Source organism: Shewanella sp. 10N.286.48.B5, from assembly GCF_002874355.2.
Classification (GTDB): Bacteria; Pseudomonadota; Gammaproteobacteria; order Enterobacterales; family Shewanellaceae; genus Shewanella.
The window spans coordinates 3,344,943-3,402,613 of sequence record NZ_MCVG02000001.1; the positions used below are offsets into that span (position 1 = coordinate 3,344,943).

Here is a 57,671-nt window from a genome sequence, read left to right on the forward strand (position 1 = left end):
AAAACCCTTCAGTTATAACTTCTGTAAGCACCAAGCTTAAGTGGTGTTTTAGCTTTATTTAACCGATATTGTGACAAACCTTTACGCTCCAGCCCTTTATGCAAAAGCGAGAGCTAGCGCTTATTTTCATTGCTAAAAATCCGCTATCTTGGCTATAAGACGTTTTTTTGAGCATTAACCTATGTTTCAAATTTTCACTGATTTTGCATCATGGCTAATTTACGATTTATTGGGCTTGTCAGCGCAGACAAAGCTTGGGGATGCACTGCATTTTTTTGTTGAAGACGTAACTAAGATTTTTGCCCTACTGCTGGTGATGATCTACCTCATCGCCTTGATGCGAGCCTCATTAAATGTTGAACGAGTCAGAGACTATTTAACAGGTAAACCCAAGGGCTTAGGTTACTTGATGGGCTCTGGATTTGGGGTGGTAACGCCATTTTGTTCTTGCTCCAGTATTCCGGTATTTCTCGGCTTTACCTCAGCCGGGATCCCCCTTGGGATCACCATGAGCTTTTTGATCACCTCACCGCTCATCAACGAAGTAGCCATCTTGCTACTCATGAGCCTGCTGGGGATAAAATTCACCATTTTATATGTCGTGGTTGGCATGAGTGTCGGCATGTTAGGCGGCTTTTTTCTCGATGCAATCAAAGCTGAGCGCTGGCTACAATCTTTTGCCGCTGAAGCCCTCAAACGCGGTCAACAACATAGCACTGCTAATAACCCTGACGATATTCAAACCCAAGCGCTATCAATGTCACAGCGGCATCAATTTGCCAAAACTGAGATGTTCGATATTTTTGGCCGAGTATGGAAATGGGTCATTATTGGTGTCGGCCTTGGGGCAGCGCTGCACGGCTTTGTACCCGATGGTTGGATTGAGGCCCATTTAGGCGATGGCCAATGGTGGTCAGTACCTGCTGCAGTACTACTGGGGATCCCGCTGTATTCAAACGCCACCGGGGTAATTCCTGTGATGGAAAGCTTAATTGTTAATGGCCTACCCATAGGCACCACACTGGCATTTTGCATGAGCACCGTTGCTGCCAGCTTCCCAGAATTTATCTTACTAAAACAGGTTATGCAGTGGCGCTTACTGGCAATATTATTCTGCCTGCTATTGGTGGCGTTTACCCTAGTCGGTTGGCTGTTTAATGCCTTTACGCCATTTTTATGATTTTACTGATGTAAAAAACATCGGTGATTTAACAGCTCAATAAATAAGGATTTATCATGAGAACCATTAAAATATTAGGCTCCGGCTGTAAAAAGTGTCTTGAAACAGCAGAACTTGCCCAAGCAGTTGCCGATGAAAAAGCCGTTACTGTCACAATAGAAAAAGTCACCGACATGGCGCAAATTATGGCTTATGGTGTAATGAGCACACCCGCTGTGGTGGTGGATGAAAAAGTGGTGCATAAAGGCAGTAAACCCACTAAAGAGCAACTGACGAGCTGGATATAGCGCAGAATGATACATCTGCTTATTGGGATAATGATAACTTACATCGCTTGGTATTGATGAAAAAACCTAAGGGAATGGGTCTATCTCCCTTAGGTCTCCACCACAGTGCTTTTAGCACAATGCTATAACACAGCATTAGCCTCTAAATAGCGGATATTTTAGTGGCAAGACTGTCACATTGACTCTAGCTTGTTTAAAAATAATTCACTAACTTGTCTTGAATTGACCAATTTGTTCTCTTAATTGCTGTGACAAATGATTAACCTGCACACTGGCACTATGTGATTGGTCGGCATTGCTGGCCGTTAATCTGGCTTCATCACTAATATTGACAATATTACGATTAATTTCATCACTGACCGCGGTTTGCTCTTCTGCTGCTGTGGCGATTTGGGTGGCCATATTAGAAATCATCGCCACCGATTCGGTAATTTTAGCTAAGGCCTCACCCGCTTGTGCTGCCTGAACGGTGCTTTTATCGGCTTGCTCACGGCTTGAGTCCATTACCGATACCGCATCTTTAACACCGGTTTGTAACTGTCCAATCATTTGCTGAATTTGATTAGTTGAATCTTGAGTTCGTTTAGACAAGGTTCTGACCTCGTCTGCCACTACCGCAAAGCCACGGCCGTGCTCGCCCGCGCGGGCAGCTTCGATGGCGGCATTGAGTGCCAGTAAGTTAGTTTGCTCTGAAATACTGCGGATCACATCTAAAATGCTACCTATATTATCGGCATCGTTTTGTAATTTTTGTAACGCATTGGCAGCTTGTTCAACCCCGCCAGAGAGGTTATCGATCGAAGCGATCGTTTGCTGAACTATCATGTCACCATGGACCGCTTGGGTATCAGAATCTTTAGCTGCTTGCGCGGCTAGTTCGGCATTATTAGCCACTTCCACCACGGTTGCTTGCATTTGGTTCATCGCTGTAGCAACTTGTTCGGTTTCACCTTGTAAGCGCTGCATGCCCGCTAAGGTTTCGTTACTGGCCGATTTAAGCTGCACACTTGCCGTACCTAACTGCTGAGTATTACCATTGAAATCAATAATTAACTCACGAATATTACCTACAAATACATTAAAGTTGCCAGCGACCTGATTAATTTCGCTATTACCACTGTCATCTAGCGACACGGTAAGATCTTTAGAGCCTGAAGCCACATTACTCATGGAATTATCTAAAGCGTTAAGCGGAGTGAAAATATTGCGGTAAAGGGCTGACAAAATAATGATAATAAACACACCAATGCCAATACTGCCCCACAATTGCACACTGGCAGCTTGCATGGTGGAATTTAGGGTTTCTTGTACCGCAACAGTAAATTTACCATCTAACTCTTGGGCTAATTCATCTAAATTATCAGCTAACTCTGACGATGCTTGGTCAAAGCCACCAGCACCTTTCATCAGTAAATTACCAGCATCGGTCCCCTGAGTTAGGTAAGCATCTGCCATATTCACACCAGATTCATGCAATTGATTAATTTGACGTTTAATCGATTGAGCTCTTGCAGTATATTCCGGTGCCGAACTGATAAGTTTATCCATATTTGCTTGAGCGGCATGCAAACTTGCTAACGCTTCGGCTTTGGCTTCATCACTTTTTGTTGCGCCAACATCGGTTAAAAACTGCTGAATTTGTACAACATCATAGCGAGTATCTTTTAAAGCAAAAATAGTATTAACCTGTTTTTCTTCATTTAACACACTTTCATAAATAGAAGATTGCTGGGCATTGCTCACCCAAACTAAAACGATTAAAGCCAATAATGATAACGAAATTGTAATTTGAAGCATTCTCTTAATTGAGACATCAATACTCATATAACTACCTTTAAAGATTAAGCCCTACTTTAAAATATAAATCGGAGGAATTAGCTTAAATTCACCGTGATTAATGACCTGAATATCAAGTTATTTCAGTTGTCAGCATGGGGTTTGGCGAGTGGTTATTACTCTTAAACAGCCTTTATTGAACATTAAAGTGCTTAATAACATGACTCAATAACATTGGCCTCTAATATTCGTGTAGTACACGATTAGACCTGTATATAGACATCGACTTATTGAGGGAAAACTTTAATGGAGATTTTGCAAGATAATGACCTTTGCCTTAACAAGTTTCACTTGTTAAAGTCAAAGGCCACTATTTTATGAAAGGCATAACTGACAGGGTATTATGGTTTTATCAACAGCAATCAACCGACGTCAAAGCGGGCAAAGGGATTATAACAAGGCCGATTAGCGCCGTAGTATTGCAGCGCCTCTGTGGCAGGGTTACTGACTTGGAAATAATTGGTCGACATCATAAAATCAGTGACTAATTTTCGCTCATACTTATCAATCCAAATAGCACGCTTTTTAACAACCAAATCAAACATTGAAGATTGATCTAATATAATAATGGCACGCAGCTTCATCTCACCATATTCAGCGGTAAAATGATCACAAAACAATTGCAGGTCTTCATCGCTAATATTTAGCTTACCCAGTAAACGATCAAGGCTAGAAACGATAAAATTTTGGGTATTTAATGTATGCACTCCATAAAATACCGCCCCACCCAGCCCTGCGCCAACCGCTGCAACTTTAAGAAACGAGCGCCGAGAAAGACTAGTACCACTCATATTAACCCCCCATTCTCGCTGCGCGCACTGCTAATGCTGCAGCCGTTAAGCTAGGGTTAGCACAAGAACAGCTTGGAAATACTGATGTGCCCACCACAAATAAGTTTCGGTATTGATGATGAATAAGGTTTGCATCTACCACTGAGCCATCATCAATGTTGCCCATTCTCAAGGTGCCCTGTAAATGTGATTCAGTCGGCCGCCAGCCACGAAAATGAATCGCTTCCACAGGTAATGCATCAAGTACCTTAGGTAATTGCGCTAAAGCCTGCTCAATACCTTTTTTGGCGTACTCAGATTCTCCGGTATAGCTCACTACCGCCTGCCCTGTAGTAGCATCAATAGTGACATTATTGGATTTTTGGGGGAGATCTTCAGCGACAATGACTAATGGCAGGGTTTCTCGCCAGCGACCCACTTCTTTTCTAAAGCCATAAGGCCAACGATTTTCAAAGTAAATCAAACAAGAAGCGTGATCTTTTCTAAACTCGCCATCATACAAGGCATAATTGAGCCCTGTGGTAATAGTGCTGCCATCAAAGTTCTCTAAACCGTCTAAATACACCTCTACTTTTATCCCAATTTGCTCGTGTAGCCCTAGGCCCGTGTCACCAAAATCCATTTTCGATCGTAGCAATATCGCAGGGCTTTGTATGGCGTTGGCGCCTAAAACAAACTTGTCGGCGGTGACGGTATATTCTTGATTGTTGTTGATAAAAACCACGCTAGAAACCGCGCTATCACTGTGCTGCATATGCCTTACTTCAGAGTTTAAACAGGTATGCACTCTTGGGTCCGAATACACCTGCTGAAAACCATTATGCACAGTAAATTTGGCCTGAATGGGACATAAATTACATTTGGCATTAGAGCAGCAGGCCGCCCGTGTATCAGTTGACACCCTTGCTCTGGCCGTTGGCATGATAAAGTGGCTGTCCATATTGGCATTTTTCATAATGCGATCAATGGCAGTGGGTCTATGGGGCGGCTGGGGATAAGGTTTTGAGCGAGGAAACATGCTTTGCATATCAGGGTCGCCTGACACCGACATAATGCTTTCGACATCACAATAATAAGGCTCAAGATCGTCATAGGAAATCGGCCAGTCATTGCCGACCCCATATAAAGAGGCGGTCTTGAAATCTGCAGGATGAAATCGAGGGGTTTGGGCAAACCAGCAATTCATTCCACCACCAAAACCAATGGTGCAATTCCATTCTTTTTCAGACGCAGTTTTAAAGGTATCAGTAGTGTTTATTGGCGAGTTACGATTTTGTTTCAATTGCCAATTCCACGATTTATAATCGCCCCATTCCAGCACCAGAATATTACCATTAATTTTTTTTAGCGCCTCAAATAAAAAGAATGAAGAGCCAAAACCAGAACCAATAATTATTAGTTCATACTTTTGCAGTGAAGCCTGTTCGGCACTGACAATATTTAAATTCATCGTTATGAAATTCCTTTTCACAGGTCACTGACATTAGACCGTTAAATAAGACTTTTGAATTTAACCCTTCAACATGAAGTATCCCCAATATCTTCATATTCAGCCACTGGGTAACAATTAAATCATTCAAACCATCTTGATATAATTCATTGTATATAAAAACAATACAAGCGTTCTCCCCACCAAAATACCAATTTCAGTAGTAAGTTCTAGTTAATGGCCGCAGTCCTTTATCTACCATCACACCTATTAGAGTAACTAAAACGACATTCTATAGAGTAAAATCCCAACAAGTTTATAAAGCGCATTGGGCCACATCATATTTTAGTTATAGCATAAAAAACGGCCAATCAATGATTGGCCGTTAGGGTTTACTGCGATTATGTTTAAAACCTTAGCAAACAAGCATGAGGGCTATTAACGCCACACGCCCCACTCACCTGTAGTACCAGGCTCTTCACCTTGAGTCCACCACTGAGCAGTCCACTCTTGGTTATTATGCATCACCTTTTCACCGCCATTATAAACAGCAGATGCACTCCATTGCTCTCCAGGCAATGGCTCAGGGCTTGGTCCTGGTTCTACGTCAGTTGGGGTAATAGTAAAACTATAAACCGTTTTATCTTCTTCGCCTTGACCTGAAACAGTAAGCTCAAAACTGACTTCTTGGGCGACATTCTCAAGCAAAACAGTGTTGATAATTAGCTCATCATTTTGACCAATAGCGGTTTCAATCGGCAAACCTGCCACTTGCACCCAAGAGATTTGTTCAATATCGCCTTTGCTGCTTGCTGGCGTTAATACCACGTACTCACCATGGGTAACGCTAGCGTTAGTAATTTCTTTTAACACTGTTGGCGTAATCACAGCTTCAACAAACTCATTGTTTGCTGTGATACTGAACTCTCCATAAGCCTGTCCATTACTGGCATTAAAGAAGTTATTATGTAGCTCATTTCTGAAATACATATAGTGATTCATTTCTGCATGCCAGCGGCCAATAAACACGTTACCGCTATATTGAGTCTCGTAATAACCGTTGACTTGTGAGGCTAATAAGCGATCCCAATCGAGTTGATTGTCTGCGGTAATTTCTAACGAAAAGCTAGAGTGAATATCACCATTGTCACTAAAGACTTTATAATTAACCGACTCACCAAGCTGAGGGGTATTAAGGCTGATATCAGCAGGAATAAAGGCATCGCCTTGCTCTAAGTATGGCTCGCTTGGTTCTGGATCAACCGGTGAATCACCTGAAATGGTAATGTCACTACAGTTATAGAATCCTTCACCAACGGTGTCATCTCGCTGCCAGCGAGTAAACAAAATCGCATCACCTGAGCGATCGGCTGGGATCGCAATGTCCATGCGGTATTTTTTGTCAGCGTCCACAGCAACATTGCCGTACTCTTGGATTAACTCTAAGTCATCCCATTTAAGTGGCTTAGACACATCAACACCAGGCTTGGTTAAATAAAACTGCCAGAATGAAGGGTTGTGAGGCGCGGTTGCATTAAACACGTACTCAAAAGTACCAGTTGGCAATTCAGTGCGGGTCCACTGTGAATGCTCAGCACCCATACCGCTTTTTTGCGCATCATTGGCATAACATAAGCTGCCATCAGGGATAGCCGCTTTTACCACTTCCATATCATTGTATGTCGGTGCAGGAATATTAATGGCAAATTCATTACGCTGAATAAATGGATAAGTACCAGAAATCGCTTTGGCTTGTGCACAAGCCGCATTAGGTGGTGTGCCACTCCACAAGCCACCTTGCTCGTAACAAATTGATTGTCTTGCTTCAGGAAATTCAGCCCAACCATGGGCATGAGCACTTTGATTAGGTATTAAGATGTACATTGCTGACACAGCAGCGACGGCACCGAAAAACTTATTGGTTTTCATGTAAATATCTCTAGTTATGACGTAAAAGAAGACTGCAGACTCAAGGGCGATAATGGATGAATATAAATAACCAACAGTGGTCTGTTCGCGCTACATAATAATTAAAAAAAACCATAAGACAACAGAGCCAATAAAACGACAGAACGTCAAAAAAACTATTATTTACAGCGATATAGGCGCAAAATTAAAACGAGTTAACAAATTTAATAAATATTTGACTTGTCATATAATTGACGATAGGGAGCGTAGAAATAATCAACAGCTGCCGCCAATCACCCACAAACACTTATATGGCTTAGTTAAGCCAGCGTTTTACAATATCGTCTTAGCATCAATTTATAATGTATTAGGTTCGCGCCTTTAGTCACAGACAACTAGCGTCAAATAATTGATCTTTGAATGTTAAGATTATTGGTGGCCAATTAGGTACTCATCCGACCACTTCTATTTGCATCCAAATGCATATTTATTCAGCATTAGAATTTGTTTAGACAGCCTAAGTTCACAGCGCTACAGCAAATAAATACTAAAACCACTACGCTATTGTGAGTTAATGACGGCCTAATTTCAGCTGCTGGCAAATATCACTGGCCAGTACCACTCGCTGAGTTTGGCCAAGTTGATGGCCTAGTGTGGCATGCCAGTTCACCCCTGTAATAGCCGCATCAACCGCCGATAGCCCTTGGGCGATAAGTGCAGCAATAATACCTGCTAAGCAATCGCCCATGCCCGGTGTGGCCATAGCTGCTGAGCCAGAATGGCAAAAATTGACTCCACCTTGATGGACGACTAGTGTGCCAGCCCCTTTTAATACCACGACTGCTTGATATTTTTTATGTAGTGCCAGCGCAGCGGCAACGCGATCGTTTGTAACTTCAGTGGCAGATATGCCCAACAAGCCAGCGGCCTCTGCCTCATGGGGAGTTAGCACCCAAGGCGTTACCGTTTGCTGATGCTTTGCCAAATAACGCAGCGCATCCGCATCTAACACCCCGAGGCTGCGTTTATTATCAACGCCAGAGTTGGGTTGAAGGGTTAATAGCGTTTGCATGATTTGCTGCGCTTGTTGGCCGCGGCCAAGACCTGGGCCCACCACCAGCACGGCGTGTTGCTTTAAGGTGTTTTCGGTACTATCAGAAAACATAATCTCAGGAGATTGGCTTAAGCAGGCGACAAAATGGCTTGGCTCACACTGTAAAAATACCCGCCCAGCGCCAGCATTTAAGGCTGCGCGGCTAGCAATAATGCCAGCGCCAGCCATATTGCCAAGACCTGCAATAACGCTGACATTACCATGATAACTTTTATGGGTATTACCCCTGCGTGATGGCAGCATATTTACCCTTGGATCGTAGCGCCAATTCTCTTTTGTTGTACCAGCAATAGGCTCAAGCCCTAAAGAGTCTAACGACAGTGCCCCACAAGATGCTGGCCCATATGCAGTGAGTTGCCCCGGCTTATAAGCAATAAAGCTATGGGTGGCAGTGGCATTAACGCAAATCGGCTCAGGCTGGCCGCTATCGGCATTTAAACCGCTGGGCACATCAACCGCGTAAACCTGCTCAGCACTCTGATTAATGTCATCAATAACCTTTATCGCCGCAGCAGATAGTGTTCGGGTTAAACCACTGCCAAATAGCGCATCAATAATGATCGGATAAGATGCGCTAGGTTTAGTGGTATGAACACTACCACCAGCCGCTAAAAATTCATTCATGGCTTGCTGCGCATCGATGCCCGCTTTGGGCGCGCCAAAAGGCGCATAAACCACGACCTTTTTACCCTGTTGCAGTAATAATTTGGCAATGTAATAACCGTCACCACCATTGTTGCCCTGACCCACAACCACCAATATTGCTTGCGATGTATTAAAAGCGCTGCCAAAGCGCTGCACAAAACTGCTAGCAGCCTTAACCATCAAGGGCCAAGTACTATTGTTATGGCTTGATGCCCAATACTGCTCGGCGTCTCTTACTGCCTGCGCTGATAACACCACTGCGCTTTTTTCAAAGTGATCCGCTAAATGATCCTCTAAGTGATCGTATAAATGATCTTTTAGCTGAGCCATTAAGTCATTGTCAGAAAGAGTGGCCATATAAACCTTACCTTGAATGCGAAAGCTAGTATTAACTATACAAGAAGTATGGCAGCACAAAACTACTGCACACGGGATTAGGCAGATATTTTCCATCAATATAAAGCGGGGGGTGGCAATAACTATCAACAATAGATGTGGCAATAATTTTCTACATTAGTCATTACAATTCAATCGCCTTAAGCATTAACACTAGCTTAACAATTGTCGTATGATGGTTTTCTCGCTTACTTATACCTACAATAAACAGGAAAACCACGCAGATGGTAAAGCCAAATAAACAATTAAAGGGTCTAACAAAATTCAGCTTAGCAGCGGCAATCTCGATGGCGCTAAGCGTGCCAGCACTGGCACAACAAACCTTATTGATCGCTGATGCATACGTCGATGTAGTAAAAGGCAAAACCATTAATGACGTGGCCATTGTCATTAATGGCAATCAAATAACCCAAGTCACCCAACAAGCCAAAATCACTACAGATAATGATTACAAGCTTATCGATTTAAGCGGTAAAACCTTACTTCCTGGGATGATGGATATGCATGTTCACCTTAGCGGTGATGCCGAGGATAATTTTTTAGCCTCGCAAAATTATTCTATTCCACGCCAAACCGTTAAAGCGGTTAAAAATGCCGAAAAAACCTTAATGGCAGGCTTTACCACGGTGCGGGACTTAGGCGCTGCAGGTTACGCCGTTATTGCCACCCGCGACGGCATTAATGCCGGTGAAATTGCAGGGCCAAGAATTTGGGCTGTTGGCCATCCGATTAGTATTACAGGCGGGCATTGCGACGATAACTTTTCATCCCCAGAAAAAAAATCAAAATCGCAAGGGGTCGCTGATGGACCTTGGGCTGTGCGCGCTAAAGTACGTGAAAATATCAAGTATGGCGCTAATGCGATTAAAGTGTGTGCCACTGGCGGGGTATTTTCTAAGGGCACTAAAGTCGGCGTGCAACAGCTAACTTATGAAGAAATAAAATCAGCCGTTGATGAAGCCCACATGCGTGGCTTAGTGGTTGCCTCCCATGCCCATGGCACTAGCGGTATTAAAGCATCGATCAGAGCGGGCGTCGATAGTATCGAACATTGTAGTTTCATGGATAAAGAAGCAATAAAAATGGCTGTAAAGGCTGGTACTTACCTTTCTTGTGATATCTACAACACTGAATACACCCTCGCCTATGGCGCAGCTAATGGTGTACCTGAAGCAAACATCAATAAAGAAAAGTTAGTATCGCAAGCCCAGCGAGATAGCTTTAGAGCAGCGGTAAAAGCTGGTGCTAACATGGTATTTGGCTCAGATGCGGCTATTTACCCCCACGGTGATAACGGCAAGCAATTTTCACGTATGGTGACATTTGGTATGACCCCAGTTCAAGCTTTACAGGCCGCGACCATCAATAGCGCCGCCTTACTCAAGCAAGACAACCTCGGGCAGATTAAAGCAGGATTTTTAGCTGACATTATCGCCGTTAATGGCGATCCGCTCAGCAATATCAGCTTAATGGAAAACGTGACCTTTGTGATGAAAGACGGTCAAGTCTATAAGCAGTAAACCAGTAAGATGACCACTTAAGGCAATGACTTGCCTATGAGCTAGAAACAACAAAGCCTTGATAGTGTTTGCTATCAAGGCTTTTTAATATGTAAAAATAAGGCTGATTTAAGCCTTACTTTAGCTTACTAGTTGATTTAGTTAACCCACTGCATTAACTCTGCAGCCGTTCTCAATGCATACTGTCGTTTAACCAAGTTACCAGCGGGATCAAACAATAGCACTTCAGCAGGGCTAGCACGGTATTTGGCAATCAATTGATCACCCTCTGGGGTGCCTATTCTGGCGATCAAAAAAAACGCTTGCTCACTAATCTGATCGCGAGTCTCATTCATTTGTTCAGTTTGGCTATTGCTCACCGCAAGGTTGGGATCATAAACAAATACAAATGCAGGCTTACCTGTGCCAATTTGTTCATGGGTGGTTTTAAACCCTTTGGGCATGACATTAAACACCACCGCAAACAATATCACTATGGATACAATAACGCCGAGAGTCACCCAAGGCTTACGGCTAGACGAGTTTGAACTGTGATTATCTTTGATAATAAAACCCTCTTTAAGTGTTCAATTCATGACAATAATTTTATCGTCTCACATTGTAATCAACTTAACTGAGTTTTATCTTAAAACGAAATTACGCTTTTAAAGCGCGGTCACAAGGTTAACTAAAACGCTGATATAAAGCCGCAAGATCCCAGCTGCACGTTTTAACAAAATTTAAATCCACCTAAGTATCAGCATCGACGCAGGCTAAATGCTAAAAAAGGGGATACTCTCAACAAGTATCCCCTTTCTTAACACAGTGACTAAGTTACTGGCGCTATCGGCTTAGTGATAGCTAACCAATTACTATTATTTTTAATTAGCACGTATCCAATCATCGACAGTTTGATTCACTAAGTCAGCAGAAGACTCCATAAACCAGTGACCGCCCGGTACCACTTCAACCTGACCCTTATTCAAATCGACAACCTGTTGCAACCACTCTTTACCATGGAACCACACATTCTTATCTTTGCCATAGATGAAAAGAAAAGGCGTGCCAAAATCTTCCACCGCAACACGTTGGGGTAAATCTTTTGATAAAATAGCGTTCCATAAATGCCAGTATGGGTAAGTCATACGCGCATCAGAACGTAAATTAGCCACTTTTTTATTCGCGTCTACATTCTGTTCAAGTTTTAATATGTTTTCCGCAGTAAAAAGCGTTAATTTTTCACCGAGAAATTCAGGTAAAACCCAAGCAAGCGCAAGGGCAAAGGTGTATTTAACATTAATGCTTGGTGATTTTTCGTTACCATAGCTGCCAATGTCTAAAAGAATAAGTCTGTCGACCAAGTCATTTTGCGCAAGATAATGTGAAGCATAAGACGCGCCCCAGTCATGAGCGAGTACAGTCACTTTATCTCTATCTAAACTTTCGATAAAGGCATCCATAATCATGCGAATTTGCTGAATATTGTAATCGGGTCTTTGGCCATTATCTTCTAGCTCGAACCCCGGCAAAGTAAATCGAGCAATCCGATAGTCTTGCTTTAAATATTCAACTTGCTTGTCCCACAGCTCTAAACTATCAGGATAACCGTGGATCATGACTATGGTCTCTTCACCCTCACCATCCATTTTTACTTCAAGGTTTTTTACTATCGTAGGTAGTTGTTGCTGAAATTCATCATCTGGCATCGGGCCTGTAAAAACAAATGTGCCTGCGAGATACAGAATGGGAGAAAGTACAACCAGTACGATCACTAAGATCCTAATTATTATTTTTTTCATACATATCCATTTTTATGTTGAAGTACATCTACAAACACCCTGCTGGCGTTTGCGCTTTTATCAATTAATACCGTTAAAAATTTTTATACCGAGTTAAATGCATCAGCAATTGCAGACAGATACCGCAGCGCTAACTAAACATAGCTATTCGCAGCCAAGATCTAGTGTATTTTTAAGCTGATTAATCAGTAACGCGGTTACATCCCATACAAATTAGAATAATAACTCTAATTTTATGAAGATGAAAAGAACTATCGACAATTATGTAAATACTGTAAGAAAACTAAATGCACAAGGCGTTCGCCTATCAGGCTTTTTACTGTTATTTCATGCGTTTGATCGTTTTTAGGGCGATTTATAAGAAGAAGTTATTACACAGTTTGCCGATGCCCAACATATTGGGTGGCATAAGCGCATAAGTGCAGACTCAGCAATCTCGATTTAGTCAGCTAAAAAACCTATTTTGATAGGCTATGCTAAATGCTAAATGCTAAATGCTAAATGCTAAATGCTAAATGCTAAATGCTAAAGAGAAGAGCTTTAAACAAATGACGCGAGATAGGTCATAAAGAACAGAGAGATTAACTAAGATGTTGAGCCTAGTTAAACAGAGTCAAATAGTGGCTCGCGATGGCAAGATTAATGTTTGTATCTAAAGGTATTACTGTCGTCTAGAATGTCAATTTTGATCGCTACAATCCCTTGATCGCTACTGGCTATTTGTTGAAACGCTTTTTGAGAAAGATCGATCACTCGGCCTTTAACAAATGGGCCGCGATCGTTAATTTTTACATCGATGCTTTTATTATTGCCGGTATTGGTCACCCTCACTATAGTGCCAAATGGCAAGGTTTTATGGGCTGCAGTATAGGCTCTCATATTGTATTTTTCACCACTTGCCGTCAGTCTGCCGTGAAATTTACTGCCATACCAAGAAGCTTGCCCTGCTAGCACATGAGATGTTGAATATTGTGTTGTTTTAGAAGCATCGATGGGCACTCGTGATGAACAACCTGTTGCCATAGCAAGGAGTAACACACTAAACATAAGCTTAAATTTAATCATTGTGTTTACTACTCGCTCTTTAAAATAATGCTTCATTTTATTCGCTGTCTTGTAAGCACAAAATGCTCTCAGACAACTCGCTAACCTTAGCCTGCAGTGTAGATGAGAACATTTAAGCTGTCACTCAAGATGACTTATAACACCACCATAGCAAGCGCAGCATCACATAAACCCTGCTCATGTTCACTCCCTTGTTCATGTAGTAGCTGCTGGAGCCTATATGTTATGGCTCGCTAGCAACCGTGGATTCTGCCCCCCCGTTATTACACTGACTTGCACTTATGACACTTTTTAAAAGCAAAACCTTATGCCAACGCTTGTATCTCAGAGAGTGCTTTATCAATCTCGGCTTCGTTATTAATTAAGCTCGGCGCAAAACGCGCGTATGAGTCACGATAAGGCGTCGAGCTCATAATGATGCCCTTAGTGTGCATATGCTCTACCACCTGTTGCGGTGACAAACCATCGACATCAAAACACACCAGCCCCGATGATAGTTCAGTGGCCATTGGCGTATACAAGGTGACATGTGACATTTTTGCCAAGCCTTGCTTGGTTTGGGTATTGAGCTGATGAATACGCTGTTGCACATTGGCTTTACCCAAACGCATATGTAGCTCAAACGCTGCAGGCAATGCCCAGCGATGTTCAAAGGAGTGAAAGCCTCCTGGTGACATATGTTCACCCATTGGTACTTGCGCTTGGGTGCTATTACCTAGCCACACATCGTAGGATAGGCTGAAACTTGGGATCACTGCGCTGCAGTTATTCCAGCCGCGCTTTGAGCCCCATATAATGCCAGTGCCACGTGGGCCAAAGATCCACTTATGAGTGCCAGCAATAAAAAAATCACAGCCTAATGTACTCACATCAACATCCTCGATGCCAAAGCCATGTACGCCATCGACACAAAATAGGATTTTATCAGCTTCAGAACGTGAGCTGTTGGCTTTGGCAATCACATCTGCCATAGCGCGGATAGGTAATTTAACCCCAGTGGAAGAGTGAACCCAAGTCACAGCCACCACCTTAGTCTTTTGATTAATGGCCTTTGCCAAGTTATCGATAACTTGCAAGCTTGTCACTGTGGCAGGGGTGTCATATAACGTAATACGGCGCACGTTAGCCCCTGTTCTTTCTGCACGCAGTTTTAAAGACAGATCGGTAGAGTAATGATCGTGTACGGTTTGCACTACTTCATCATTAGGGCGTAATTTAAGCCCGCTGTATACCAAAGATAACCCCATCGTTGTACTGTCAGTGAGGGCAATTTGTTCGGCTTCACCACCCATATAGCTTGCTGCCGCAGCGGATATTTTTCCATCAATGGTTTCAAAGTGTTTATGCCAATAATCTGAAGGATTGGCATCTAAGCCTTTGCGGTGTCGCTCAATTTCATCTGCCACAGGTTTAGGGTGAGAAGCCAACAAAAAGGTAGAAAGGTGAATGTAATCGTCAGTTAAGGGGAAAAGCTGTCGCAGCGCAGTCCAATCTCCAGCATTGATATTATCAGGCATTAACGCTGCTTTATTGCCCTCAGCAGCGGCATCAGCTGCATTGCCTATGCTTGTCCCAATGACACTTCCAGCTAAGGCTAAACCCATTCGACTTAAAAAATTACGACGTAACATAGACAACTCTTTATTAATCGCTGTGTACCGTTAATAAAAAGTAGCAACCGAATGCAGGAGTGTCTATTAATTGACCGCAAGTGTCACTGCGGCGCCGAAAAGTCAGTCTTAAACATGATTAAGCCTGTTTGATAATGTACAAGTTGGGTAAGTGGGGAGATGATCTCGCTTGCTAGTGTAGGTAAGCACAGTTAAAGTGCACTCTGTTTTGATTTAACAATCATCAACTTGATTGATTGCAGCGTTTTTTATCTGAAAGGTTAACTATATATGGAAAAAGTGTTTGAAAAATTAATGTATGCATCACGCTGGATCATGGCACCGATTTATTTAGGTTTAAGCCTTGTCCTATTTGCGTTAGGTATCAAGTTCTTTCAAGAGATTTTTCACATCCTACCGATGATTTTTGAGATGAAAGAAGTTGACCTGATCCTGATTACACTATCGCTAATCGATATCACTTTAGTGGGCGGCCTTCTGGTGATGGTGATGTTTTCAGGCTATGAAAACTTCGTTTCACAGCTAGATGTGGGCGAAAACAGTGACAAACTAAGCTGGCTTGGAAAAATGGATTCAGGCTCACTTAAAAACAAGGTAGCCGCATCAATTGTGGCCATATCGTCAATTCATTTACTTAAAGTTTTTATGAATGCCGAAAATATCGATAACGACAAAATCATGTGGTACTTACTGATCCACATTACCTTTGTATTATCGGCCTTTGCCATGGGCTACTTGGATAAAATTAGTCGCACAAAGTAGCTGCTGACCTTAAGTTGCAAATCCAAATAAAAAAAAGCCTCGATACGGTTAAGCATCGGGGCTTTTTTCGGCTTGCAGTTTGTCGGCATTAAAGCTGACACCTGAAAGCATGCTGCATTATTGATCCAAAGAAACGCCTTAAGCAGACAATAAATACACCTACAAAATAATCTCAGCTAATACAAATCCAATCATCACCGAGCTAACAATCGTCACCACACCGGGTACCACAAAAGGATGGTTAAATACCCACTGGCCAATACGGGTAGAACCTGTGTCATCCATTTCAACAGCCGCCAACAAGGTTGGATAAGTTGGCAATACAAATAAGGCACTCACCGCAGCAAAAGAAGCAATAGCAGCCTCAGGGCTAACCCCTAGCATAAATGCCGATGGCATTAACGCCGCTGTGGTTGCGGCTTGCGAGTACAACAACATGCTGGCTAAAAACAAAATGATCGCCAACATCCACGAGTGCTCTTCTAGCAAGCCACCCGATAGCGCTTTAATCTCTTCTAAATGCCCTGCAACAAAGGTGTCACCTAGCCACGCAACACCTAATACACAAATACACGCACTCATGCCCGATTTAAAGGTCGCCGCATTAAGCACCTCAGCTGTATCCACTTTACAAAACAGCGTAATAGCCGTGGCTGCCGTTAGCATAAACACCATAATGGCTTCATTTCGCGGCAATGTCGGATTATCAATAAGACCTACAGCATCACTAATCGCCGTGGCGTAAAACACCACTGCCACAATTGCTACCAGAAAAACCATCACCGAACGCTTAGCCCCTGCTGGTAACTCAGTGCTGTTCACCTCGCGTTTGCTCACTAAGCCATGAGCTAAACGGTCTTGATAAACGGGGTCATCTTTCAACTCTTTACCCATAAATTGGGCAACAAAAGCGCCGACCATACAAGCAATAAAAGTAGCGGGGATACAAATCATCAATAAGCTGATATAGCCCACCCCTTTGCTTTCAAGCATGCCGCTCATTAGCACAACCGCAGCTGAAATAGGTGAAGCCGTAATCGCAATTTGAGAGGCAACAACTGCAATACTTAATGGCCGTGAAGGACGAATGCCCTGCTCTTTCGCCACCTCAGCGATGACAGGCAAGGTCGAAAACGCGGTGTGGCCCGTACCCGCAAACAGCGTCATGGTATAAGTGACAATAGGGGCTAAAAAAGTAACCTGCTTAGGATTTTTACGTAAAACACGTTCAGCGATATTTACCAAAAATTGCAATCCACCTGCAACTTGCATCGCCGCGATAGCCGCAATGACCGACATGATAATCAGAATCACATCAATAGGAATGGTGCCTGGGGTCATACCTAAGCCAAGAGTTAACACCAACACACCAAAACCACCAGCAAAGCCAATACCAATGCCGCCTATCCGTGCGCCGATAAAGATGGCAGCTAATACCACCACTAACTCAATTGTTACCATAAATCCTCCCAAGCTATAATTGCGCGCACTTTACTGCAAAACCAATATAAGCAATAGATGATTAAATCAATAAAACATCAATTAACAGAATAAAAAACCGCAAGTGTTAACTTAAGCAGCTAACATTGTTTTGATTAAAAACCCATCAATTTCAATGCTGATTAGCTCTTTAAATTTTTATTAAATTAATTCAATATCTTAAACGTAAAAATCTCGCCCCTACAGCCTCATTGGAGATTGACTAACAGAAGGTTTACTCTGACCCAATTATTTATCTGCTTCAGGGATCTCATATATTTAATAGACATAAAAAACATCCTAATTGGTATGCAACCCTATCTAGCTAATCATTACGGGTATATTGCATAAGTTAGTCACAAGGGTAGAATCATAACTCGTTAAAGGATTAATGAATTTTGATTATAAGGATATTTATGTCTGCCTACGCCAATAAGGCCCTCAATATTTTTCAAAGAAAGAAACAGCTCACTAGAGTACTTTCAGAAAATGCACACATCCTAGTACAAATGAGTTCGGCCGAATTTATTGAACTCAGTATAAGTCGTAAACAAAAGCAGGGAATGAGCAAAGAACAAGCTGTAAATGAGGTTGGTGAACTTATTTCTAGAGCCTCTGCTTTGGGTAAACAATATTGGGACAAGCACCGAGACAGGATTAAAACAGGTTCAGGGTTCATACCCGTTATAGATGATTCCATTGCACTCAATGCATTAGCGATCGAAATGAAGCGAAGTGGCGATGTTTTCAGCACGTTTAAAATAGCAACTTATTCAGGTAAATTACATATTATCTTTCAAGGTTATGCAGGCCTTAGACAAGATCTAACTGGAACAAGATATTTGGCTAACAATCCAAAAGTTATTTCAATGGGGGTAGGGAAATTAGGCGGCTTGAAAACGATAACTAATGGCGGTGTTCTAACTATCATAATCTCAGCTGTATTTCATTCATTTGACCAATTGATGAATGACCAAAAAACTTGGCATCACTTTATTGGCGGTATGGCTGTCGATATAGCTATAGCTGTTGGTAGCATGGCAATTTCTTGGGCACTGTTAACGGTTGCGGCAGCTGTCACAACTGTCGTTGTCAGTGGGCTAGTTGTTATTGTTGTTGTAGGTACTGTTATTGGCTTATTTAGCTCGATGTTTATTGATACTAAATATTGGTCTAATCGAATAGCTGATGCTTTAATCAATATGGAAAAAAATATACTAACCACCACCTCAAATTTAAATTACCAGCTGCAAGACATTAACAAGCAATATCACGATGATCCGATATTGTTTATGCATAAGCTATTTGGAATTCCATACCAAGGTTCAAGCCTAAGATGAACAATAGAAACTACATTGAAAAGCCTGTGAGTAAAAGGCAGTTAAAAGTATTGTCGGTAGTATTAATCTCTATTTTTTCTTTTATGTTTTACGTTTGCGGCAGCATTTTTTTTGAAGAGATCAGCAATATAGCTAAAATAAGAGATGGACATATTTATATTGGTAATAGAGACCTCGCTTTTGGTTCAATTTTCTTTTTTCCTGTTCTTGCAGTTTTGAATTACATGCTTGTCCTCGTGATTATGGATAAATTTAAAGATCATGTAATGAAGCTATTTATTAAAGTAGCGATCATTTCAATACCAGTAATGATCGTTGCCAGTATCATATATAGCTTTTGGATAGGTTCACAGTTAAGAGGTCATGGATATTCGCATTGTACTTGGTATGACTCTCCAACTAGAGGTACTCCAGTAATATGGGTGAAATCAGAAAGATACTGTCAAGAACGAGCGAACCTTATTAATTATGATTTGCTTATTTATTTTGATAAGTTCGATAATGAAGGTAAGGAGCCATCAAATAAAGAGCTGGATTTAACCGTGATAGAAATGCTAGAAAACAACCTATTTTATCAGCGTGAACACGGCTTATGACCCTGGTTCAGAATAAACTTTAAAGAAACAGCTCTTCACCACTAAAATCCAAAAAGCTATATCGTTAGGTATAGGGGCTTTCTTTTTCATATTATTAATATGGGATTTTGAAAAGTTTACTCTGACCCCACTTATTCAACGCCAGTACTGACAAACCAAGACATTGAACAAATGGAGTTTAAGCCGGTACAGAATTTTCGCTATGAGGCAGGCAAAACCCACTGTAGCCATATTCGGTCATGTGATGAGGCAATGTATTACAACAAAGTACTGCCCTGGTACCAAAATGGATGGTAATAACGATGGCGCCCCCTGCGAAAGGCAGTGGTGTAACTAATGCCTAAAGGTCAGGATAAAAGTTTACTCTGACCCGACTTAATTTAACTTCGCACCCTGATTTCCCACGTCTTATTTCCCACGTATTAATTAAGGCGTGTCTTTGTGAAGTAATTCCATCAAGCCAACGAGTGCGGCAAACAGCACGGCGCCAACAGGCCAAATAATCCAAGTGATGCCCCAAGCCATTGTCCAAAAGCTCCAGCCAAGATAGATAGCAATGAGCAAGGGCCAATAAAATCCAGCCAACTTCTCGGCTCGTTTAGTACGTCTAGTTGTCTCTGTCTCTTTAACGGCTTCTTTCAATACATTGCTATAGGCATCATATTTTGCTGAAACCGGTAAAATAATGAATAGGCCAACTGCAATGATAAAAAGCAGTACATCTATCATTAATAAAACGATGTCTTGCTCAAAAGAAAAAATACTCACGCACAGCAGCGGAACAAAGCTAACAATAAAACAGAAAATACCTACAGATAAGCGCAAATTATAAGCTGGCCTAAACTGTTTACGCTTTTCATGAAACACGCTGTGAACACCATAAGCGAGTTCAAATGGTTCATCTTCTATCGCCGCTATTTCATCTTGATATTGGTTTGTCTTGATAAAAAAGCTCACTCCAACTGACACCAAAATCAACACACTCACAATACCCAATGCCGCTGCTATATCACCCGTCATGTTAAATCGATTCGTTTCCGCCATCGCCATAAAGAAAAACAACGGCATTGCAGAACACACACACAAAACCACGCCTTTAGAAACAAGATTCGTCATTGCGATTTTATGCTCAACATACTCAGTCGCTTGCTCTAGGGTAATATGGTTAATGCCTAGTTCTTTGGCTTCAGTAGCAACTTCAAATTCCTCGTTCTCGTCCTTTAGTAAGAAGTCTGTAGACACATCAAAAATCTGTGAAAGCATAATGATTTTATTTAAATCAGGAATGCTATTTGCCCCTTCCCATTTAGAAACAGACTGACGAGAAACATTCATTTTCTCCGCCAACTCTTCCTGCGACCAGCCCAGTTTCTTCCTTAATCTAATAATCTTATCTGCAAGTATCATTAGTGAGTCCTTTTAATCAATAATTGAGCAGCAAGCATAAGAAATCAGCCAGTTGCTCACTAGCAAGCCAGCTTGTTATTCTGTCAACCAGCAGTTGCGTTATTGATTATTAAGCCATATTTCAACCATTTTTTGTATCTAATCGCTAAATTAGCGATTGAGTTTAGGCTATGAAGCAAGGAATGAAATTGAAAAAAATTTACTCTGACCCTGACGAATCCCCACTTATTCTATTAGCGACGCAGCACCGCTATCCAGCGGCCAAGATTGAGCAAGCTTGCTAGCGAGCCAGCAACGTAGGTCAGCGCCGCCGCTTTGAGAATCTTCTCCGCATGCTTTAGGTCACCGTCATGCAGATACTTGCCCTCTTTAAGTATGGGCAGCGCCTTGCCATAACTGGCGTCAAACTCCACCGGCAAGGTCACCAGATGCACAACAGTGCTCAACCCCATCGACAGCACGCCAATTAATATGGTCAACGCGCCAGCCTGCGGTATACGAGTGAGCATAAAGACCACTGGCGCCGCGAACATCATCATGCCGGCAATACGCTCACCGACCATAGCGGTTCTAGCGAGCTTCTGTCGCATCAAAAACAAAGACTCGCCGCGAGAATCCTGTAGCGCATGCCCTACCTCGTGGGCAGCGACAGTCACAGCAGTCAGGGAGTAACCGGAATAGTTATCCGGCGTAAGGCGAACAGTCTTAGCGGCGGGATCATAATGATCGCCGTCAGGCGTCTCTTCAACCTTAACGTCATTTAGGCCAAAACGATCTAGAATATGGCGAGCAAGTTCACCACCGCTACCTTGATGACGGTAGCGATCAGCTGGCTGCTGGTACTTGCTCATGATGTGCTTAACCCACAAGCCGGGCAAGAATACGCAGCCCGCAATGACAATAATTAGAATGATCCATAGCATGAAACCAGTATGCCATAAACATTGGTATAACTCTCACGGCTTTTACTCAAAGCCAGTAACCGTTACGCAAAGCTATTAACCGTGGATGCGTGTAGTGGAAGATGATTTTATAAAAGGGTTAAATTGACTGCTATTTTTATACAAATTCAATCAATAATCATAGCTTTATCAATCTATAATTGGGTATTATGGTAATGATTTTTATCAAGTTATGAATGGATGCTGTTGATAAATGATACTCAAAACGAAAACGCTGCAAAACACCACTTCACCGCAAGCGATAGCGGGTCAAAAGCAAGAGCAAAACGTGGCCTTCTTTTTACGCCGCGCCTTTAAAGACAACCCCGAAATACTGGTGATCAATGATTTCAAATTTAGTTTTAATGATGAAGTCGCCCAGATCGATCACTTGATCGTTTACCCCTATGGCTTTGTATTAATCGAATCAAAAAGCATTAAAGGCCATGTAAAGGTCAATCAGCAACAAGAATGGACTCGCAGCTATAACAACCAATGGTCAGGCATCCCCTCGCCCATCAAGCAAGTAGAGCTACAACAAGATTTATTTCATGCATTACTCGATCATCATCGACTTGAAATATTAGAAAGATTCATGGGAATAAAACAAGGGTTCGGTGGCCGTTGTTGGGATCATATCTGTGTAGTATCAAGTGATGCGATCATTGATAGAAACACCATGCCCCAAAAAGTGTCTGACAAGTTAGTCAAATCTGAGTTTTTGGTGGATAAGCTCAAAAAAATAATGAATTTAAAAAACAAATTCATACGAGTCGTTAATGTTTATGACACCCGAGCTTACTTCAATCAAGAAGAACTCGACTCAATCGGCCAGTTCATCATAAGCCAGCATATCGATGGCAATAGCCAAACAAGTGCAGTGGTCACTACAGCGCTAGAGCCCCTGCAACAAGCACAACAACAGCAACAAACTCAAACAACAGCTCACAACAGTACCCCATTAGCTGAAACTCAACCAGCAGCTCAAGCCAGCCTAAGCTGTAAACATTGCGGTGAAACAAGCAATATCACCCCAATGTATGGCAAGTACGGTTACTACATCAACTGCAATCAGTGCACTAAAAATACACCAATGAAACAGCCCTGCCCGCAGTGCCATAGTAAAAATACTAGAGTCACTAAACGCAAAGAAACATACACCCTACACTGCCAAGATTGCAGCTTTGAGAATCAGTTGATTTAGCAGACAGCAAATTAGATTTTTAGAGATACACACTAAGGAAACGGAGTTCATGGAAAAAGGCAATCTTGTACGCTGGAACGATGACAAAGGATTTGGTTTTATCAAACCAATGGCTAACAGTGATACATCAGATGTATTTATCCATATTTCAGCACTTAAACACATGGCAAGAAAGCCACTTGTGGGTGATGAGATCATATATCAGCGTGAGCTGCAAAGTGACGGTAAAGTTAGAGCTATAAAAGCCAGTATCACAGGGGTTGCAGTTATTTCTAATGCTACAAAGCCAAGCCGCGAGACTGTAACTAATTTTGTGTAACTGCTTATCAACACGTACTCTATAGAGAGTCAAGGATAGGCAGATACTCATGAACAAAAAAGATATTGAAGCTTTTGCTAAAGAAGCTGCTAAAAGCATTAAAACACCAGAAGACTTAAACCAATTCAGTCAGATGCTCAAAAAGATAACGGTCGAAGCCGCTCTTAATGCCGAAATGGATGACCACCTGGGCTATGAGAAATACCATAAATCGACTTCTGCTAATAGCCGTAACGGTAAAACCAGCAAGCGCATTCAAACTGAAGATGGTCAATTTGAGCTTGATACGCCGCGAGACCGTGAAGGCAGTTTCGAACCTCAGTTAGTTAAAAAACACCAGTCCAGATTTACCTCTATGGACGATAAAATATTGTGGCTCTACGCTCAAGGCATGAGTACTCGTGATATCGTTCAAGCCTTTGATGAATGGTACGGCGCAGAGATATCACCCACGTTAGTTTCTCGCGTTACCAACGCCGTTCTAGAGCAAGTTATTGAATGGCAAAGTCGACCTTTAGATGCCATTTACCCAATCGTTTACCTTGATTGTATCGTCGTAAAAATCCGTCAGGATAAGCGCGTTATTAACAAATCTATTTTCTTAGCGTTAGGCATTAACCTTGAAGGTCACAAAGAGCTAATGGGGCTTTGGATAGCTGAAAATGAAGGGGCTAAATTTTGGTTAGGTGTCCTCACTGAACTACAGCAACGAGGCGTTGAGGATATTCTCATCGCTTGTGTTGATGGCTTAAAAGGCTTCCCTGATGCTATCAATACCGTTTATCCAGATACTCATGTACAGCTCTGTATCGTACATATGGTCAGAAATTCATTAAAGTACGTATCGTGGAAAGACTACAAGGCAGTCACTGCGGACCTTAAAAGCATCTACCAATCAACAACGGAGGAGGAAGCTTTACTTGAATTAGACCGTTTCAGCGATACCTGGGATGAGCAATACCCCCAAATCAGCAAGTCATGGCATAATCATTGGCACAACTTAAATACGTTTTTCAATTATCCTCAGGATATTCGTAAGGCCATTTACACAACCAATGCTATAGAGTCGTTAAATAGCGTGATTAGACGAGCGTTGAAAAAACGTAAGGTATTTCCTAATGATGACTCGGCCAAGAAAATGATTTACCTTGCGATAAAAGAAGCCAGTAAAAAATGGACCATGCCCATCCGAAACTGGCGTACTGCGATGAGCCGATTTATTATTGAGTTCGAAGACAGAATTGTGAAGCATATTAACTAAATTGCAGTTACACAGAATCTGTTACACCCTCCAAGCCGCACTAAATACCAACACCAAAACTATCGCCAGCCTCGTTCAATTTTTTCAAAATTACTCCCGCTAACACTGATACTTATTGCTGTATTTGGCTACTCAAAATACCAGCAATTATCTGAAACACCAGTTCTCACCAATGAAGATATTGAGAGCATGCAGTGGGAAGAAACTGCAACGCCTTCACGACAGAGCAACCACTCCGTACGCCCAATAGCCCAAAAACGGGAATGGGTAGCAACAACCGAACCAAGCACACCTTTAACATCACAATCATTTCGCTGCGAAGCAGGAAAAACCCATTGTAGCCAAATGCGATCCTGCGCCGAAGCTAAGTTTTACATCAGAAATTGTCCCAATACAAAAATGGACGGTGATAGAGATGGAATACCCTGTGAAAGCCAGCATTGTTCATATTAAAACACGGTCAGAATAACGTTTACTCTGAATCCGACGAGACCCCACTTATTATATTTTAACCAACTATAACTTTATCATTTCTTACTTTTGTTTTTGTATAGTTAATTGGTGGGTATTCACAATGGTTTTGAAAGTACCACCAAAGTAACTGCTGCTCAGCTTCTTGAGCGCTATTACCATATCTTTTGTAATCATAAACTCTAACGCTAATTGCATCATAATTTTTTAAAATTGAAGAGTATTTTAGGCTATTAGCTTTTGATTCAGCATGTATCTTTGCATCCTTATATCGTCTTGTACGAAAGCTTTTGGTAGTATAACCGATATATAAAACACGACTATCACCAACTAAGCGAGGTACAGGTTTTTCGCTCATGAAAATATAAATGATATTTTCCGCTTTAGCTGCTGCATCAGATCCGTAAACAGCTTGAAAAGCAGTAATTGAAAGCTCGTCTATTTTTCCGGGCAAGACAGTGAATTTATCTATTTCATCATAAAAATCGGTAAAGTCTAGTTCGATCACCTTATACTCCGTTTAATTAATTTAAATTCTATAGCGTAGAGTCACTCAGTCCAACATCCAAAATAGTTGGTATTTCTTCAATGATCCTTCACATGCCGTATTGTTATAATACTCAGCGACTTCACCCCAATTTGATTGCCTACTTAAATCTCTAGAACTACAATCACAGCTATCGTCACGATAAACTTGCCCACGCATAAACATAAACCCTGCCCCTTCTTTACATTTTGGACATTTGTTAGTTTCCCAATAGCGAATCTTCTTAGTTTTCGCTATAAACTTAAAATCATCGGATACTATACCCAATTAATTTCCTTACTATTATTAGCCGCAAGGCAATGTAAACCATCGATATTAGTTTCTCAACACCAAAGTCATAACGCATTCAATAAAGTGCCATGTATAATAAATACTAGTTGCGACAAAATAGGTCGCTTGGTATGTTATTTATCAAACTTTAAAAGTCTTCATAAGTCATCGGTTTTTTATGCCTGCCTCAAAAACTAAAGCACTCATTCGAATTTTAACTATGCTTAAAATTATTCCCGTAGCACCTAAATGGATATTAACTAAAGATATTCATAGGCATTTATGTGATCAGCCTGAAATGGAAGTAACTAGGCGCACAGTAGAACGAGATTTAATGGAATTAACAAATATCTTTGGCCTTACGTTTGGCGACTCTCCAGAAGGCTATAAATGGTCATTTTCTTATGATTCACCATACCAGTTCATCCCCTCTATAGGTATAGAAGAAGCACTATCATTAAAAATGGTTCAGACCCATTTACACAATTTTTTGCCAAGCCAAACGTTTGAAAAACTGTCTGCATTATTTATAAAATCTGACCACATACTTCGCCAAAAATCCTCATTGGCACAATGGCCCAATTTAATAAAAGAAATACCATCTTCGTTAAGTTTCAAACCTATAAATGTAGACCAAGTGGTAATCAATAATATTTATACTGCGTTGCTTGAACAAAAGTGTCTTGAAATTCGTTACCATAAAAAGAATAAATTTTATAGGATAAAGCCCGTTGGCATACTCGTTAGAGACTGTAAGTTGGTGCTAGTTTGCCAATATGAAGGCTATGAGAACCTAAGGAATTTGCTTGTGCATCGCATACATGAAGCTATTGTAACTAATGAAAAGCATCAGTTAAGTATTGATCTACAGTCATATATTAATAAACAGGCAGTTGCTGTTTCTCTTTCAAAGAAAAATATCAAACTCGTCATAGAGGTTAAAGGTTATGTAAAAGGTTTACTGACTGAGAATACTTTAACAGAGAGCCAAAAATTAACACATCTCAATGACACTTGGGCAAGAGTTCAGGCTGACGTGCCATATAATCTAGAACTTGAAAACTGGTTACAAAGTCAAATTCAGCATATAAAAATTATAGCGCCAATAAGTATCAAAGAAAGAATAATAAAAAAATTAAACGAGGCTATAGTCATAAACATGTAAGGTCCTAATTAGGGTGTAAGTTATTTACGCTTACTGAAGTTAACGTTGAAATTCAGAAAGTAATTTATTGTATATTTTAACCATTGCCCACGTATCTAGCTTGCAATAAGTTAATAATGCTTCTCTGATTTCAGTAAGTTGCTCTTTATCTTTTAATCGATGTAGATTAGCAAAAGTATCCATAGCCATGCCGCCATTTTTAATAGTTAATGCCTTATAATCTAGCTCACTATCATCAGGAAAAAGTGCAGGTAGTATTGATTTTATAGAAAAGCTACCATGAAAATTTGGGTGGTAATAACCTAGGTTCCTAAAAGGAACAATTAAATCTACAAACCTAGGTATTAGGGATTCTAATGCATTTTTATACTCTGGAAATGCTCTTGCCAGCTCTTTAATCCTAGATATTTCAAATGATTGATTGAAAGCCATGATAGAACCTTGGCAGGGAAAGTCATTTAGCATTGCTTTAATTAATGGCAAACGAGGGTCTGTATTTTCGTCAGCCAAAAACTCTTTATGCTTTAATTCACCAACACTATTCTCAATATGAAGAGAGTATTGAAATGGAATTTGCATATAAGGACGTTGCCCCTTAAACCGAGGAATTGCCTCATTAAATGTTTCAAAATCAAAATAACTTATTGGGTAGGTAATTTTGTTGATAAAATTTTCTATTTTTTTAGGTTCAACGTGAATCGTATTGTTCAAATAGGCATCAATTTGTAATTGTTGCATTTTATTTAAAGGTGCATTTTCTTTAGCCTGTTGATATGAAACTACACCATCGTAATACAACTGATATTTCTTTACCGTGTTCATACGGTAAATCTTGAATACAGAGTCTTTCGGCAAATGTTTTTTGCAATACTTCGAAAAATCGCATGGATAAGGGCTGGCGCAATAAGTTCCTATATCAATATCTGGCACTTGATTCAAACTAACGATGTTTTGGAGTTGTCTAACCTTTATTGCAAGCCCACTAGTTTGCTCATTTACTTTGTCAGTTATGTTCTGTATGTGAAATAATGCATCAACATTCAAACATTCATTAAATTCATTAAATTCATTAAATTCATTAAATTCATTAAATTCATTAAATTCATTAAATTCATTAAATTCATTAAATTCATTAAATTCATTAAATTCATTAAATTCATTAAATTCATACTTATTGTTGATATAAATTATATTAATAGATTGAATATTTAAAAATGTTTTTACTGACAAATATTGAGTGCCCGCCTCAGTGATATTAATCCATTTAACCTTAGTCGATGCTTTAACTTCGTATATGTGCCAGCCAGTATGATCATGATGTAAAATATCAATGCAGGAGAATATTCCGTTAGAGATAAAAGTAGCTTTGTAAATAGTTTTTATACCTTCACAAATTGCTTGCTGCGTCTCTTGGACCATTTTGTTTAAGTTCTTGCCATCAAACGAAATGAGTTTTCCATTGGGGAATAATTTTTTAGCTAAATCACCAACCGTACCGCCTTGATCAAAAACACCTACAACTTTGCTTGGCAATTGGCGTAATTCAGGTTTATTTTTCGAAAGCCACAATGATTTTTCACATTGTAGACCACGCATAACTTGTGATTTACTTAGCATGTTTTAACCTTTGAGCTTAAAGCTATTCAATATCATATTCAAAATCAAAATTTGAAACATCTAAATCACACTGTTTTATATTTTTTATCCAACGAACATTGACAGGATCCCAACGAAAGTTTTTACTTTTTGCTAAATGACGATTTTCTTTGGAAACTTTCGCGATAACGGTAACGACAGGTGAGCTTGAACGTTTAGCAATATTTTTCCAATCATACTTACTACAAATAGTCAGCATCGTTAATACATCAAATAACGCTCTATGACTAAATGGATTTAAAAAATCATGCTCAGCTGCGAGATAAGTTAACTTTTTTGTGCTGCAGTTATAAGGTACATCAAGCATGGTGTCTAACCAAGGTGTATTTATTTTTATACCATAACGAGCGGCAGCTTTATCGATAAAACATTTATCAAATTGGTTACCATTATGAGCAACAATATATTGGCATTTCTTAGATAAGTCATTGAACTCATTGATGACTACCTCTTCATTAATGCCAAAACTTTCAATATCTGTATCGGTTATTCCAGTAATATTTATGATAGTTTTTGACAACTTACCTTTTTGAGGTTGCTTAACAAGATGGTTTATCATCGCTACCGGTTTATTCGTGTCGGTATCCCATACTACAGCACCTAATTCAATAATTTCATCTTCTGTCGTTGAAAGCCCTGTTGTTTCAACATCTACACCTAAAACTAGCATCATTTTCCTTTTATATTTATTAATTAAATTGTGCAAAATTGTATTTATATTCTCTTTAATCGCTCATATTCATAAGCAGAAAAACATTAATTCGAAGCTAAAATATAACACTATAACGACAAAATACATCGCAAGGTCCTATAAGGATTAAGTCGCGACACATTATGTCGCTACCATTGTTATTATATGTATATATTATATAGGAGATATTAATGACTAGTTTAGGTGATGAAAAAATACTTGCTAGAATTCAGCAGTTAATAGAGCAGTTTAATATGGTTAAAATTAGGGATTTAGTAATTGTCTTTGGACCTATAGGTAAAAAGGCATCATATTCCTACTGGTCTTGTGACGAAAATTATAGAGGAAATGGATTTTTTTATTTAATGCAACATCTATTAGAGGTTTTTATTGAATATAGGGGCACGTTTAATTTAACGCAACTTAACCATGGAATAATTAAAATAGAATGTAGAACGGCATCAATTGAATGGGTTAACGAGATAGATGCTGAAAATAAAATCGTTAAATTAAAAGGAGAAGAAAGTGAAAATATCAGATAAAAAAGTCCAAGTTAAGGATATTGATGATATTTTTACTAATTCGCCTGAATACCATTGTTTTAAGGCTGTATGCTGTTTTAACAATCACGAGTCACGCCGGTTAAGTAAAATGAGCGTGAAGGATCACGTTCATAATGTGACGTTTATTTCCGCGCCATTGTTTGAATATGAAATAGTAATAGAAGGTCTAGCCCTTAATTGCTTTGAAAACCATAAAGTCAACATACTGCTAACTTTTGGTGCCGAGCAAAAAGATTGGGAAACAACAGATAAACGACTAAAGAAAATTACACGATCTAATCACGCAGTATTTATTGATGCTGATATTTATAGCGTACTTGATGGTGAAATACAGATGTATAACCCAACAATTATAGAAAGTGAATGTTGCTCTTCAGAACTTGGTTTTTCACTAAATAGTACACACTTGTAAAACATATAATGAGGAAGAAAGATGCAGTTCTGTGAAAGTTTTATTGGGATATTTTGGTTTTATCAAGGCACCTTAATCTGTAAGAAATTGCTCATATCTGAATCTAAAGAAGATACCTTGGGTATACATGACAGTCCTTTTCAGCACATTCAGGAATGGGAAAGCAAAAATATTTATTTAGCAAGCCACCCTGAATTACTTGGGACGGAATACCAAGAATTACCGCGAGGGAGAGTAGTCTATTCAAGTAGAAAAAAAGCATTCACGGTATATGGAGACAAAGCATGTTTAACTAAAAAAGCTAAAATCATTATTATAAATAACTTTAAACTACCTACTGAAAACACTTTATTTAAAAGTGATCCTCATTATCAAATATTTAAATATTGTTGATATTAGTCGCCTTTAAGCTTGACGTTAGGGTTAGTGGATTACTACAACTGCGATACGCCAATTACTAAACAATAAATAGTAAACTTTATGTTTTTAAACATGATAAGTGAACCAGAGTAAATTTAAACCAAATACCGCTTTTGAAGCGTTAAACAAAAAGCCCCGATACAGTTAGGTATCGGGGCTTTCAATTTCTTTTACAAGAAGTTCGGTTCTAAGCTTTTAGGCTTTAGACCAACATAATCATCTAACGCAGGAAAAATCGCTTTAGAGCAAGGCTTCTTGCCACGACGTTTAGCTTTTCATAAACGAGTGGCAAGGTAACGCAGCTATAAACGATTTTAACCAGTTAGATTACATCATGCCGCCCATTCCACCCATACCACCGCCCATACCGCCCATATCTGGCGCTGCAGCTTCTTGTGGAATTTCAGCTACCATTGCTTCGGTGGTGATCATTAGACCAGCAATTGATGCGGCAAACTGTAATGCACTACGGGTTACTTTAGTTGGATCAAGAATACCCATTTCTAACATGTCACCGTAAGTGTCGTTACCAGCGTTGTAACCGTAGTTGCCGCTGCCGTTTTTAACAGTGTTTGCAACAACTGAGGCTTCTTCACCTGCGTTGGTTGCGATTTGACGAAGTGGTGCTTCCATTGCACGTAGTGCGATGATTACGCCGTGCTTTTGGTCTTCGTTGATCACTTCAACTTCAGAAATCTTAGACGCTACACGTACTAGTGCAACCCCACCGCCAGGAACCACACCTTCTTCAACGGCTGCACGTGTTGCATGTAATGCATCTTCAACACGGGCTTTTTTCTCTTTCATTTCAACTTCTGTTGCTGCGCCAACTTTGATTACTGCAACACCGCCAGCAAGTTTTGCCATACGCTCTTGAAGTTTTTCTTTGTCGTAGTCAGATGTTGACTCTTCAACTTGTTGTTTGATTTGCGAAACACGGCCAGAGATTTGCGCTTGCTCGCCGTTACCATCGATGATGGTGGTGCTGTCTTTAGTGATAACAACACGTTTTGCTGTACCTAAGTCTTCTAGGGCTGCTTTTTCAAGTTCTAGACCGATTTCTTCAGCGATAACAGTACCGCCAGTTAGGATAGCGATATCTTGTAGCATTGCTTTACGACGGTCACCAAAGCCAGGTGCTTTAACAGCAGCTACTTTAACGATACCGCGCATGTTGTTGACAACTAATGTTGCTAATGCTTCGCCTTCAACGTCTTCTGCAACAATAAGCAGTGGCTTACCTGTTTTAGCTAGACCTTCAAGGATTGGTAATAATTCACGGATGTTAGAGATTTTCTTATCAACTAATAAGATGAAAGGAGAATCTAACTCAACGCTGCCTGTTTCAGCTTTGTTGATGAAGTAAGGAGAAAGGTAACCGCGGTCAAACTGCATACCTTCTACAACGTCTAATTCGTTTTCAAGGGCTTGGCCTTCTTCAACGGTAATAACGCCTTCTTTGCCTACTTTTTCCATTGCTGTTGCAATGATTTCACCGATTGATTCATCAGAGTTAGCAGAGATAGTACCTACTTGAGCAATGGCTTTAGAATCTGCACATTCTTGCGAAAGTGCTTTAAGCTCAGCAACGGCTGCAATAACTGCTTTGTCGATACCACGCTTAAGATCCATTGGGTTCATGCCAGCAGCGACTGCTTTAAGGCCTTCAACCACAATTGATTGTGCTAATACGGTTGCAGTAGTTGTACCGTCACCAGCCGCATCATTGGCTTTAGAAGCAACTTCTTTCACCATTTGTGCGCCCATGTTTTCGAACTTGTCTTCTAGTTCGATTTCTTTCGCTACCGATACACCATCTTTAGTGATTAGCGGTGAGCCAAAGCTTTTGTCTAAAACGACGTTACGACCTTTTGGGCCTAATGTTACTTTTACTGCGTTAGCAAGAATGTTGACGCCGTTAAGCATTTTAACGCGACCGTCACTACCAAATAATACTTCTTTTGCTGACATTGTTATGTTCCTTCAAATTTGTTGATGATTGCAAAGGGTTAATGTTTAAAATTAACCTACAACAGCCATTAGGTCTGACTCAGATAAGATAAGGACTTCTTCACCATCAATCTTTTCTTTTTTCACGCCGTAACCTTCGTTGAAAATCACTACGTCGCCAACTTTAACGTCAAGGGCTTTAACTTCACCGTTTTCTAAAATGCGACCATTGCCTACTGCTAGGATTTCACCACGAGTTGATACTTCTGCAGCGCTACCAGTTAATACAATGCCACCAGCTGATTTTGATTCAACTTCTAAACGTTTAACGATTACGCGGTCATGTAATGGACGAATATTCATCTACGGACTCTCCTAATGATTTGGTGCCCTAAAACGAGGCGGTTTTAACAAAATGATAAGGGCATTACCCCTTTGATGAATGATATATGGGGGTCGATGTTGACAGTTCCAAGTGTATTTTAAAAAAAACTGCGATTTAATTGTAAAATTTGTGGCTGCTAATATTTAAACCATCTTGAATGCTGCTAGAATTTGGCTCCCGTTTTCGTGTTTAAGTCGAGATAGATGAAAGATAAACATGGGTTGCTTAACGCACCAATAGGTCGTGTGCTATTCAATATGAGCCTCCCCAACCTTATCGGTATTCTCACCATTTATGGTGGCAGCCTTATAGATACATATTTCATCAGTCTTTTGGGCACTGAATCATTAGCTGCGGTAAGTTTTACGTTTCCGGTGGCGATTATTTTTTCCAGTATTGCCATTGGCATTGGCGCGGCGGTTTCCACTAACCTCGCCCGCTTAATTGGCGCAGGTAATCAACCCCAAGCTAAAGCGTTTTTGTTTGATGCCTTGTTGCTAACATTTTTATTGGTGAGCGCGTTAGTGTGCATCGGGATTATGGCCATTGACCCGCTATTCACCCTACTGGGCGCTAATGAGTTAAGTTTGCCACTTATTCATGATTATATGCTGGTGTGGTTTTTAGGGGCGCCATTATTGGTGTTATTGATGGTGGGCAATCAGGGCATTCGCGCCACCGGTGATACTTACTCCCCTGCGATCATTATGTCGGTGGCAGCAATTATCAACCTTATACTCGACCCTTTACTTATTTTTGGTCTTGGGCCTTTCCCTGAGCTGGGTATTCAAGGCGCGGCCATTGCCACTTCAATATCCTGGTTATTTTCAGCCTCTGTGGCTGTGTATATCTTGGTATTCAAAAAACAAATTTTGGTCTTCACCAAATTAAGTAAGCACCGGATTATCAAAAACTGGTGCAAGCTGGGGCATATTGCCCGCCCTGCGGCTTTAATGAATATGATTAACCCTATTGCCAACGGCATTATTTTGGCCATGCTTGCCAGAGTCGATCAAGCTGCGGTGGCGGCTTATGGTGCAGGGGTGCGCTTAGAAACCTTATTTATTTTGGGGATCATGGCCCTTAACTCCAGTTTAATGCCGTTTGTGGGGCAAAACTTGGGGGCGGGGCAACATCAGCGGGCTAAAGATGCCATGATGCTGTCACTGCGGTTTGCCCTTGTGCTGCAAACCTTACTGTATCTGCCTATCTTTTTGAGTGCTGATTTTATTGCGCAGTTATTCAGTAATGATGCTGTGGTGATCGATTGGTTGAGCTTTTATATTAAAGCCTTACCCGCAGCCTATGGGCCATTAGCAGTGGTGATTATCTTCGCCACTTGTTTAAATGCCTACCATAGACCGATCCAGTCGTTAGTGATTAACTTAGTCAGGCTGTTTATTTTAATGCTGCCATTGGCGGCCATTGGCTTATACTTTGGCGGGGTAAAAGGTTTATTAATTGCGCTGCCAATAACCAATACCATTATGGGCATTGCCTGCTATGTGATGGCCAGTCGGGTCACTGAGCCAGAGTCCGTTACCGCGTCAACGGCCACTGAGTCAATTAACACCATAAATTAACAGGGATGCACAAGGGTTAATACACAATGAAAAGATCAATCAACGCCGCGCTATTGTCAGCTTTTGTGTGCCCGGGTACAGGGCACTTATACATAGGTAAAAAAGCCATAGGTTGGGGCATTATTCTGGCTTGTTTTATCAGTTTATGCGCCATCATGACCGTGCTGATGCAGCGCGCTCAAGTAGTGGCTGATGATATTGTCGCGGGAAATATTGCGCTGGACTTCAACAGTCTTTATGCCGCAGTGCACGACAGCGTGACCCTTGATTTACCCCCTTCAGTATCGATGGCCACTTGGGTGTTATTTATTTGCTGGGTTGGGAGTACGGTTAGCGCGTATTGGATGGCTGAGCAGTTAGACAAACCTTCAAAGGATTCGACTCTCGCACCTTAAGTTAATGCCGTAAACAAGCAGCTGAATTATTTGAGCCATAAAAAACGCTAGTCTTGCTAGCGTTTTTTCATTGAGTCACCAAGCTAACAATTAGTCTTTTTTGGGCTTATCTTGCTCGCCCTTTTGCTCACTATCTGCGCGAGGCTCATCCTGTGGGGTGATATCTTTAATTTCTACCTGATGGGTTTCAGGGGTTAAATCATTTGGATCAAATTTGCGTTCAAAATCACCGTCAAAGGTATTGCCGCCTTGGTTAAATGGGCCATTTTGCCCAAATGGATTTTGGCCTGGTTGACCTTGTGGACCAAAGCCGCCCTGAAAACCGCCACCAGCAACCACGCGCATTTGCATACGTTTAAAGATATAGCTGGCAATCGGTGAGCGAGTGATTGGGGTTAGCAATAACAAACCGATAAAGTCAGTCACAAAGCCCGGAAACAATAACAGTAAGCCTGCCGCGGCGAGCATCATGCCTTCGACAATTTCTTTACCCGGCGCTTCACCGCGCTCAAGCTTAGATTGCACTGACATTAAGGTGCTTAAGCCTTGGCTGCGCACTAGTGATACCCCCACAATCGCAGTGAAAAACACTAATGCGATGGTATTCCAGGTGCCAAGCACATCGCCCACAGAAATTAATACTGACAACTCAATGGTCGGAACGATAATAAATACAAACAATAAAATAAATAACATGTGGGCCTCAATTTTTTCACTGGCTATGAAAACTAAATGGGGGTTATCCGGTCTTAATTCAAGACGTGTCACGATTATCATCAATGACTAATGCAAGCGCTTACGAAAAAACGTACAGTATTGCACTATTGAAATCGCGATAAACATAACATTAGCAACAACAATAAAGATAAACCGCAGTTTATGTTATTAAGCTTAAGCTAACTTTAAGGCAACCAATAGATGATAGCATTCCAATGCCAGCAACTTACTTATTAGTTATAACAACTTGCCCTGATAACGCCAGTGCAAAACGCATTGCATCAACGCTAGTGGAAACTAAAGCGGCTGCTTGTGTGCAATTAATTCCACAAATAGAGTCAGTTTATGTGTGGGATGATGAGGTCTGTCATAGTAGTGAAGTCGCTTTACACATAAAATGTATTGCTAAAAATTATGATGCAATTCAACAAATAGTGATCCAACAGCATCCCTATGAAGTACCTGAATTAATCGCTATGCCTATTACTCAAGGCTTGCCAAATTATTTAAAATGGATAGAAGAAACTTCCCAATCATGAAAAAAATATTTGCGCTTATTTTTACCTCTTTACTCCTGCTAACGCCATTAGCTCACAGTGAAGGCATTTTTAGCAGTAATAAGTTCAGCTTCCTTCAGGGCGAGCCAGAGTTAATGCCTGTTGAAGAGGCTTTTGTATTTGATTATCAGCAAAAAGATAATCAATTAGCCATTAGCTTTGTGATTGCCGATGGTTATTACATGTACCGTGACAAGTTGCAGTTTTCTGCCGACGGCGCAGTGATTGGCGATATAGACCTACCCCGAGGCAAGGTTCATAACGATGAATATTTTGGCGAACAAGAAGTGTATTACACCTTTGTTGAGCTGCCGTTAGCCCTTAAAGAAGCCGCCCAAGGCAGCCTAGTACAAGTGACCTTTATGGGTTGCGCTGAAGGCAAGCTGTGTTATCCGCCTACCAAACGTGATGTTAAGCTAGATGCTGTTGCTGCTAACGATGGCAAGGTAAAGGGCAAAAAAGCCATTATTGGTGATGTGCCAGCTCAAGCTGAACCAGCAACCGCAAGCAATGCGACAACGCCTATCACCCAACAAGACAGCTTAAGCCAAATGCTGGCCAACGATAGCTTAATGTGGACCTTAGTTATCTTCTTTGGTTTAGGTATTGGTTTAGCCTTAACCCCTTGTGTGTTTCCTATGTACCCGATTTTGTCAGGGATTATTGTGGGCCAAGGGAAAAAGTTATCTACCGCTAAAGCCTTCACACTATCAATGGCCTACGTTCAAGGTATGGCGATTACCTATTCATTATTAGGTTTAGTGGTTGCCTCTGCGGGCATGAAATTTCAAGCGGCATTGCAACATCCTGCTATTTTGATTTTCTTAGCGGTAATGTTTGTACTGCTGAGTTTATCTATGTTTGGTATGTATGAATTACGCCTGCCGGGCAAATTCCAAGACAAGATGAATACCCTGTCGAATAACCAAAAAGGTGGCAACCTTGTTGGGGTGTTCTTTATGGGCGTTATTTCAGGTTTAGTGGCGTCGCCTTGTACCACTGCGCCGCTGTCTGGTGCGCTGATTTATGTGGCCCAAAGTGGCGACTTACTACAGGGCTTCTTGGCGCTGTATGTATTAAGCATGGGTATGGGGGTGCCATTACTGATCATTGGTACTTCTGGTGGTAAATTACTGCCGCGCGCCGGTGCATGGATGGATATCATTAAGACCATTTTTGGCTTCTTGCTGATATCTGTCTCAATCGTGATGATTGGCCGCATCTGGCCAGGACTGGTATCTGATGTATTGTGGTCAATTTGGGGGATTTGCTTAACGGGCTACCTCATACACCAGAACAAACTATCAGAGTTTAACTGGAAGCAAACCACCCGTGGCATCATACTGACGCTGACTTTACTCGCCAGTTTCTCTTATGGTTTCCAAGCGGTAATGACTGCATTGGGCCATCAGGCGCCATCAATCAGCAATGAGACTAACCAAAGCAAGCAAATTAGCCATGGTGAGTTATTCATTCAAATTAAGTCACTAGAAGACTTAGAAGTTGAGCTAGATAAAGCCAGCCTTAGCGGTAAAACCGTGATGCTAGATTTATACGCTGACTGGTGTGTGGCCTGTAAAGAGTTTGAGGCGATTACCTTTGCTAATCCAATAGTATTAGAGCGTTTAGATCAAATGGTGTTACTGCAAGCCGATGTCACTAAAAGTGATGCCATTGATATTGAACTGCTTGAGCACTTCAACGTATTAGGCTTACCGACCCTATTAATGTTCGATGAAAATGGCAATCAGCGTGAAGATTTACGCGTAACCGGCTTTATGGGGCCTAAACCCTTTGCTGAGCACTTGGATTTATTGCTGAATAAATAAATTTATTCTCAACTAAGATATTGAAAATGGTCAATTTATTTATTAGATTGGCCATTTTTTTAATCCTGAGCTATTTTTTAATACCAAGTTGATTCTTTTCTTATACAATCTACTTACCTACAACCTAGTTTCAACAAATCGAATAAGGCCTTATGGAACCCGCAATTCTCATTGTTACGCTATTATGTGGCATGCTTGTTAGTCGAGTCGGTTTACCACCACTAATTGGTTATCTTGCAGCAGGTTTTTTACTGTTTATTTTTGGGATCCAAGATGAAAGCTTGCCACTGCTGCAGGAACTAGCTGACCTCGGCGTCATGTTACTGCTGTTTGCTATTGGGCTTAAATTAGATGTCAAAAGTTTACTCAAATCTGAGGTGTGGGCCAGTTCCAGTTTGCACTTAATTGGCTCGATATTATTCTTTTTACCCATCTTAAAATTGCTGGGATTAGTAGGGCTAGACAGGCTAGTTGATTTAGATATTGATCAGCTGTTACTACTGAGCTTTGCCTTAAGTTTTTCAAGTACCGTATTTGCCGTCAAAGTGCTGGATGAAAACGGTGATAGCCAAGCCTTGTATGGCCGTATCGCCATTGGTATCTTGATTATGCAAGATATCTTCGCAGTGCTATTCCTCACCATTTCAAAGGGTGATTTCCCCTCCATTTACGCCTTAGGTTTATTGCTGTTACCACTAGTTAAACCACTAATTTATAAAATATTCGACCGCGTTGGCCACGGCGAAATGTTGATTTTATTTGGCCTGACTATGGCATTAGTCATGGGCGCTTGGCTGTTTGAAGCCGTTGGCTTAAAGCCGGATCTAGGCGCATTGATTATTGGTATTTTACTGGCAGGCCACGCTAAAGCGTCCGAGCTTTCTAAATCAATTTACTACTTTAAAGAGCTGTTTTTAGTCGCGTTTTTCTTAACCATTGGTTTAAATGGTTTGCCAACCATTGCCGATGTGGGCCTAGCTGGGTTACTGGTGCTATTAGTGCCGTTTAAAATCATGCTGTTCTTTATATTATTGACCCGCTTTAAGTTGCGTTCTCGTACCTCGCTATTTGCCTCATTCAATCTAGGTAACTACAGTGAGTTTGGCTTGATTGTTGCTGCGGTAGCCGCATCAAAAGGCTGGTTACCTGCCGAGTGGTTAATCATTTTAGCAGTAGCCTTGAGCATCAGTTTCTTAATTGCTGCGCCCCTTAATGCGGCGGTCAACAAGTTCTATCAGCGCTACCATAAAACCTTTATCACCCTTGAAAAACACCCGCTACACCCTGAGGATAGACAAATTCCTGTGGGTAATCCGCGCTTTTTGATTTTAGGGATGGGCCGGATTGGCTCAGGTGCTTACGATGAGCTGCGCGCTAAATACTCAGGCGAAATACTGGGGATTGAACACAAGCAAGAACTGGTGGATTTTCATCGCTCTGAAGGCCGCAATGTGGTGCAAGGCGATGCTAGCGATACCGATTTTTGGGAAAAGCTTGAGCGGGCACCGGGGCTTGAATTGGTGCTATTAGCCATGCCACACCATATTGGTAATATGTTTGCGGTAGAGCAACTTAAAAAGCTCGATTACCAAGGTAAGATCAGCGCCATTGTGCAATATTCTGAAGATGCAGAGTCACTGAAAGAGCAAGGGGTTAACAGCGTTTATAACCTTTACGAAGCTGCAGGTGCTGGTTTTGTGGACAATGTTATTCATGAATTACTTGAGCCAAACACAGAGGAAGAATCAGAAGCGAGCGTTGATAAAGCCAGCGCAGCCACTGAAATCACCCCTAACTTGAGCAAGCCATAAGCGTAAATAGTTAGCGATATCCTCTATTCGCTATGCTAAACCGATAAGCGCCTTATTAACATTAAGGCGCTTTTTTATTGTTTAAAATGCGCTTTTATATCAATCAGCCAAGGTTAGCCAGCGTCGCTATTTGGGTGGTTATAAAGCCAGTTTATACCTCAAATTTGTTCTGCCAATAAAACAGTCAACGTAAACCCTTACATTAACATACCTCTTTAGTAGTACAAAGGCATTGAAATTACTGTTATTTCCACAAAACCGACTACTCTTAAGCTGCAAATTGTATCAATCGAGTTTTCAGTAGTTACAGCCACTGGCAAGTCGTGATATAAATCACATTATCAATTTAAAATTTAATACTTTTATACCGCTTAGGTAACTTCGTAACTCGACATTCTTTGGAACTGTAACTGTATGTCAAATCCTGCTCAAAAAGCCATGAAGTTGTTTGTACAAACATTTGGAACTACGGCTGACGACCTGTATCAAGCACCAGGTCGTGTCAATATTATTGGCGAACACACGGATTATAACGAAGGATTCGTTTTACCCGCTGCAATTAATTTTCACACTGTTATTGCGGTTAAACATCGTAGTGATAACACCTTTAGAGCCGTGACTGATGCCTTTGCTGGGCAAATCGAACAATGGCGTTTTGGTGAAGAAAACGCCATTGAAGATAAAGGCAGTTGGGGAAATTACCTAAAAGGCTTTACCGCCTCAATGGCTCAATCTGGGCTTAAAGCTAAAGGCATGGATATTGCCATTGTCGGCAATGTGCCACTGGGCGCAGGCATGTCGTCATCAGCAGCTCTTGAGGTGGCCTTTGGCACTGCCATTAGCTACGCCAGCCAACTGCATTTATCGCCATTAGCCATTGCACAAATTGCCCAACGTGGAGAGCACAGGTTCATAAAGTCAGAATCTGGCATTATGGATCAAACCATTAGCGCACTGGCGGTGGCCGATCACGCCTTATTGATTGACTGCTTAGAGTTAGACGGCCGCGCAATAGCGATTCCTGACAGCTTAAGTTTGCTGATTGTCGATCCTAGCATCGATCGCCAGCTGTTAATTGACCGCTTTGATGCCCGTAAACTGCAATGTTATCAGATTAATGAATTGCTTGGAGTTGAGTCACTAAGGGAAGTCAGCCTTGGCCAGCTAAACAGCGCGAAAGCTAGCTTAGGTGATGAACTTTATCATCGAGCTAAGCATGTACTAACTGAAAACCAACGCACTGTGAATGCCGCCCGCGCTCTAGAGCAACAAGATACTGCCCGTTTCGGCCAATTAATGGCCCAATCACAACAATCCATGCGCGATGATTTTGACATCAGCACCCCTGAGATTGATGCCTTAGTGAAAATAATTAAAGATATCATTGGCACCAAAGGCGGCGTAAGAATGAGTGATGGTTGCGTGGTAGCGCTTATTGATCATGAGCTAACCGATGCTGTGGTCAATGCCGTTGAGCAGCTATATCCACAACAAACATCCTTAGAACCAATTATCTATTTATGCTCTGCCAGTGGCGGCGCAGGCAGAATTGAATAAGCAATTCTATTGCTATAAGAGGCATTAATGTTACAAATCACCACACTTGAACCATGGCAAGATCCTCGCGGAGGATGGGTAGAACGTATTCGAGTCGACAACGGCAAGGTTGCTATTGAAGTGTTAAGTCTAGGGGGAATTATAAACGCCTTATGGACTGAAGATAACCAAGGCCAGCGAGATAACATCGTTTTAGGCTGTGATAGCGTCAGCGATTATTTAAACCAGCCGGCTTATTTAGGCGCCATTGCAGGGCGATACTCTAACCGCATTGCTAATGGTCAGTTGCAGTATCAAGGCAACCACTATCAGCTCGATATAAACCAAGCGACCAATTGCTTACACGGTGGCGCTGAAGGTTTTCATTTAAAGCATTGGCATATGCAAGCCCTTGAAGACGGGGTGAGATTAACCCTTGATAGCCCAGATGGTGATATGGGCTTTCCGGGTAATTGTACGGTGCAATTAGATTATCGCTTGGCTGACAATAGTTTACTCATTGAAATGCAAGCAAGTGTCGATAAGGCCTGCCCTATTAGCCTCACCCAGCACAGTTATTTTAATTTAGAAGGCGCTGATAGCTTAACTAATGCAGCGCATTTGATCCAAGTGGATGCCAAGCAATATTTGCCAATGAATGAAGTGGGTATTCCAACTTCAATTGCTGCGACCACTGGCAGCGATTTAGATTTAGCCCAAGCCACTGCATTTGCTGTGCAAACTCAGCGACCAGCTCTTGCTGCCACCAATGGTTTTGATCATTGTTATGTGCTTAACAATGCTGAGCAAGTCTGTCGATTTGGTTGTCTTTCAAGCCCTAAAACTGGCCGCACCATGACGATTTACACCAATCAACCTGGGGTGCAGCTGTATGGCGCTAACTTCCTTGAAGGCGTAAAAGGCTTTGACGGCCGTATTTACCAGTCTCACCAAGCGGTATGTATTGAACCACAAATGCTGCCAGACTCACCTAATCAAGCCGATTTACCCGGTAAGCCTTGGATAGAGCCAGGACAAGTTTATCGCCATGTGAGCCGTTACGAGTTTGGGGTGATTTAAGCCTAAGCGATTACTGTTGAGCGATTGATTTACTAATAAACAGCCAATAAAAATGGAGCTATGATTTATTATCATGCTCCATTTTTTGTCTTTAGCGCTTTATGCTAATCGTCACTGTCATCACTGATACCGAAGTCGGCATCAGCATCTTCAAATTCCATTTCACTGTCATCGACATCGATAATCTCATCCACCGCTGCAACTTTTTTGGCTTTTGAGGCTGGCGCAGAGTCTGGCACTGAAGATAATTCGATATGCGCTTCATGTTTTGCCATAAACTCAGCTCTAGCAGCAAGCCATGCTGCTTCATGCTCAGCTTTGGCGGCTGTTAACTGCTGGGGTTCCAGCTCATGCAGGTTAACCTTAACGATATCCTCTACGTACTCGCCAATCGTGTTACGACTAACATTAAATAAGTAGATTCGACCGGGAGACGCATCGGGGAGTCGGTTGTCATGGACGACAATTGAGGTGCCACGTGGAGTACGAAGCTCACCATACCAAACTTGTTTTTTTGCAGTGTTATACATATATGCTAATGCCCTTAAATCAACACATACCTAAAAAATGTGCATTTTAGCAGCACACAGTTTATTTACTAACCTCTACGCAACGCGCATGATTATTGAGGATAATTAATCAAAAACTTATGAAAAAATCAATATATTATTAATGAAGTTTTTTATATTTTTGCCATTTTTTGCCAGTGCCATATCGCCATCGTCTTATGCTGCAAATCATCTGAGTTATGATTTTCCCAAGGTGTTATGCACCCAGTCTAATTTAGCGGCGCTGCAAGCTCTAATTTAGTTCAAATATGACAGCCTTCAAGTCAGCTATGATAAAAAGACTGTTTTGAATTTGATGCCTTACTATTGCCTAATTCTTGCTTAGGTCTTGTTTGTTTACATCTTACTTGTTTAGGTTTTGCTCATTTAGGTTTAGGCTTCGCCTAGCTGCAGAATAATCTTGCCTCTATGCTGACCTGACTCCATATATTGATGCGCTTTTACGACCTCATCAAACGGGAACACTTTATCAACCCGGATCTGCACTTGTTTAGCATCCAGTAATGGCCATAGCTGTGCTAATAATCCAGCGGCGATGTCAGCCTTAGCCTCGACACTTTGCGGCCTAAGCGTTGAGCCAGTCCATTGAATGCGTTTGGCCATAATGCTAAAAATATTCACTTCTGCTTTAGCGCCGCGCTGGGTTGCCACTGACACCATGCGGCCATCAAAAGCCAATACCTTTAAATTGCGGTTGATGAAATCACCACCCGCAATATCTAGCACCACATTGACCCCTTCAGCTTGTGTTGCTGCAAGGATAGGCTCAACAAAATCATCTTTATGGTAATTAACCGCCATACTCGCCCCTTGGTCGAGACAATATTGGCATTTTTCATCGCTACCTGAGGTAACAAACACTTTAGCGCCTAGGGCTTTGGCAACTTGTATGGCGGTGGTGCCAATACCGCCAGAGGCGCCGTGGATCAGCACTGTTTCACCGGCTTTAAGCTTGGCGCGATTAACCAAGTTTCCCCAAACCGTGAAACAGGTTTCCGGTAAGGCCGCCGCTTGTACAAAGCTGTAGCCTTTGGGGAGCGGTAAGCAATGTGAGGCGTAAGTGATCACTTGCTCTGCATAGCCACCGCCAGGCACTAAGGCACAGATCTTGTCGCCGATTTGCCATTGCGTGACATCTTTAGCCATTGCAATGACTTCCCCTGCCACTTCCAAGCCTAATATCGGGCTAGCACCTTTTGGCGGCGGATATGCGCCTTCTCGCTGCTTAATGTCTGGGCCATTAACCCCTGCAGCATGTACTTTTATGATCACTTGCCCAGCTTTAAGCCTAGGTAATGCTGAATGGTTAAAGCGCATCACTTCAGCTGCGCCCGTTTCATTGTAAATCACATGCTTTATGCTGTTTACGATCATTTGGCCCGTCCATATTATTTATTGCGTCACAAAAAAATTAACTTTTCGCTAGCAAACTGTCGTTTTAGGTTACTATATTTACTGAAAGTGGCTAGATTTAATTCAACTAACTGAATTTAAGCAAGCACTAGGTTTAATAGCGGAGCATAGTGCGGTGAAAACTAGCTAAGTAAGGCTGCGCCATTAGCACTTATTCTATTGAGGCCAACACTGCCGTGAAATATATTATCTCTCTACTACTACTGGTTTCTTCATCCCTTGCAGCCAAGCCTGTATTGATCGCATCGGATATTTGGTGCCCTTATATTTGCCAAGATCACACCGGTTATGTCACTGAACTGACTCGGCGCTCATTTGAAGTCATGGATCAACAGGTGCATTTTATTGCGGTACCTTTTAATCGCGCTTTAAAGGAAGTTAAAATTGGTAATATCGATGCCATTCTTGCAGTTACACCAACCCATATTGAACAATTTAATTTATATACCGACACACTGATTGTTGGCTATACCAGCACGGATTTTTATACTCGCGCAGACGCTTCATGGTCATTTCAGCAATTAGACAGTCTTGATGATGCGCTAGTGGGGATTATCGGAGGTTATGACTACGGCGAGCAGCTCAATGATAAAATTAGCCGTTCAACCGACTTTTACGCCGCCACGGGAGAGCAACCCATGATGTTGAACATTAAGCGCCTCGTAAATGGCCGATTTGATGTGATACTGGGTAATAAAGTCGCTATTGAATATACTGCATACAAAAATGATGTAGCTAATCAAATCAAATACGCCGGTTCATATGGTGAGCCAACGCCTTTATATGTAGGCTTTAATCCTAATCAAAGCCGTATCGCAGATGTGTATGCTCAAGGTATTGCTAAATTAAAGCGCTCTGGTGAGTTTCAACAAATTTTAGATAAATACCAAATTAAAGCACCTGAAAATATGCCGCCATTAGGCCTTTAATGATTAAATTTAACCAAAGCCATTTAAACAACATACTTTATAAACCATATACTTTATAAACCATATACTTAGACATTCACCAATAAGCATTCAGCTTATATTAGCCCGAGTCAATACCGGCCATGAGCCTCAATCATAGTCAGATAATCAATTCGCGATAACCGCGTTCAAGCTGTGCCTAACCTCCTATTTAACATTAAAAACTTTGATAATAGATTTTACTAATACTATATATTGACCTATCGTATTTAATTAGTATTTGCTGTTAATGCCAGCTTATTTTCCGCGTATCAATATTTATTAATTACCAACAGGCTCAAATCATGCAGCAGCTCAACACTGCTTTTTAAACAGCTAGCAATAAAGGAATATAATAATGTTTTGGATAATTATTGCTCTAATATGGTTTATCACCCTTGCAGGCTTGTTATTATTTAATTTTCAGGCTTCTGCTAATAGAAAAAAAGAAAGCTATACCAATGTGCTGTTTAATGCCAAAAGCGGGAATGTCGCTATTCAACACTGCTTTTATTTAGCTGATGCCCAGCAAACAGCTAAACGCATCATTGGGGCTGATAGCGATTTAGTCAAAAACCCACAAAGCAGAAAAGCGTTTGCTGACTACGTGCAGACAAACTTTCACATTGCAGATAACAATCAGCAATTATTGCAGCTTGAATACCTAAATTGTGAAATCAAAGGTGACTACCTATGGCTTTACCAACAAACCACGCTAGCAAAAAGCGTTATCGGCAACGATCCCAAGTCGGTGGGCTTTTACATCAAAATCGCCAATCAGTTAACATTGTGTCCCAGCCAATTGAGCAATATTAATGTTGAGCACAACAAACAAGTCAAAGTAATACATATCAGCGCCGATAACAAATGGCAACACTTAGCATTAGACACAGATGTCGCCTAAGTGGATCTGCTAGGCCTTATGCAGCACGCAACACTGACATATTAATCGCTGACAAAAGAGACTATATGGTCTCTTTTTTATTGGTAGAAAAGAAACTCTTTAGCCTTAAAAAAGTTTATAACCCTTAAAAAGTCCCTCTTTAATCCTCTCCTACTAGGATCTTTTTTAGACAAATTGATCTAGCTCAAAGATATTGTAACTTGTGTTAATTTAATGTTGCCTTACAGCTATAAACAGGCAAACTGGAACTAGCTAAAAACAATAAATAAACCTTTTAGGCTAGCAAGTTAACACGCTGTTTGGCGGTTAGTATTTAGCAATCAAAGGAGAAGGAATGACAGGGTTAGTTAAGCTTTTACAATCCATGCTCGGCAGTTTTAAAGATCTTATTCCCATCATAGTCGTGGTGAGTTTCTTTGAAATATTTATCCTCCAACAAGCACCCGATAACTTATTTTCCATTCTTGTAGGCTTAGTATTTATTGTTCTTGGGCTAACCTTTTTTGTCTTTGGTTTAGAAATGGGCTTATTCCCCATTGGTGAATCATTGGCACACGCACTCGCCCGTAAAGGCAGTACCTTCTGGCTGGTGACCTTCTCCTTTTCATTAGGTTTTGGCACCACCTTAGCAGAACCCGCCTTAACCGCTGTCGCCGCTGAAGCAGCCCAAGTTGCAGCAGATGGTGGCGCCATCAAGGCCACTGAGGCTGCCATGGACAGCTATGCGATGGGACTGAGATTAACCGTAGCGGTGTCAGTAGGTTTAGCGATTTTATTAGGGGTTATTCGCATTGTAAAAGGCTGGCCAATTCATTATTTGATCATTGGCGGCTACATCATAGTGATGGTGCTCACCAGCTTTGCCCCTGAAAATATTATTGGTATCGCCTATGACTCTGGTGGCGTCACCACGTCAACCATTACTGTACCGCTGGTAACGGCTCTCGGCGTTGGCTTAGCCACTGTGATTAAAGGACGTAATCCCATGCTTGATGGCTTTGGGCTGATTGCCTTTGCCAGTTTAACCCCAGTTATTTTTGTACTGCTTTACGGGATGATCCTGTAATGACATTCCGCAACAGCCCTGTTTTAGCTGACGTTGTAATAAATCAAAGCTGCGCCTACAAGGAGTATTATGGAGTGGATTAACCAGCTATTGGCAACCTTACTGCTTACCATGCGTGATGTGGTGCCAATTGCGACAATTTTATTTGGCTTTCAACTGGGTGTACTCAAGCGTCCCATTGCCAATTGGAAAACCGTGGTCTTAGGTTTTGTGTATGTGATCTTAGGCTTAAGCTTTTTCCTGGTCGGCTTAGAGTTAGCGCTATTTCCCATTGGTGAAAACTTAGCGGATCAACTCACCTCCCCCAGTATTTTGCACCCTGATGGCTCCGCTGGACCGTTCATTTGGCAAGATTACCTGTGGGTTTATGTGTTTGCAGCTGCCATTGGCTTTAGTACCACCATTGCTGAGCCGTCATTAATTGCGGTGGCGATAAAAGCCAATGAAGTCTCTGGTGGCACCATTAGTATTCAAGGCTTGAGAATTTCTGTGGCCATTGGGGTCGCTTTTGGGATCTCACTAGGTTGTTTTCGTATTGTGGTTGGTGATCCTATTCACTACTACATCATGGCTGGCTATGTGGTAGTTGTAATTCAAACATTTTTCGCGCCGAAATCGATTATTCCTTTAGCTTATGATTCCGGCGGCGTCACCACTTCTACCGTGACTGTGCCCCTCGTGGCCGCACTCGGTTTAGGGCTTGCCTCTAATGTTGAAGGCCGCAATCCCCTTATTGATGGTTTTGGCTTAATTGCCTTTGCTAGCTTATTTCCAATCATTGCCGTCATGAGCTACGCCCAAATCGTAGCCTTTGTTGACCAACGAAAATCCGCCAAGGAGTAACCCATGCGATTTAAATTAATTGTCGCTTTTGTTGATGATATTAGTACTGAAGCGGTACTGGATGCCGCCAGAGAAGCTGGTGCCACAGGTGCCACTGTAATTAACCATGCTCGCGGTGAAGGACTAACTAAAAAGAAAACCTTCATGGGGCTAGGCTTAGATGTACAACGGGACGTCATTTTATGGCTAGTTGAAGAGCATATGAGCCGACATATTTTAGAAACGATCTGTGAGGTGGGCGGCTTTAATACTCACCCAGGTCAAGGAATAGCAATTCAAATTGATGTTGAAGATGCCGTTGGTGTTGCTCACCAAGTTGCAAAACTCACTGATGATATAAAGGATCAAATATGAAACCATCAACGCCAATAAAAAACCGTGATATTTTGATGAATGATTACGCCATGATTGATGGCCTACTTACCGTCAGTGAAGCCATTAATATTGCGATGGCAAAAAACGTCACTATTTTAGTGATTAACAAACGCCATGAGCATGATGAATACGGCATATTGTTACTCAGTGATATTGCCAGAAAAGTATTAGCCACTGATAAGTCACCAGAGCGGGTTAATGTTTATGAAATCATGATAAAGCCTGTGATGTCAGTATGCCCAGATATGGATATTCGCTATACCGCCCGCTTATTTGATCAATTCCAGATCAACAAAGCTCCTGTCATTGAACAAGGCAATATTATTGGCTTTGTCACCTATAACAATATTGTCTTAAAAGGCATGGTTAACAATGCCAGTTGATCACTCAAGATCGTGACTCGTCACCTCTAAATAGCTATCGCAGCCAATAAAAAACCCAGCAAAAATGCTGGGTTCCTCATAATAATTCGTAAAATACGTGTTTAATTTAACACTTTTACATTTAACGTGATCTAAAAAGGTAGTTTACGGTAAAAATAAAAATAACCTAGTGAGTGAGTGAGTGCGCTCAAGCTAAAAAGGGCGGAAGTACAACATCGTAATAATTCTAAATTTACATTTACCAAAAAAACGTCAACTAACAAGGTGTATGCGTTTACTTAGCGAGTTTAAATTTACAGAATTATGGAGTTACAAAAATGGGGGATGCTCACTATCTTAAACTATGCTATTCGACTTCGAGGCTTTTCCAAGTGATGACTTGCACTGCCAATCTTAATTTATAATTCACTCATTTTCACGTTAAACCACATATAAGACTTGTTTTAGTCAAATGTTAAAGGGATAACTAAAAGTTATCCCTTTTTTATGATTGGATAGCTTTATTCAGTCTAATACATGTCAACGCTAGATATTTTGCATGTCGCATCGGAGATTTTTACATTATTAACTTCATCGAAGTAACTAAAAGAAAAGTCAAAAACTATATCCTTTCTACCGAAGTCATCTGCATACAATGAATGTGAGCTTCTTTCTGAATCTGAATCCGACCGTAAGCCGTATGTATTCTTACCTTCATACTCAACTTCTACTTCACATTCAACATTTAGGTCTAAATATGCACTACCTCTATAGTCAGTTTCATATTTATAAGTTAATGAAACCTCACAACTATCATAGTAATTCCCTGAATAATTTTCATTACAATCCAAGTCAGTACTAATAGGTTTAATACATACTTCTGCACCAGTTTTATATTCAGTTTCGCAAAAACCTCTAGCTTCTCTTTTTTTAATATCGGCTAAATATGCTTTTTTAAGCTCGGCTTGCTCTTGGACTTCTTGAGGTGTCATTTTAATACAGGAATTAGCTGATTTTTTATATCCATCAACACAAGCCCAGCCTGAGCCAGCATAATTTAACTTACCGTTCTTGGGAATAACAACGTTTAAGCACTGTAAACCTGACTTATAAAAGCCTTTATTGCAAACCCAGCCTGAGCCAGCATAATTTAACTTGCCATTATTAGGCACTTCAACATTTAAGCATTGTTGACCTGATTTATAAAAACCTTTGTTGCAAACCCAGCCTGAGCCAGCATAATTTAACTTACCGTTCTTGGGAATAACAACGTTTAAGCACTGTAAACCTGACTTATAAAAGCCTTTATTGCAAACCCAGCCTGAGCCAGCATAATTTAACTTGCCATTATTAGGCACTTCAACATTTAAGCATTGTTGACCTGATTTATAAAAACCTTTGTTACAAACCCAACCTGAACCATATTTACTTACTTTTGCATTTTCAGGTATTGTTTGTGACCAGATAAAGCCTGAAAACAACATTGCCAATAAAAATATAATACGCTTCATTTATAGCCTTTCCTTCTAAATATCACCTAAAGTCATCGGTACAATTATCAACCTAATATTGAATTGATTACTCTCTGCTTTCAGAATATGTAAAGAGAGTAAAAATCAAGGCTAATTCCCATTTCAAAAGGGATAAGGTCTTAATTTTCAAGAAGACCAACTGGCAGAAAAATCCGCACTTTTTGAAGTTGGTTCATTATGAGGTTTTTTCATCTTAACTGTCATTGGGAATGGAAAGTCTACACCCAATAAAAGTGCCTCACCTTGACCTAGAACAGGCAAAAAGGACGCAGAACGTTGGTCTATTGCTCCGACAGCTCTTTTTACAATATCTTGGTCTAGTTGATTTGTTAACCTGTGAACAATTAATGTTCCGATTTGACTCAACACATCTTCAGGAATATCTCTTGGGCGCTGAGTCGCAATCACTGTATTTAGCCCGTACTTACGACCTTCTTTCGAAATGTTACCGAACGCATCCAGCTCAAATAAACTACTGTCATCCCCTACACGCTTATTGAGGAATTGGTGCGCCTCATCGATAAACACTAATAATGGTTTCTGATGACTAATAGAACCAGTTCTCGCTACAGACAATAATTTTCGCCCTATAGCATTAACTAATATTTCTCTAGAGTTTGCTTCAAACGGAACGGCTGACAAGTCTAACCGAATGATTTTTTGGCCACTATTTTGATTGCAGAAAGTATCAATTAGATTAGGGATAGTTACTAAATCAAAATCAACATCAATCATCCATTTAAGATTTGGATTGCTAGAGTGAGATTTGATTCTGGAAATTAAATTTAAGCAATGACCAACATCATTATCTGCTCTCCCTCCCCAAATAGTCTCAATTGGGTTATGGCTATTCCCTCCATTCGGCCAAACACACTCATTAACAATTTGGTCAGCCAACAAGTGAAAAGCCCACGGGGTAAAAGCAGGGTTACTTTGAACGGCTAATTCAAATGGCAACTTAGTTGCCCCAGTCTTTTTATACAAATTCCTACTATCTATGGATAACCCATGGTTCGGGGTTAGAAAGAATCTTGCAACAACTTTTTGACTTTGAATTGCAGCATCCAATTTCGGAGCTTGACTCTGTGCGGATGGTCTTAGAAAGGCTCTTATGTCAGAATCTGTAAACTGCCAATGAGGAAATGTAACTTTATTCTCTGAAGTAGCACTTGGATGCTCACCAACATAGTAGCTAGGGCAGGGTAGTTCACTATACTCTCCAGTAGCGTCAATTATTATTGCTCTACCACCTGCTTGACCAACCTGCTCAATAATTGTTGCCATTGAAAAACTCTTCCCTCCCCCTGTAGCGCCCAAAATAGCGCAATGACGGGAAAATAGCTTTTCTGGTGTAACATGAATAGTAATGGAATCATCATGAGGTAGCTCGGCAATAGCTAAATGAATATCGCCCTTTTGGGATTCGCCTTTACCTTCCGCCAATTTTGAAACTAGAAGTGGATGAGCCGAATATATTTGACTACCAAGTCGAGGATGCTGACGAATTCCTTTATAATTTTTACCACTAGCAGGGTCTAAACTTACAAGTAGCTGAACCAAACCTATCGGGTGATTTTCTAATGGCTTATCATTCAAACCATCAACACTTAAACGTTCGCCACCTTCAATCCAAACTTTGACTAGCCGCCCCAAAACAGCAGTTTCCCCTACATCAATAAATACAAATTCATTAACCTCACCAGCAGGAATTCTATTCCCGAATGACCAACAGGGTTCACCTGACCCAGCTTGCGTTAAGTTAACCGTTACCTCGGTAGCTGAGACATTTATAATACTGCCAATACGTCTAATATCATCGTAAGGCGAGAACCAGTTATCAGAACTCATTTAAGCACCAACTTTAATATTTGCAGCTATAGTTTCAAAAGCTCTAAACAAGTCGTCTTCTGGTGTTTTGGATCTACGTTCAGGTAGTAAATCAGAAAAAACATCGAATGTTGCATCAGCAATAGCAATTCGCCCATCACCTTCATTTATTGCATCTACCAACAACTTTCTTATTTCAGGATTAAACGAGCCTTCTTCTTTGAAAGGCGATCTTGTCGCCACCATCAACATGAACTCTGGGTTAGTGCGAAGCGCCATAGTTAATGCGTTATTGATATGTTTATCATTAAAGCCAAAACCTAAGCATAAAACGGCTGTCCGAGGTTGCTGTACTGCATTTAAAAATGCAGTCATCATGTCTAAATAAGGAGAATCATAAGAGCTTTGGTACTTAGTGCTGCTCGGATATATAAAAACTGGTTCACCTATTTCTGCTGATGGTACTACTTTTCTAACTCTTCCATTTACTCTTCGCCAATCAACAGACCCATGAATTTTATACAGTTTTAAAACGTTGGATAAATACATTCCTCCCTTATCATTCGACTGTTGTCTATTCACAATGTCGTAATTAAACCACATAGGATTAAAATACGATGGAGAAGAATACTCAAAACCATCAATGACAATCAATCCAGTGTTTGATGCGGCATTTTCAAACGCCAAGTCATAATTAGTAGTAAATAATTTCAATCTCTGCTGCTTCGCACTGCGCCTTGCAACCGTTCTAATGAATTTATTGTGAGCCTTCCACATGTCGGTTGGAATATTTTCGGTGAAATCTGTTGCTTGTAAAATAACTGTTTTAGCATTTTTCAAAAACAAAGTGACTTGCTGTTCTTCTTCTGAGCATAACCCCCCAAGTGCCAAGGCTGAATCACAAATAGACAACAAAAGCTCAATGTCTAACTTTGCACTTTCGTCTTTCTCTCTACTTTTTTGGAGTTTGTCATATCTCACCAACTCTAAAATTTGCTGAAAATCTTTTTCATCATGTTGCCTGCATTTATGCCACAGATCCAACATGCTCGGTGCAGTTGGAACAGGGTGAGGCACCCCATTAGGGAAATTGTTAAAAGTTAGTGATACGCCAGAACCAGCCAATACAATTAGATTATCAACATCTAATACTTTGTTTATAAACCTATAAAAAAACTTTAGCCCATCATCATCTTGATTTTCTACAGGCATATCTAAAGGATGCCTTTGCCCAGAAGTTTTATCTTTAGGTAAGTCCGAAGATAAAAACGTGATTGTTTTATTAGAGTTACTAATTGTCATCATTCTTCCTTGAAAATGTTGAGACTGAAAGCGCCATTAAGCAGTTTCTTGCAAAGAAGAAAGCAATACGTCAAGTTTTGGAACAAGGTCAGGCTTAACAGAGTGCATATTAAGAGCCGTAGCTAAGTAATCAGCGACTAAAGATCTATCTTTTTCTGGTATATCTGCAATTGCTTTAGTAGCAAGTTCCTCATTTAATATTTGAGCATCTTCATGCGACATATCTTGATTAACTTGCATTGATAAAAACTGTATCAAATTCATTTAAATTCCTTGCGGGGTTAACAGGACAGCATAATCCTTGTGACAATAAAAGAAAAAGCCTTCAAGTTCGATGCCGAAGGCTGTGTTGCGAATCGAACTAGGCGAGACTGTAACTAATTTTGTGTAACTGCTTATCAACACGTACTCTATAGAGAGTCAAGGATAGGCAGATACTCATGAACAAAAAAGATATTGAAGCTTTTGCTAAAGAAGCTGCTAAAAGCATTAAAACACCAGAAGACTTAAACCAATTCAGTCAGATGCTCAAAAAGATAACGGTCGAAGCCGCTCTTAATGCCGAAATGGATGACCACCTGGGCTATGAGAAACACCATAAATCGACTTCTGCTAATAGCCGTAACGGTAAAACCAGCAAGCGCATTCAAACTGAAGATGGTCAATTTGAGCTTGATACGCCGCGAGACCGTGAAGGCAGTTTCGAACCTCAGTTAGTTAAAAAACACCAGTCCAGATTTACCTCTATGGACGATAAAATATTGTGGCTCTACGCTCAAGGCATGAGTACTCGTGATATCGTTCAAGCCTTTGATGAATGGTACGGCGCAGAGATATCACCCACGTTAGTTTCTCGCGTTACCAACGCCGTTCTAGAGCAAGTTATTGAATGGCAAAGTCGACCTTTAGATGCCATTTACCCAATCGTTTACCTTGATTGTATCGTCGTAAAAATCCGTCAGGATAAGCGCGTTATTAACAAATCTATTTTCTTAGCGTTAGGCATTAACCTTGAAGGTCACAAAGAGCTAATGGGGCTTTGGATAGCTGAAAATGAAGGGGCTAAATTTTGGTTAGGTGTCCTCACTGAACTACAGCAACGAGGCGTTGAGGATATTCTCATCGCTTGTGTTGATGGCTTAAAAGGCTTCCCTGATGCTATCAATACCGTTTATCCAGATACTCATGTACAGCTCTGTATCGTACATATGGTCAGAAATTCATTAAAGTACGTATCGTGGAAAGACTACAAGGCAGTCACTGCGGACCTTAAAAGCATCTACCAATCAACAACGGAGGAGGAAGCTTTACTTGAATTAGACCGTTTCAGCGATACCTGGGATGAGCAATACCCCCAAATCAGCAAGTCATGGCATAATCATTGGCACAACTTAAATACGTTTTTCAATTATCCTCAGGATATTCGTAAGGCCATTTACACAACCAATGCTATAGAGTCGTTAAATAGCGTGATTAGACGAGCGTTGAAAAAACGTAAGGTATTTCCTAATGATGACTCGGCCAAGAAAATGATTTACCTTGCGATAAAAGAAGCCAGTAAAAAATGGACCATGCCCATCCGAAACTGGCGTACTGCGATGAGCCGATTTATTATTGAGTTCGAAGACAGAATTGTGAAGCATATTAACTAAATTGCAGTTACACAGAATCTGTTACACCCTCAACTAGGCAGCTAACCTTTCTTGCAGACGAAGGCTTTCGTAATAGTCTTCAGCTAAAGCTGTCATCTTGAACTCAATATCTAGACAGTCCATTTCGTCAACAGCCTCTTTTATAGAATCTAGATCTACCTGAAAAAATTCCTTTCTTAAATTCACTGCATTAACCCGTAGGGATGTAAACTTTCTATGCAGTGCAGTTTCAAGCGCTGGTGCATCTTCTGCGTATATCATTGCGTGGACATCGAATGGGAACGGTACACTTGCATCGCCTAACTCTTTGACACGATCCATAGGCTCTAAACGCCTAGTCATCCCAATTTTGTATACATCTTCTCCGAATGAGCCAATGTTACTAATGACATAAACATGACCCTTTCGAGTTTGCTCAGCCATACTCTTAGCTCGACTTTCTTTAGCTTCAGCCTCTAATAATTGCTGCTCAAGTTGAGCTATTCGAAGTTCTGCAACAGCTCTCTCGGTTTCAGAGACCTCAGATAGCTCATTTCGTGCTTTATCCAGTAAATCCCTATACATTTTTTCTTCTTTTTCAGCTTCAGCAATAGCTCGTTCATATTCCTTGATAGCCCGTTGTTCTTCCCTTATCTGTTCCTTAATTAGCTTTTGCTCTGCGACTTCTTCCTGCTTCTTCAGTGTGTATTGATATTGAAGTTTACACTCTTCAAACTTTAGCTCTACGTAACTGATGTTAAAGCCGCACTCTAAGGTGGCTGCCGATTTCTCAAGAGTGTTAGCAAGCTTTTCTATGCGTTCCAAAGTTCGACCAAAACTACTTGGGCTAACCTTACCAATAAGAAAATCACATTCTGTATTAAATGCAGTTAGCATCAACTTGACTTGCCCGTCTAGAATCTTTTTATTGAACGATTTATCATTTGAGATAATTGTCGTATCAGGGTAAGTGACTGCTTCCTTATCTTTAATCATTTCTTTTTGCTGAACCCTGATATCTTTGATTTCCTCAACAAATCTAACTGAGGTCTCATAGAGGTAGTCAGGCATTTCAAAATGGCCGCATGTCGTATATTCATCCAAACGAGAATATAAATCTAACATTCCCATTAACTCTTCCTGCTCCACACCAAGCTCAGATATGCTTAACACAAGCTTTTCTTCATCAGCTTCTAACTTAGAAATTGTTGATGTATGCAACTGAACATTGTCAAACAACTGCTTTTCTGTTTTCTTTAGATCTTGTAACTCAGCAGTCTCTACTTGCACACGTACCAATTCTTTGGAGTCGTCATCCAGTTCAACTTTAACAAGTGCCAACTTTGCATGTATTTGGTGCAAAGCTTCATCAATACTTTTGTGCTCATCAAGCTTTTGATTCACAGTATTTTTATACTCGTTTAGTTTTTTGTTGAAGTGATGATTTGCGATGAAATAGCTAATAATTACAGCGAATAAAGCAATGGCTATAACTATAAGGAGGTTGTTATCCATAATGACTACCTTAGTACTGCATTAATAAATTGTTTACGTAAGGCTGCTCTTTCTGAGCACCTCTCAGCATATTCTTCTTGGACATCAATAAGCGAGTCTTTGAACTGTTGCTTTGCTTGAGCAGCATTTAACTTTTCTGCTTGCTTAGCTCGACTAGCCCTGTCTTTTTCCGCACGTATTGCATCTCGCTCCTGCTCCCTTAATTGCTTTTGATATTCTCTCTCGGCTTTAGCATGCTCTCTAGCTACTTCTTTTCGCCTCCGATCAGCATCTCTAGCAACTTGTTTGCTTGCTTTATCAATAGCTTTAGCGACTTTAATTACAGATCTTAAACCACCACCTCTTCTTGCCACTGGCTTCTCCTTATCTCTTTTTAGATATTTAAGTCACTTTTATCATGTAAGCATAATTACCGTCTAAAATTCAACCTCAGCAGTAGCAAACTCAAGATTTATAAT

General features: G+C 40.9%; 52 protein-coding genes and 2 pseudogenes. 28 read left to right on the forward strand and 26 right to left on the reverse strand.

Going from position 1 to position 57,671, the window contains the following annotated elements:
- The first annotated feature begins 181 nt into the window (after window positions 1-181).
- Together BCU57_RS14285 and BCU57_RS14290 are read left to right on the forward strand one after the other, a co-directional pair.
- A complete protein-coding gene (locus BCU57_RS14285; protein WP_102439321.1) occupies window positions 182-1,180 on the forward strand; it encodes a permease in 999 nt (332 codons plus the stop codon).
- 56 nt (window positions 1,181-1,236) lie between these two features.
- Entirely contained in the window at window positions 1,237-1,467 is a 231-nt protein-coding gene (locus BCU57_RS14290) for a thioredoxin family protein (RefSeq protein WP_102439320.1), read from the forward strand.
- A gap of 207 nt (window positions 1,468-1,674) precedes the next feature.
- On the opposite strand, the gene BCU57_RS14295 is transcribed toward BCU57_RS14290, so the two are convergent.
- From BCU57_RS14295 to BCU57_RS14315, 5 genes are all read right to left on the reverse strand, one after another.
- Complete coding sequence (locus tag BCU57_RS14295; protein ID WP_102439319.1) at window positions 1,675-3,291, reverse strand: methyl-accepting chemotaxis protein; 1,617 nt, start codon at window positions 3,289-3,291, stop codon at window positions 1,675-1,677.
- A gap of 374 nt (window positions 3,292-3,665) precedes the next feature.
- A complete protein-coding gene (locus BCU57_RS14300) occupies window positions 3,666-4,094 on the reverse strand; it encodes a twin-arginine translocation signal domain-containing protein (RefSeq protein ID WP_102439318.1) in 429 nt (142 codons plus the stop codon).
- A gap of 1 nt (window position 4,095) precedes the next feature.
- Complete coding sequence (locus tag BCU57_RS14305; protein WP_102439317.1) at window positions 4,096-5,544, reverse strand: GMC oxidoreductase; 1,449 nt, start codon at window positions 5,542-5,544, stop codon at window positions 4,096-4,098.
- Between the two features lie 417 nt (window positions 5,545-5,961).
- Window positions 5,962-7,452, reverse strand: a complete 1,491-nt coding sequence (locus BCU57_RS14310) for a lytic polysaccharide monooxygenase (protein WP_102439316.1) — start codon at window positions 7,450-7,452, stop codon at window positions 5,962-5,964.
- 550 nt (window positions 7,453-8,002) lie between these two features.
- Entirely contained in the window at window positions 8,003-9,547 is a 1,545-nt protein-coding gene (locus BCU57_RS14315) for an NAD(P)H-hydrate dehydratase (protein ID WP_198589946.1), read from the reverse strand.
- Window positions 9,548-9,873: 326 nt separating this feature from the next.
- Between BCU57_RS14315 and BCU57_RS14320 the strand changes: the two genes are divergently transcribed.
- The gene (locus BCU57_RS14320) at window positions 9,874-11,106 is read left to right on the forward strand and encodes a metal-dependent hydrolase family protein (protein WP_241903536.1); all 1,233 of its coding nucleotides are present in this window, start codon (window positions 9,874-9,876) and stop codon (window positions 11,104-11,106) included.
- Between the two features lie 137 nt (window positions 11,107-11,243).
- On the opposite strand, the gene BCU57_RS14325 is transcribed toward BCU57_RS14320, so the two are convergent.
- From BCU57_RS14325 to BCU57_RS14340, 4 genes are all read right to left on the reverse strand, one after another.
- Window positions 11,244-11,549 carry a hypothetical protein gene (locus BCU57_RS14325; protein ID WP_241903535.1) on the reverse strand — a complete coding sequence of 102 codons (306 nt, stop codon included), beginning with the start codon at window positions 11,547-11,549 and terminating at the stop codon, window positions 11,244-11,246.
- 417 nt (window positions 11,550-11,966) lie between these two features.
- Window positions 11,967-12,884: an alpha/beta fold hydrolase gene (locus BCU57_RS14330; RefSeq protein WP_102439312.1), complete on the reverse strand. Its 918-nt coding sequence runs from the start codon at window positions 12,882-12,884 to the stop codon at window positions 11,967-11,969.
- 639 nt (window positions 12,885-13,523) lie between these two features.
- Window positions 13,524-13,949, reverse strand: coding sequence for a septal ring lytic transglycosylase RlpA family protein (locus BCU57_RS14335; protein ID WP_102439325.1), 426 nt, complete (start codon window positions 13,947-13,949; stop codon window positions 13,524-13,526).
- Between the two features lie 305 nt (window positions 13,950-14,254).
- Entirely contained in the window at window positions 14,255-15,580 is a 1,326-nt protein-coding gene (locus BCU57_RS14340) for an aminotransferase class V-fold PLP-dependent enzyme (RefSeq protein WP_102439311.1), read from the reverse strand.
- A gap of 270 nt (window positions 15,581-15,850) precedes the next feature.
- Between BCU57_RS14340 and BCU57_RS14345 the strand changes: the two genes are divergently transcribed.
- A complete protein-coding gene (locus tag BCU57_RS14345) occupies window positions 15,851-16,342 on the forward strand; it encodes a TIGR00645 family protein (protein ID WP_102439310.1) in 492 nt (163 codons plus the stop codon).
- 159 nt (window positions 16,343-16,501) lie between these two features.
- On the opposite strand, the gene BCU57_RS14350 is transcribed toward BCU57_RS14345, so the two are convergent.
- Window positions 16,502-17,803 (reverse strand): anaerobic C4-dicarboxylate transporter, encoded by a 1,302-nt coding sequence (locus tag BCU57_RS14350; protein WP_102439309.1) that lies wholly within the window; start codon window positions 17,801-17,803, stop codon window positions 16,502-16,504.
- A 434-nt stretch (window positions 17,804-18,237) separates the two neighbouring features.
- Between BCU57_RS14350 and BCU57_RS14355 the strand changes: the two genes are divergently transcribed.
- Together BCU57_RS14355 and BCU57_RS14360 are read left to right on the forward strand one after the other, a co-directional pair.
- Complete coding sequence (locus BCU57_RS14355; RefSeq protein ID WP_102439308.1) at window positions 18,238-19,161, forward strand: hypothetical protein; 924 nt, start codon at window positions 18,238-18,240, stop codon at window positions 19,159-19,161.
- The gene (locus BCU57_RS14360; protein ID WP_102439307.1) at window positions 19,158-19,757 is read left to right on the forward strand and encodes a hypothetical protein; all 600 of its coding nucleotides are present in this window, start codon (window positions 19,158-19,160) and stop codon (window positions 19,755-19,757) included. The genes BCU57_RS14355 and BCU57_RS14360 overlap by 4 nt, the downstream gene beginning before the upstream one ends.
- Window positions 19,758-20,183: 426 nt before the next feature.
- Here the strand turns inward: BCU57_RS14360 and BCU57_RS14365 are convergent, their stop codons facing one another.
- Window positions 20,184-21,164, reverse strand: coding sequence for a helix-turn-helix domain-containing protein (locus tag BCU57_RS14365; protein WP_102439306.1), 981 nt, complete (start codon window positions 21,162-21,164; stop codon window positions 20,184-20,186).
- Between the two features lie 233 nt (window positions 21,165-21,397).
- Window positions 21,398-22,087, reverse strand: coding sequence for a zinc metallopeptidase (locus BCU57_RS14370; protein ID WP_102439305.1), 690 nt, complete (start codon window positions 22,085-22,087; stop codon window positions 21,398-21,400).
- A 232-nt stretch (window positions 22,088-22,319) separates the two neighbouring features.
- Between BCU57_RS14370 and BCU57_RS14375 the strand changes: the two genes are divergently transcribed.
- From BCU57_RS14375 to BCU57_RS14390, 4 genes and pseudogenes are all read left to right on the forward strand, one after another.
- On the forward strand, window positions 22,320-23,309 hold the full coding sequence (locus tag BCU57_RS14375; protein WP_102439304.1) for a nuclease-related domain-containing protein: 990 nt from the start codon (window positions 22,320-22,322) through the stop codon (window positions 23,307-23,309).
- A gap of 49 nt (window positions 23,310-23,358) precedes the next feature.
- Window positions 23,359-23,610, forward strand: a pseudogene (locus tag BCU57_RS14380) (cold shock domain-containing protein); the annotation flags it as partial.
- 67 nt (window positions 23,611-23,677) lie between these two features.
- Window positions 23,678-24,889 carry an IS256 family transposase gene (locus BCU57_RS14385; protein WP_413211439.1) on the forward strand — a complete coding sequence of 404 codons (1,212 nt, stop codon included), beginning with the start codon at window positions 23,678-23,680 and terminating at the stop codon, window positions 24,887-24,889.
- 72 nt (window positions 24,890-24,961) lie between these two features.
- Window positions 24,962-25,342 (forward strand): annotated as a pseudogene (locus BCU57_RS14390) (excalibur calcium-binding domain-containing protein); the annotation flags it as partial.
- A gap of 55 nt (window positions 25,343-25,397) precedes the next feature.
- Here the strand turns inward: BCU57_RS14390 and BCU57_RS14395 are convergent.
- Entirely contained in the window at window positions 25,398-25,868 is a 471-nt protein-coding gene (locus BCU57_RS14395) for a hypothetical protein (protein WP_102437048.1), read from the reverse strand.
- Window positions 25,869-26,355: 487 nt separating this feature from the next.
- Between BCU57_RS14395 and BCU57_RS14400 the strand changes: the two genes are divergently transcribed.
- Window positions 26,356-27,342 carry a helix-turn-helix transcriptional regulator gene (locus tag BCU57_RS14400; protein WP_102437052.1) on the forward strand — a complete coding sequence of 329 codons (987 nt, stop codon included), beginning with the start codon at window positions 26,356-26,358 and terminating at the stop codon, window positions 27,340-27,342.
- Window positions 27,343-27,381: 39 nt separating this feature from the next.
- Here BCU57_RS14400 and BCU57_RS14405 read toward each other — a convergent pair whose 3' ends face one another.
- Together BCU57_RS14405 and BCU57_RS14410 are read right to left on the reverse strand one after the other, a co-directional pair.
- Window positions 27,382-28,959, reverse strand: a complete 1,578-nt coding sequence (locus BCU57_RS14405) for a DUF2779 domain-containing protein (protein ID WP_413211440.1) — start codon at window positions 28,957-28,959, stop codon at window positions 27,382-27,384.
- Window positions 28,960-28,981: 22 nt separating this feature from the next.
- Window positions 28,982-29,671 carry a 3'-5' exonuclease gene (locus tag BCU57_RS14410; RefSeq protein WP_102439561.1) on the reverse strand — a complete coding sequence of 230 codons (690 nt, stop codon included), beginning with the start codon at window positions 29,669-29,671 and terminating at the stop codon, window positions 28,982-28,984.
- Window positions 29,672-29,880: 209 nt separating this feature from the next.
- Between BCU57_RS14410 and BCU57_RS14415 the strand changes: the two genes are divergently transcribed.
- Genes BCU57_RS14415 through BCU57_RS14425 form a run of 3 tightly spaced genes read left to right on the forward strand, consistent with a single transcriptional unit; the run spans window position 29,881 to window position 31,057 of the window.
- On the forward strand, window positions 29,881-30,231 hold the full coding sequence (locus tag BCU57_RS14415; RefSeq protein WP_102439562.1) for a hypothetical protein: 351 nt from the start codon (window positions 29,881-29,883) through the stop codon (window positions 30,229-30,231).
- Window positions 30,215-30,664, forward strand: coding sequence for a hypothetical protein (locus BCU57_RS14420; RefSeq protein WP_102439563.1), 450 nt, complete (start codon window positions 30,215-30,217; stop codon window positions 30,662-30,664). The genes BCU57_RS14415 and BCU57_RS14420 overlap by 17 nt, the downstream gene beginning before the upstream one ends.
- A gap of 21 nt (window positions 30,665-30,685) precedes the next feature.
- A complete protein-coding gene (locus tag BCU57_RS14425; protein ID WP_102439564.1) occupies window positions 30,686-31,057 on the forward strand; it encodes a hypothetical protein in 372 nt (123 codons plus the stop codon).
- A gap of 354 nt (window positions 31,058-31,411) precedes the next feature.
- Here the strand turns inward: BCU57_RS14425 and groL are convergent, their stop codons facing one another.
- Together groL and BCU57_RS14435 are read right to left on the reverse strand one after the other, a co-directional pair.
- Window positions 31,412-33,055 carry a chaperonin GroEL gene (gene groL, locus BCU57_RS14430; protein WP_102439565.1) on the reverse strand — a complete coding sequence of 548 codons (1,644 nt, stop codon included), beginning with the start codon at window positions 33,053-33,055 and terminating at the stop codon, window positions 31,412-31,414.
- A gap of 51 nt (window positions 33,056-33,106) precedes the next feature.
- Entirely contained in the window at window positions 33,107-33,397 is a 291-nt protein-coding gene (locus tag BCU57_RS14435) for a co-chaperone GroES (protein WP_076538652.1), read from the reverse strand.
- 225 nt (window positions 33,398-33,622) lie between these two features.
- On the opposite strand from BCU57_RS14435, the gene BCU57_RS14440 reads away from it, so the two are divergent.
- The gene (locus BCU57_RS14440) at window positions 33,623-35,002 is read left to right on the forward strand and encodes an MATE family efflux transporter (protein ID WP_102439566.1); all 1,380 of its coding nucleotides are present in this window, start codon (window positions 33,623-33,625) and stop codon (window positions 35,000-35,002) included.
- Window positions 35,003-35,028: 26 nt separating this feature from the next.
- A complete protein-coding gene (locus BCU57_RS14445) occupies window positions 35,029-35,397 on the forward strand; it encodes a DUF6677 family protein (RefSeq protein ID WP_102439567.1) in 369 nt (122 codons plus the stop codon).
- Between the two features lie 90 nt (window positions 35,398-35,487).
- Here the strand turns inward: BCU57_RS14445 and BCU57_RS14450 are convergent, their stop codons facing one another.
- The gene (locus BCU57_RS14450; protein ID WP_102439583.1) at window positions 35,488-36,093 is read right to left on the reverse strand and encodes an FxsA family protein; all 606 of its coding nucleotides are present in this window, start codon (window positions 36,091-36,093) and stop codon (window positions 35,488-35,490) included.
- Window positions 36,094-36,329: 236 nt separating this feature from the next.
- Between BCU57_RS14450 and cutA the strand changes: the two genes are divergently transcribed.
- From cutA to BCU57_RS14475, 5 genes are all read left to right on the forward strand, one after another.
- Complete coding sequence (gene cutA, locus BCU57_RS14455; RefSeq protein WP_102439568.1) at window positions 36,330-36,653, forward strand: divalent-cation tolerance protein CutA; 324 nt, start codon at window positions 36,330-36,332, stop codon at window positions 36,651-36,653.
- Window positions 36,650-38,500, forward strand: a complete 1,851-nt coding sequence (locus BCU57_RS14460) for a protein-disulfide reductase DsbD (protein ID WP_102439569.1) — start codon at window positions 36,650-36,652, stop codon at window positions 38,498-38,500. The genes cutA and BCU57_RS14460 overlap by 4 nt, the downstream gene beginning before the upstream one ends.
- A gap of 152 nt (window positions 38,501-38,652) precedes the next feature.
- Window positions 38,653-40,311 carry a cation:proton antiporter family protein gene (locus BCU57_RS14465; RefSeq protein WP_102439570.1) on the forward strand — a complete coding sequence of 553 codons (1,659 nt, stop codon included), beginning with the start codon at window positions 38,653-38,655 and terminating at the stop codon, window positions 40,309-40,311.
- Window positions 40,312-40,725: 414 nt separating this feature from the next.
- Window positions 40,726-41,868, forward strand: coding sequence for a galactokinase (gene galK, locus BCU57_RS14470; RefSeq protein ID WP_102439571.1), 1,143 nt, complete (start codon window positions 40,726-40,728; stop codon window positions 41,866-41,868).
- A 27-nt stretch (window positions 41,869-41,895) separates the two neighbouring features.
- Window positions 41,896-42,927 carry an aldose epimerase family protein gene (locus BCU57_RS14475; RefSeq protein WP_102439572.1) on the forward strand — a complete coding sequence of 344 codons (1,032 nt, stop codon included), beginning with the start codon at window positions 41,896-41,898 and terminating at the stop codon, window positions 42,925-42,927.
- 104 nt (window positions 42,928-43,031) lie between these two features.
- Here the strand turns inward: BCU57_RS14475 and BCU57_RS14480 are convergent, their stop codons facing one another.
- Together BCU57_RS14480 and BCU57_RS14485 are read right to left on the reverse strand one after the other, a co-directional pair.
- Window positions 43,032-43,457 carry a hypothetical protein gene (locus BCU57_RS14480; RefSeq protein ID WP_102439573.1) on the reverse strand — a complete coding sequence of 142 codons (426 nt, stop codon included), beginning with the start codon at window positions 43,455-43,457 and terminating at the stop codon, window positions 43,032-43,034.
- A 411-nt stretch (window positions 43,458-43,868) separates the two neighbouring features.
- Window positions 43,869-44,870, reverse strand: a complete 1,002-nt coding sequence (locus BCU57_RS14485; RefSeq protein ID WP_102439574.1) for an NAD(P)H-quinone oxidoreductase — start codon at window positions 44,868-44,870, stop codon at window positions 43,869-43,871.
- A gap of 215 nt (window positions 44,871-45,085) precedes the next feature.
- Between BCU57_RS14485 and BCU57_RS14490 the strand changes: the two genes are divergently transcribed.
- The 6 genes from BCU57_RS14490 to BCU57_RS14515 all read left to right on the forward strand — a co-directional run bounded on the left by BCU57_RS14490 (window position 45,086) and on the right by BCU57_RS14515 (window position 49,427).
- Entirely contained in the window at window positions 45,086-45,838 is a 753-nt protein-coding gene (locus BCU57_RS14490) for a substrate-binding periplasmic protein (protein ID WP_102439575.1), read from the forward strand.
- Window positions 45,839-46,214: 376 nt separating this feature from the next.
- Window positions 46,215-46,760, forward strand: coding sequence for a DUF6702 family protein (locus BCU57_RS14495; RefSeq protein WP_102439576.1), 546 nt, complete (start codon window positions 46,215-46,217; stop codon window positions 46,758-46,760).
- A 334-nt stretch (window positions 46,761-47,094) separates the two neighbouring features.
- Entirely contained in the window at window positions 47,095-47,826 is a 732-nt protein-coding gene (locus tag BCU57_RS14500) for a DUF1538 domain-containing protein (RefSeq protein WP_076538618.1), read from the forward strand.
- A gap of 69 nt (window positions 47,827-47,895) precedes the next feature.
- Complete coding sequence (locus BCU57_RS14505) at window positions 47,896-48,669, forward strand: DUF1538 domain-containing protein (protein WP_102439577.1); 774 nt, start codon at window positions 47,896-47,898, stop codon at window positions 48,667-48,669.
- A 3-nt stretch (window positions 48,670-48,672) separates the two neighbouring features.
- On the forward strand, window positions 48,673-49,023 hold the full coding sequence (locus BCU57_RS14510; protein ID WP_076538613.1) for a P-II family nitrogen regulator: 351 nt from the start codon (window positions 48,673-48,675) through the stop codon (window positions 49,021-49,023).
- Window positions 49,020-49,427, forward strand: coding sequence for a CBS domain-containing protein (locus BCU57_RS14515; protein ID WP_102439578.1), 408 nt, complete (start codon window positions 49,020-49,022; stop codon window positions 49,425-49,427). Before BCU57_RS14510 ends, BCU57_RS14515 begins: the two co-directional genes overlap by 4 nt.
- A 509-nt stretch (window positions 49,428-49,936) precedes the next feature.
- Here the strand turns inward: BCU57_RS14515 and BCU57_RS14520 are convergent.
- The 4 genes from BCU57_RS14520 to BCU57_RS14535 all read right to left on the reverse strand — a co-directional run bounded on the left by BCU57_RS14520 (window position 49,937) and on the right by BCU57_RS14535 (window position 54,331).
- A complete protein-coding gene (locus tag BCU57_RS14520; RefSeq protein ID WP_413211441.1) occupies window positions 49,937-50,917 on the reverse strand; it encodes a hypothetical protein in 981 nt (326 codons plus the stop codon).
- Window positions 50,918-51,064: 147 nt separating this feature from the next.
- Window positions 51,065-52,786, reverse strand: coding sequence for an ATP-binding protein (locus BCU57_RS14525; protein WP_102439580.1), 1,722 nt, complete (start codon window positions 52,784-52,786; stop codon window positions 51,065-51,067).
- Entirely contained in the window at window positions 52,787-54,070 is a 1,284-nt protein-coding gene (locus BCU57_RS14530; protein WP_241903552.1) for an SIR2 family protein, read from the reverse strand. It lies immediately after the preceding gene.
- 33 nt (window positions 54,071-54,103) lie between these two features.
- Window positions 54,104-54,331: a hypothetical protein gene (locus BCU57_RS14535; protein WP_102439582.1), complete on the reverse strand. Its 228-nt coding sequence runs from the start codon at window positions 54,329-54,331 to the stop codon at window positions 54,104-54,106.
- A gap of 176 nt (window positions 54,332-54,507) precedes the next feature.
- On the opposite strand from BCU57_RS14535, the gene BCU57_RS14540 reads away from it, so the two are divergent.
- Window positions 54,508-55,719 carry an IS256 family transposase gene (locus BCU57_RS14540; RefSeq protein ID WP_102440683.1) on the forward strand — a complete coding sequence of 404 codons (1,212 nt, stop codon included), beginning with the start codon at window positions 54,508-54,510 and terminating at the stop codon, window positions 55,717-55,719.
- A 33-nt stretch (window positions 55,720-55,752) separates the two neighbouring features.
- On the opposite strand, the gene BCU57_RS14545 is transcribed toward BCU57_RS14540, so the two are convergent.
- Together BCU57_RS14545 and BCU57_RS14550 are read right to left on the reverse strand one after the other, a co-directional pair.
- Complete coding sequence (locus BCU57_RS14545) at window positions 55,753-57,213, reverse strand: DUF4041 domain-containing protein (protein WP_102439966.1); 1,461 nt, start codon at window positions 57,211-57,213, stop codon at window positions 55,753-55,755.
- Between the two features lie 5 nt (window positions 57,214-57,218).
- Window positions 57,219-57,566, reverse strand: coding sequence for a hypothetical protein (locus BCU57_RS14550; RefSeq protein WP_102439967.1), 348 nt, complete (start codon window positions 57,564-57,566; stop codon window positions 57,219-57,221).
- Window positions 57,567-57,671 lie beyond the last annotated feature (105 nt).

Excerpts from the sequence above, each read along its gene's own strand:
- BCU57_RS14285 (WP_102439321.1), top strand. The coding sequence starts at position 182 with ATGTTTCAAATTTTCACTGATTTTGCATCATGGCTAATTTACGATTTA.
- BCU57_RS14290 (WP_102439320.1), top strand. The coding sequence starts at position 1,237 with ATGAGAACCATTAAAATATTAGGCTCCGGCTGTAAAAAGTGTCTTGAA.
- BCU57_RS14295 (WP_102439319.1), bottom strand. The coding sequence starts at position 3,291 with ATGAGTATTGATGTCTCAATTAAGAGAATGCTTCAAATTACAATTTCG.
- BCU57_RS14300 (WP_102439318.1), bottom strand. The coding sequence starts at position 4,094 with ATGAGTGGTACTAGTCTTTCTCGGCGCTCGTTTCTTAAAGTTGCAGCG.
- BCU57_RS14305 (WP_102439317.1), bottom strand. The coding sequence starts at position 5,544 with ATGAATTTAAATATTGTCAGTGCCGAACAGGCTTCACTGCAAAAGTAT.
- BCU57_RS14310 (WP_102439316.1), bottom strand. The coding sequence starts at position 7,452 with ATGAAAACCAATAAGTTTTTCGGTGCCGTCGCTGCTGTGTCAGCAATG.
- BCU57_RS14315 (WP_198589946.1), bottom strand. The coding sequence starts at position 9,547 with ATGGCCACTCTTTCTGACAATGACTTAATGGCTCAGCTAAAAGATCAT.
- BCU57_RS14320 (WP_241903536.1), top strand. The coding sequence starts at position 9,874 with ATGGCGCTAAGCGTGCCAGCACTGGCACAACAAACCTTATTGATCGCT.
- BCU57_RS14325 (WP_241903535.1), bottom strand. The coding sequence starts at position 11,549 with ATGCCCAAAGGGTTTAAAACCACCCATGAACAAATTGGCACAGGTAAG.
- BCU57_RS14330 (WP_102439312.1), bottom strand. The coding sequence starts at position 12,884 with ATGAAAAAAATAATAATTAGGATCTTAGTGATCGTACTGGTTGTACTT.
- BCU57_RS14335 (WP_102439325.1), bottom strand. The coding sequence starts at position 13,949 with ATGATTAAATTTAAGCTTATGTTTAGTGTGTTACTCCTTGCTATGGCA.
- BCU57_RS14340 (WP_102439311.1), bottom strand. The coding sequence starts at position 15,580 with ATGTTACGTCGTAATTTTTTAAGTCGAATGGGTTTAGCCTTAGCTGGA.
- BCU57_RS14345 (WP_102439310.1), top strand. The coding sequence starts at position 15,851 with ATGGAAAAAGTGTTTGAAAAATTAATGTATGCATCACGCTGGATCATG.
- BCU57_RS14350 (WP_102439309.1), bottom strand. The coding sequence starts at position 17,803 with ATGGTAACAATTGAGTTAGTGGTGGTATTAGCTGCCATCTTTATCGGC.
- BCU57_RS14355 (WP_102439308.1), top strand. The coding sequence starts at position 18,238 with ATGTCTGCCTACGCCAATAAGGCCCTCAATATTTTTCAAAGAAAGAAA.
- BCU57_RS14360 (WP_102439307.1), top strand. The coding sequence starts at position 19,158 with ATGAACAATAGAAACTACATTGAAAAGCCTGTGAGTAAAAGGCAGTTA.
- BCU57_RS14365 (WP_102439306.1), bottom strand. The coding sequence starts at position 21,164 with ATGATACTTGCAGATAAGATTATTAGATTAAGGAAGAAACTGGGCTGG.
- BCU57_RS14370 (WP_102439305.1), bottom strand. The coding sequence starts at position 22,087 with ATGCTATGGATCATTCTAATTATTGTCATTGCGGGCTGCGTATTCTTG.
- BCU57_RS14375 (WP_102439304.1), top strand. The coding sequence starts at position 22,320 with ATGATACTCAAAACGAAAACGCTGCAAAACACCACTTCACCGCAAGCG.
- BCU57_RS14385 (WP_413211439.1), top strand. The coding sequence starts at position 23,678 with ATGAACAAAAAAGATATTGAAGCTTTTGCTAAAGAAGCTGCTAAAAGC.
- BCU57_RS14400 (WP_102437052.1), top strand. The coding sequence starts at position 26,356 with ATGCCTGCCTCAAAAACTAAAGCACTCATTCGAATTTTAACTATGCTT.
- BCU57_RS14405 (WP_413211440.1), bottom strand. The coding sequence starts at position 28,959 with ATGCTAAGTAAATCACAAGTTATGCGTGGTCTACAATGTGAAAAATCA.
- BCU57_RS14410 (WP_102439561.1), bottom strand. The coding sequence starts at position 29,671 with ATGATGCTAGTTTTAGGTGTAGATGTTGAAACAACAGGGCTTTCAACG.
- BCU57_RS14415 (WP_102439562.1), top strand. The coding sequence starts at position 29,881 with ATGACTAGTTTAGGTGATGAAAAAATACTTGCTAGAATTCAGCAGTTA.
- BCU57_RS14425 (WP_102439564.1), top strand. The coding sequence starts at position 30,686 with ATGCAGTTCTGTGAAAGTTTTATTGGGATATTTTGGTTTTATCAAGGC.
- groL (WP_102439565.1), bottom strand. The coding sequence starts at position 33,055 with ATGTCAGCAAAAGAAGTATTATTTGGTAGTGACGGTCGCGTTAAAATG.
- BCU57_RS14435 (WP_076538652.1), bottom strand. The coding sequence starts at position 33,397 with ATGAATATTCGTCCATTACATGACCGCGTAATCGTTAAACGTTTAGAA.
- BCU57_RS14440 (WP_102439566.1), top strand. The coding sequence starts at position 33,623 with ATGAAAGATAAACATGGGTTGCTTAACGCACCAATAGGTCGTGTGCTA.
- BCU57_RS14445 (WP_102439567.1), top strand. The coding sequence starts at position 35,029 with ATGAAAAGATCAATCAACGCCGCGCTATTGTCAGCTTTTGTGTGCCCG.
- BCU57_RS14450 (WP_102439583.1), bottom strand. The coding sequence starts at position 36,093 with ATGTTATTTATTTTATTGTTTGTATTTATTATCGTTCCGACCATTGAG.
- cutA (WP_102439568.1), top strand. The coding sequence starts at position 36,330 with ATGCCAGCAACTTACTTATTAGTTATAACAACTTGCCCTGATAACGCC.
- BCU57_RS14460 (WP_102439569.1), top strand. The coding sequence starts at position 36,650 with ATGAAAAAAATATTTGCGCTTATTTTTACCTCTTTACTCCTGCTAACG.
- BCU57_RS14465 (WP_102439570.1), top strand. The coding sequence starts at position 38,653 with ATGGAACCCGCAATTCTCATTGTTACGCTATTATGTGGCATGCTTGTT.
- galK (WP_102439571.1), top strand. The coding sequence starts at position 40,726 with ATGTCAAATCCTGCTCAAAAAGCCATGAAGTTGTTTGTACAAACATTT.
- BCU57_RS14475 (WP_102439572.1), top strand. The coding sequence starts at position 41,896 with ATGTTACAAATCACCACACTTGAACCATGGCAAGATCCTCGCGGAGGA.
- BCU57_RS14480 (WP_102439573.1), bottom strand. The coding sequence starts at position 43,457 with ATGTATAACACTGCAAAAAAACAAGTTTGGTATGGTGAGCTTCGTACT.
- BCU57_RS14485 (WP_102439574.1), bottom strand. The coding sequence starts at position 44,870 with ATGATCGTAAACAGCATAAAGCATGTGATTTACAATGAAACGGGCGCA.
- BCU57_RS14495 (WP_102439576.1), top strand. The coding sequence starts at position 46,215 with ATGTTTTGGATAATTATTGCTCTAATATGGTTTATCACCCTTGCAGGC.
- BCU57_RS14500 (WP_076538618.1), top strand. The coding sequence starts at position 47,095 with ATGACAGGGTTAGTTAAGCTTTTACAATCCATGCTCGGCAGTTTTAAA.
- BCU57_RS14505 (WP_102439577.1), top strand. The coding sequence starts at position 47,896 with ATGGAGTGGATTAACCAGCTATTGGCAACCTTACTGCTTACCATGCGT.
- BCU57_RS14510 (WP_076538613.1), top strand. The coding sequence starts at position 48,673 with ATGCGATTTAAATTAATTGTCGCTTTTGTTGATGATATTAGTACTGAA.
- BCU57_RS14515 (WP_102439578.1), top strand. The coding sequence starts at position 49,020 with ATGAAACCATCAACGCCAATAAAAAACCGTGATATTTTGATGAATGAT.
- BCU57_RS14520 (WP_413211441.1), bottom strand. The coding sequence starts at position 50,917 with ATGAAGCGTATTATATTTTTATTGGCAATGTTGTTTTCAGGCTTTATC.
- BCU57_RS14525 (WP_102439580.1), bottom strand. The coding sequence starts at position 52,786 with ATGAGTTCTGATAACTGGTTCTCGCCTTACGATGATATTAGACGTATT.
- BCU57_RS14530 (WP_241903552.1), bottom strand. The coding sequence starts at position 54,070 with ATGATGACAATTAGTAACTCTAATAAAACAATCACGTTTTTATCTTCG.
- BCU57_RS14535 (WP_102439582.1), bottom strand. The coding sequence starts at position 54,331 with ATGAATTTGATACAGTTTTTATCAATGCAAGTTAATCAAGATATGTCG.
- BCU57_RS14540 (WP_102440683.1), top strand. The coding sequence starts at position 54,508 with ATGAACAAAAAAGATATTGAAGCTTTTGCTAAAGAAGCTGCTAAAAGC.
- BCU57_RS14545 (WP_102439966.1), bottom strand. The coding sequence starts at position 57,213 with ATGGATAACAACCTCCTTATAGTTATAGCCATTGCTTTATTCGCTGTA.